Here is a 57,671-nt window from a genome sequence, read left to right as displayed (position 1 = left end):
CTTACGGGATTTTAGGGTCATTTTGAGGCAAGTAAATTTCCTTTAGCTTATCAGGATAGGGCCACTCTGCTTCACTATCTTCTCCAAAAATATTAATGAAATCAGACTTCTCCATAAGTTTGCCTTCACCCCTAAATATAGGAGTGCCATTGAGGTCATAATTTTTGCCGCACCTATCACATTGAAGGACAATCTGGCCTGTTTTCAAGAGACGAAAAAATGAACGTCCATCTCCACAACATGGAGGCTCAAACTCTGATACCAAGAATACGAACTCCCCAATCAAATTTTGTAAACCAGAGCGCAAATTATCTGATCGTGAGTTTTCAAAGATATGGAAACTACGCATGATCTGATTTTGATTATCGTTGAAAGGGCAGACCTCAAAAGCGCTACTGGGAAGAAACTTGTTGTATCCAAGCTCCCCAAAATATCCCATCGCTTGTTTAAGGAAGCGCTCTTTTCTTCCTGAAACGTAACCTAGGAAATATGCAAACTGATCTCTTCGTGTTTCCATGTCTAACAAATTCCTTAGGGGATCGGATACGCAGTAATTAGATTACCAGCCATATCTGTCTGTACATAAATTTTAGTTGTTGAACCTCCCCCGTCAGATTGCCGCACTGTTCCAACAGAATGACCAACATCAATTTTGCGAACGTATGTAGGTATCTCACCAATCATTTTAACCTCCGTTACGGGTGAAGACACAGCCCTACCTGATTGCAAGATTCCCCTCACCTCGTCTTGGGATAGAGTAAACTGACTCTGTGTATTAGTACCTCCGAAATGGCGACTCAGTACGTGGTTCCAACCTGCTTGGACGGGGTTCCCGTTGTCATTAAGGGGTGTATATCGAGTAACGCCTGACGCCAAATTCACACGACTTTGCACTCTACCAGGAACATTAAGCGCATCACCTAGAGAATCTATCCCCCCTCTCGTCAACCCCTTACTCACAAGCAGTAGTTCCGCGCTCATCGCAGTGCTACCCATCGCAGTAAGAAGTTTCGTTTGCAGGTTTCCGGCAATCTCACCGGCTGCGCTATAATCGCCTGCTTCAAACGCAGCCTGTGCTTCATTCAAGGATGCTGTAAGACTATCTGCAATCGCGTCAGGAAGCTGATCAGGATTGTTTGCGAGCCAGACGATGCTTTTCCATGTTTGGTCAAGTTCCGTCTGCGATGCCTCATCACCGTTGAATGCCATACTCAGAAGCACAAGGCCTTCCGCGGTATCCTTGAAAGGTTCTGCTAACGCATCAGCCACTCCGGCTGCTGCGCCACGCCTGACGGCATCACCGGTATGAATAGCAGCACGTTTCACACCGATTTCAGCATCATACCGCAGTTGGTCTGCAACCTTGTGGGCATTAAAAGCAATACCGAGTTGCTCCTCTGCCTCGGAAAGTTCGGTTTTCGCAGCTTCCAGTGCCGCCAGATTTGCTGCGTTCGGATTGTCCTCGTAGGCTTCTGTGAGTGTTTCGACTGCACCCTGTCGCTGATCGACAACATTTTCTGCCGCTTGCCAGGCATTTTTGGTTGCCTGAAACTCGGCATTGGCGAATGTCTGCGTAGCTGCAAGCTCCTTACGGATCTGAAGCAAGGCAAAGCCGCGCGAAACCTCAGTTGCGGTCTGGGATGGGTCCAAGCGTTCAAGGATCTCCTCTGAGGCGAAAAGTTCATCCGAGAGCCCTTCAGGAGAGACTACACTAAAGGCCAATGCCGCCTGCGCAGGGGTGATACTAGCAGGTAAATCCCCGTCATATGGCGACCATCCTCTCAGCGCGATGTTGTAACTTTCAGCATGCTTGACCAGACTATTGGCAAAGGTCAGCTGATCGCTAAAGCGACTGTCCTGTTCAAGGAAGCGGAATTGATCACCGACCTTGTTAACAAAGTCGGCACCATACTCTGTTCTCAGTTCTGCAAGCGCATTCAGGACGGTTGCGTTTTCAGTACCCTCGAACTCACCATTCCATTTTTCGTCGGTCAAACGCATGGCTTCCTGCTGCAGAAGCTGGTGCCACTCATCTGCAGATTTACCATCTGTCCCGGCCAGTTCCTTGGCCTTTTCCTCGATCACCCGCAATTCATCGGTATGAAGCTGACGGTTATAGGTTGCGGCATTCTGACCGGTGATGTTGGCGACATTAACGGCGGATGCATCACCCCCGGTTAGCGCAATCGCCAAGGCCCCCGAAAGACCTGCGATTTTAACTTTGAGTTCGATGTCATCAATCTGGTTGAGAGGGCCGCTCAATGCTTCCTGCAGCCCAGCACCAACGGCACCTGCAACACAGTTCCGGCTGGCAACCATGCCGACACCACAGCCTGCAACCGCATGCATGACGACCTTCTCGATGTCGCCTTCTTCAAGCTTCCAGTCGTCACTCAGATTGCCGATCTGGGTAAAAAGCACCGCAGAGGCAATTGTCGTCGCGGATGACTGCAGGTTTGAAACAAGCGCATCCCCAATGTCCGTTCCGTTAATGATACTTTCCGAAGCTGTATTGGCCACGGTGCGGATCATTTCATAGGCGACCTTGCTACTAATGCTTTTGACGATGTCTTTCGTCTTGCCAAAGTCAACGCCGAAGGCGTCTGCACCGCCACGTGTTGCCCCCGCTGTCAACATACTGACCATCGTGTTGCGCAAAGTATCACTTGAGAAGATCGCTTGGAACGCCCCGCGCATGTCACCCGACACCGCCCCATTGGCGATAGAAGTCGCCGCAGTTGCCGCCACGCTAGATAGTGCAGCATTGATGGCGGTCATCGCCGCCATTTGGGCAGCAGAACCCGCGTAGACAACACTACCAGCCGAGATAATTTGCGAAGCTGAGAAGCCTGCCTGTATTGCAGCTTGTGCTGAGGCAAACTGAGTTGTTCCGGCCATTAGGCCAGATAGCTGCAAAGTCGCCCCATAGGTCAGCACTGCCATCGCAATCGCAATAATCGCCATTGCCCCGCCGCCAAGGCCAGAGCTCTGGTCGTACCAGGTCTCGTAGATTTCCTCGACGCCCTGCCAGTCGACATTCTCCATGCCTTGCAGGTCAGCAAGGTATTCAAGGCCCGGCGCCTCGGCCAACTGGGCGATGTCAGTGGCAAAATCGCCGGTGGAGCGGTATTCAACCACCACGCCGCCCGGGCTTTCGATGATGAAATCCCCACCCGATTCAAGGATGGCATGACGGACCACTTCCTTCTCGTGGCCATATTCCGTCATCGTCCATTTAAGGGTGCCGCCCTCATATTCCGAAACCGACAGGTAATCGCGTTCCTTGTCGGTCAGAAGCCACAATTTGGCATCCGGATCGGCAAACGGACCTTTGCCGACGCTGATGTTCAAATCGCCCCCGGCCGAAACCCGGCTGGCACGAATGGTGGTATCCGATCCCGACTGCGTGGTCAGATCGGTAAGCGACGTGATTTCCGTCCCCTTGATCTCGGTGAGATCCCGGATTTCCGTGCGCGAGCTGGATCCACCGAACATCCCGCCGAAGCGGCCTGTTTTCTCGACCTTGTGTTCACGGTGATGCTGTTCCTGAAGGGATGTAATCGTCAGCCCGCCAAAGGCAGTAATGTCAATATCGCCGCCGCTTTCGACTTCGGACCCAGCAATGCCGATATTGCCCATAGCATTAAGCGACATGTCATCGCCGCTCGACAGCACACTTTCCTGATAGGTCAGGTGGCTTTCATCAAGGCTTTCGGATTTCTTCTTGCCAAAGAAACCACCGCCGCCAGAACTGGATTTATAGGAATAGCTTGAGTTTTCCATACCTGCCGTAATCGACAGGTCGTTATAGGCCATGACATCAAGCTTGCCGTCAGCAGAGACAGTAGATGCCTCGATCCCCACATTGGTACCGGTCATGGCAATGTTGCCACCGGCATTGATCGCCGAGGTCAGGAGTTCTTCGGAATGCGCCTTGGATGATGACTTACCGCTGGTTTGAGAATAGTCATAAACATTGCGCGCAGAGCCGACCAAAAGATCACCGCCCGCTGCCAGTTTGACGTCACCATCAACATTTGCATCAGTCCCGACCACCGACACGTCATTGGCGGCCTCAACCGTCAGGTTACCGCCAATATTAAGCGTGCCGCCCTGATGGGTAACAGATGTGCCGCTGCCGCTGCCGGTTTTGACGCGTTTGGTCGTGTATTGTTCGCAATCGCCATCATTTGACGAGCAATCGGGGTTTCTAACCCGAACATCGGAATAGAGAGCGCGGGTGAAGTTGGTTGTCTCCTCGATGGTTTCAACCAAAACATCGCCACTGTCACTTTTAAGCGTGACGTCCTTTGCGGCCTCGATATCCACCGCCGCAAGGCGAACTTCCTCGTCTCCCGAAAGGCTGATATCGCCATCCGATTTCAGATCGCCGCGTTCAAGGTCAATCCGATCCGCAGTGATTGTCGTTTCGCTGTCACTGACAATCTGACCACCGCCAATTTGCTTGACCTCACCGGCAGCAATATCGACCTCGTCAGCCGAAATCAGCGCCCCGTTGCGTTTATCAAGGAAGGCTGTCACGGCAGAAAGTGGTTTGGCCCCATTATCACTTGAGGTCGGCAGCGCCAACGCAAGTTCAAGCTGATCACTGATCACGTCATTGCGTGTCTGACCGGCACCATCCCCGCCAAGCAGTTGGGCCGTGCGAATTTGCTGGGTCGCCCAAGCCTGACGTACGGTGGGGTCATTGGAAGACAGGACTTCAAAGGCGCGTAGTTCGTTCTGTTCGATCAACGGCTCAAAATCAAGTCGGCTGAACAGATACGGCGATGACATGAAGGCATCGAGTTCCCCGGATTCCGGGGTTTCGAAATTCTCGTGTGCCTCTTCAAGAACCTCTTCGAGTTCGGCGATCAGGTTAACCAGGGTCGATGTTTCCGCACCTGGCGTTGATGTTTCCGGTGTCGGTGCGACAGTGCTTTTGGACGGTTTTGGAACTTCTGCGTTCAGACGGTTGCTGGTGCTTTGAAGATGCACGCCGATATCGGCCAGCAACTGAGACGCACTTCGGCTGCCGATCGTCATGTTCTTGAGTGAATCGGTCACCGAAATGTTCAGATTTCCGTGTGCTTGAATCACACCGCCAAATGTATCGGCGAAATCAAGCACACCTTCGTGGCAGGTGAAACAGCCGCGTTTATGCACCTCATGGCGGGACTGACTGGCCCCAAACGACGTATTGGTCAGATTTTCAGCGGTAATATCCAGATCACCCGCCGCCTGAATAGCACCATAGACATTGTTGATATTTTTGGCTTCAAGCAGGATGTTCTTGCCTGCCTTAAGTTCCGCCAGAACACCATCGTCATTCAGGGTATCCTGGGTAATCGTCACCAGGATCGTGTACCCAGCGCCCGAACCCGCCCGAATAGAATTCCACAGATTGCTGATTTCCGGCAGCACGGCCCCATCCTTGACATAAGAAGGATTAAGGGCTGCAAGCGTATCGGCACTTATGGCCTGACCAGACGACAGGCTTTCCCAAAGGGCCAGATATTGCGGAAGATACTCCGCCTTGATAGAGCCGGGCTCGGGACCTTCCTCAACCGGCTCTGGATCTGTCGGCGCACCTGATGATCCCCCTGCACCGCCCGGCTCTGGGGTTTCAGGCTCGGCAACGACCTCTTCAACACGCGCGGTATCAGCCATAAGGTCACGCATGAATTCAACAAGGGATGGCACACCTGCCTCGGACGCCTTACCTGACAGACGTCCAAAATATGTAACCCAGGATGAACCAAGCGTTTTTCCGTCACCACCAATCGCCGAAGCCTGCAAAAGAAGCAGGAGCTCCGGGTCAAGTTCTGTTGCACTGTTCAATTCGTCAGAAAACAGCTGCTCCCAAAGCGCGACATAGCTTTCGGTATATTCCGGCCGCACTGTGCCGTCTTCAGCAAGATATGTCGCAGAAAGCAGTCGGCTTTTGATATCGCCATTCGGGTTAACCGGGCCCGGGGTTTCATAGAACTGATAGATGTTGTCCTTGATATTTGCCGTCGGCGCGGTGCCCTGGTTGACGATATTCTCGGCCTTGATTTCCAGGTCACCCCCGAACGCTTCAATACGGCCATTGCGGTTCAGGACATAATCTGCACGCCCGTTGGCAGCCTCGGATGAGCCGATCGTGACATTGTTATTGGCCCACAAAATACCGCCATCATTACGGATATCGGGCGCGTCAATATCAAGGTTGCCATAGGCCGCGACAACGCCGTTATTTTCAATGCCGGTTCCGGCCTTCAGGGTCGTGTCACCTTCCGATCGGATCAGGGCTGTTTTGCCCGATGTGATCTGCTCTTGCGCTTCAAGGCTGACACTTGCACCCGAATTCAGCTCGCCACTGTTTGTGATATTCTTGGCGGTGAGATTAAGGTTACCCGCAGATTTCACACGGCCAGCGCCCTCGAAATCCTCGGTCGTGGTGATTGTTGTTTCAGCACCCGATGAAACTTTCGACGCGGCGCCGAAGCTGATTTTGCCATTCGCATCAAGGGTGAGGTTGCCTGCCGACGCCGCAGCACCATTCATATTCACCCCAACCCCGTCATCGGTTGCGATGAGGCTGATGTAATCCGCATACATGCCGCCAAGTGCTGCCACATCCAGGGCGACTTCAGGCACAGTACCACTGCCGGCGATCTCGCCATGGGTCAGCCCGACATAATCGACAGAATTACTGCCGGTGATGACGTTAAGTTGCTTTGCCTTGAGCTTTGCGGCATCACGAATGGCAACGGTTCTTGCAATCAGGTCGATCTGATCACTGGCCTGATTGCCACTGACTGCATCCAAACCCGTGCCATTAATCAAAATATCGCCACGGGTCACATCAAACCCGGCAAGCTCCCCTGAAGCGTTGATATTGGCCGCCCCTGTGGAAAGGGTTGCTCTGCTGGTGTTAATAAAACCGCAGCCATTACACGTGATGCCATTTTCGTTGACGATGACAAGCTGGGCCTTTTTGCCTGCCACCTCCAGAAGACCATTCATTTGGGAACGAGACCCGCCAATGATCTGATGAAGGATCGTTGACGCTTCCTGCCCGCTTCTCAGGTTCGGGTTACCTTCGATGTAGCCTTTTTCGAGCTGGGAATAGGTTATCGTCGCAGAGTTGTTATCAATTGCGCCGCGGGTGGGAATATCGAAACTGTTATGGATGTTGTTCGACAGGCCCTTGGCGTTGGGCGTATTGATATTATAGATCGTCAATCCGTTTCGCGACTGGTCAACCGCGGACCGGTCCGTGTTTGCCGCCTGTTGCGCACCCGCAACAACAGGTGAAAGCGTGTAAAGCACGGCTGCAATCAAAGCTGAACTTTTCTGAAGACCCGGCAAAAGTTTGCTGATGTACTGCATGATCTATGTCCCAACGGCCCCGTTAAAACGAAAAAGACGCTTGCGCGTATCTGATTATTCCCGAATCCGTGAAGGCCTCGGGACGCTTAAGCGCCCGGGCAACCACAAGATCCAGATTGAAAATTCCAAGGAAATTGACCCGTACTCCGGCGGATGCTCCTGCCAGAAACGGGGCGTCATAAGTCTCTCGGTCATCCTTGCTGAGCTCGACATAACCCGCATCAAGTCCAAGCACGATGTCCAGGCTGGCATCTTCATCCTGAAATGCCCGGTAGCTCAGATCGTTGCGCGTCGAAATGCCCGACCTTCCGGAAAGACTGTCTTCTCGAAAGCCACGGATGCTGAAATATCCGCCCCCGATGGCGAACTTGTCGGAGCTCCCAAGATTGTCTTCCGAATATTGACCGTTGATTTGGTGGCTCAAACGCAAAAGCCCCTCTGCAAAGCTGGCTTGCAGCGCAGAGCTCGCTGTAAATAGCAATGGCTCTGGATCAATGTCGGAGTCCAGTGGCGGCTCCGCCCCCAGCGCGTTCAGTTCGCGAATGGCGTTGACAGACCAGTCGTGGTAGCCGTTGTTAAAATTAAAGCGACCATTCACGCCGAACTTGGACTTGGTCGAAAAGCGCCTTTGAACAACGACTTCGAACTCGTCCAGAAAGTTTCTTGATCGGGATGTTTCAATACCGGCGACTGCATAGAATTTGGAAAATTCACCGCGCCAGATAAGGCGTTGCAGATCGGCGGAAATCCAGTGACTGCGCCCATAAACGGGTAAGTCCTCATTGATTGCCGGAAGAATAAAGCCGTATTGGCTATATCCGGCGCCAACGCTGACACTCCAGTTGCCAAACGGCACAAAATAGCTTCCGCTCGCCGTTCTGGAATATGTATCGCTCGAAGTTAACCCCTTCACCGTGGAAGAGGCATTTAGCTGGATCGTGTCATTAATGTTCAGCAGGTTATCGTAATACAGGTTACCGCCAGTCTTTCGACGCCCGGTATTTTTATAGCCGAAATTGTTGAAGGTCAGCGTGCCACCATAAGGTCTTTCATTCACCGCAGACAGACGAATGATCGAGGTCCCTTGCCGTTCTCCGGGGTAGAGTTTGAACTTTCCCGATTGCGAGCGCGGAGAGTTGAAGTTTTCCAGCGCTTGCTCGATCTCGCGCAAGTTGACGATATCCCCTTCGCTTGTGGGAAATGCCCCCACAATACGGGAGTCCGCATCGTCCCCGGACTCGTAGTCAAACCCCTCAATACGCCCGGGTATGATCAGAACTTTGAGGATGCCGTTTGAAAGATCCTGTTCCGGCAAATAAACGCGTGTCGTGATATAGCCGCGATCCGAATAGAACGCGTTCATCTCATTCAAATAGGCGTTGAGATCACTGAGATTGACACATTTGCCATTCAGTCGGTCGAAGTTGTCGGGCACAACCTCAAAACCGTCCAACCCTTCGATCTCTGTAGACTGAATTGCAAAGCAAGGCTGGTCTGTGTCGTCCGGAACGGTGGGCGCAGACGTTTCGGGTTGAAGCCGGATATCGGGCCTGCGTTGTGGTTGCCGCCCAAAATCCCAGTCTCTCTGCTGTTGGCGCAACTGTTCCTGTTCAATTGATCTATTGACCGCGTCAGGAACAGTTTGGGCATGTGCCGAAAACAGTACCAAGCTGGCCGAAAGCAGAACTCCCCCCCATATGCAGCGGCGAACAAAATTTCGACGCGCGGAAGGGTTAATCCGATTAAACTTGCGGATTGGCTGCTCGGTCTGCCGACCACATTTAACGGCGTTTGAATTCATCGTACTTAGCGATTGCACTCAGATCAAAAAATGAACGGAAATATCATATTTTTCTGATTTAAATGACTGTTCGTCATTCTTTCTTCGCTAAGACAAACTTCAGAAATCGAAAGTGACGAGCGTCACAGAAAGTTGAAATCGATTGATAAAGAAGACATCAACAATAACCATAGGTTTCTGTTGCCTATACTCAACGGCCAGGACCTACTCCAACGAGGTAATCCCAAAGAACGCTTTATGACCACCGTTCGTCAACTAGCGCCATCCCAAACGTGAAGATTTGAGAGGCAAAAAGAAACAACCGGAGAAAAGAGACAGCGGTGAAAAAACAACAAAACGGCCCCTCTTTCCACTCGCCCGAACTACCTTGCCTCTTGCTAGGAAATCGGGGTTGGATTTCAGACCTGAAAGCAATTGTATGAGGATTGAAAATACGCCATCGCGGTGCATTTGACCGGCGGTTCTGAGCACCTTACCCGCATTTTGATTATTCATTTATTTTGAATAATCGTTCGGAATTTTCGATTTGTCTATTCAATCGCGATCAGGTCAAATGGGATCGCATGCCAGATCGGGGCGCCGGCCCGCACCGGAAATTACCCCCCAAAAGGCATATGATATTATCATACGAGTATTGAGAGAGCCTGATGTCCGTCCCTGCCCCGGCAACCACCCCGGTTACGAATGCGTCGAACAAGAGCGTGATCACGAAATTGCCAGCCCTGACCCCGGATCGGTCGCTGGACAGTTTGACGCTGGGGTTTCTGAAAACGCTGGAGGCCGAGGGCAAGTTTGAGGGCGAAATCCATGCCGATTTCCCGACGCGTTTGATCCATGCCACCGACAACAGCGTTTATCAGGTGATGCCGACCGCAGTCCTGCAGCCCAAGACGCGGGGTGACATCAATGTCGTGATGGAGCTTGCGGGGCGCGAGAAATTTTCCGAGGTCAAAATCACCCCGCGGGGTGGCGGGACCGGCACCAATGGCCAGTCGCTTAATAACACCATCATTCTCGATACCTCCAAACACCTCAACAACATCCTTGGCTTTGACGCGGAACGCGGTCTTGTGCATGTCGAGCCCGGTGTGGTGCTTGATCAGTTGAATGCCTGGCTGAAACCACATGGCTATTTCTTCCCGCCGGCGGTTTCGACCGCGAGCCGCGCCACCGTGGGCGGCATGATCGGATCGGATAGCTCCGGCAAGGGATCGCGGATTTATGGCAAAACCAGCCACTACATCCATGACATGACCACGGTTCTGATCGATGGCACGGATTTCAATACCCGTGCCATGAGCGCGACTGAGGCCAAGGACACCATGGCCCGCCCGGACCGGGTTGGGCAGCTTTATAAAAAGGTCCATGACGAAATCGCACCCCGGCGCGATCAGATCAAAGCCACCTTCCCGGAAATGAACCGGGGACTTACGGGCTATAACCTGAAGGAAGCGGTTTCGGATACCGGGGACATGAACCTGTCGTTTCTGATTGCCGGGGCCGAGGGCAGCCTTGGCATGGTCAAGGAAATTACCTTCCGCGTTATTCCGTTGCCCAAGCACAAGGCCGTCACGGTTGTCCGCTATGACAGCTTTGATTCAGCGTTGCGCCACGTCAAAACCCTGGTGCAGTTTGATCCGGTGGCGATTGAAAGCATCGATGACAAGGTCATGAAACTGGCCCGGCAGGATGAAAGCTGGCACATGCTGGGCAAGCTTCTCGGCACGGAAAACAGCAACACCCCCACGCGCGGCTTTAACGTGGTCGAGTTCGTTGGCGAGACGGAGGCCGAGGTTAGCGCCAAGCAGGCAGAACTCAAATCCTATCTTGAGGCCAACCCGACGGAAGAGTTTGCGCCGATCGGCTTTGTGCAGGCGACCGATCCGGGCCAGATCGCCGCCATCTGGTCGATCCGTGCGAAATCGGTGGGGCTTCTGGGGAACCTTGAGGGCAAACGCCGCGCCACCCCGTTTGTCGAAGATACGGCCGTTCCACCCGAAAACCTTGCCGATTTCATTGCCGAGTTCCGGGCATTGCTGGATGCCGAGGGGCTTGATTACGGCATGTTTGGCCATGTCGATGTCGGGTGTTTGCATGTCCGCCCGCTGCTTGACATGATGGATGAAGAGGACGAGGCCCGCATCCGGCGTGTTTCGGACGCGGTGGCCGACCTCACCAAACGCTATAACGGCCTGATCTGGGGCGAGCATGGCAAGGGTTTCCGCGGCGAATACAGCCCGATCTATTTCGGGCCGGAGCTTTATGACAGCCTGCGCCGCATCAAGGAGGCCTTTGATCCCGAAGGGCAGCTTAACCCCGGCAAGATCGCCTCGCCCTATTCCAAAAACACGCCCATAACGGCAATTGACGAAGCCCCGATGCGCGGCCAGTTTGACCGCCAGATCGAGGATGCGCTGCGTGATGAATACCTGAACGCGACGCGATGTAATGGCAACGGGGCGTGCTTTAACTGGGATCTGATGGATGCCATGTGCCCGTCCTATAAGGTCACGCGATCGCGCGTCCATTCGCCCAAGGGCCGGGCCGGGATGATCCGTGAATGGATCCGCCAACTTTCGGTCGGCACCGATCCGATGAACAAGGATCTGGCCGTGATTAATGGCCGGGATTTTTCCCATGATGTCTATGAGGCAATGGCCGGTTGCCTGTCGTGTAAGGCGTGCGCGGGGCAATGCCCGGTCAAGGTCGATATCCCGGAAATGAAATCCCGGTTTCTGGAGACCTATCACACCCGATACAAACGCCCGATCAAGGATTACGTGATTGCCAAGCTGGAAAATATCGCCCCGCTTCTGGCAACTGCACCGGGCCTGTTTAACGCGCTGCAATCCATCCCGCCGATGCCATGGATTTTCAAACGCTTCATCGGCCTGACCGATTTGCCAAAACTCCATCGCCAGAGCCTCAAATCCGGCCTGCGTCAACGCGGCATTGGCAAGTTCAAGCAGGCGGAACTGGATGGCCTAAGTGCTGATGAAAAGGCCAAGTCGGTGATCCTTGTACAGGATTGCTTTACCACGCATTACGACACCGACGTGGTGCTGGCCCATGTCGACCTGTTGCAGCATATCGGCTATCGCGTTTTCGTGCCGCCCTATCGCCCCAATGGCAAGGCGATGCATGTGAAGGGGTTCCTCAAACGCTTTGATTATCAGGCGAAGCAAAATGACATCGTGCTGGGCAAAATCGCCAAATCCGGTGTTGCGATGATCGGGATCGAGGCCAGCGTGACGCTCACCTACCGGCAGGAATACGCCCAGCGCCTTTCAAACCGCCCGGACTATCGCATCCATCTGTTCCATGAATGGCTGGCGGACGAGATCGAACACGGCCGCCTGACCCCGCCGAAACTTGATAACGGCGTTAACATGGGCACCACGGAAACCCCGGCAAGCCTGTTCCCCCATTGCACGGAAAAGACGTCCCTGCCCGATGTCGGCGTGAAATGGCAGAAGATCTTTGACGCGTTCGGGCTTAAATTGACCACGGAAAAAACCGGCTGTTGCGGCATGGCCGGTGTCTATGGCCACGAAACCCGCCACCAGGAAACCTCGCGCGAGTTGTATGACCTGAGTTGGAAAAAGAAGGTCGATGCGACGGGTGCCGCAAACATGCTGGTGACCGGCTATTCATGCCGTTGTCAGGTGAGCCGCTATGAAGGGGTCAAGCCGCAGCATCCCGTGCAATATCTCGCCAAACTTGTCGCATAGGAGCCCCCATGATCCGCCACATCGTTCTGACCAAATTCCGCGCCGACATCGCACAGGGCGAAATCGACAGCCTGTTTGCCAAGCTGGCGGACCTGCAAAACCACATCCCCGGCATGCGCGGCTTTGATGGCGGCGTCTCGGTCAGCCCGGAGGGGCTGGAACAAGGCTTCCGGCACGGATTTTCAATTGATTTTGAGGATGCCGCAGCACGCGACGCCTATCTGGAACATCCAGAGCACAAGGCCTTGGGCGGGCAGTTGGTTGGGCTGCTGGAGGGTGGTGTCGCCGGGTTGGTGGTGTTTGATCTGGTTGTCGAGTGATCTGCGTAGTAGCTAAGTTTCGAACTCAGGCACCTGTTTGCCCACATGAAACCGACTGCTGCGGCATAGCCGGTATCTATGGCACGAAACCCGCTATCAGGAAACCTCGCGCGAGCTCTATGAGCTCCACTGGAGAAAGAAGGTGAACGCGACGGGGCTTAAGAACATGCTGGTCACCGGCCATTCATGCCAATTGGAACTTATTGCTTAAATTCGATTTTCAAGCTTGGATCGGTTTCGAAATTTTCGATAATTTCATTATACCGGGTTACCACGTCCCCGACCGCTGTGCGTCGCCCTTCGGCTGCGAACTTGCCCAGTTCGTACAAGTTGAGAGCTACGAACTGCTCGACCTCGAATACGTCTATGCGATCACCTAGCCCAGCATTCTCAGCCAAGACTTCGGCGGCTGAAAGGCCTCGCGATGTGGTGACAATAATCGGTCGGTGACCGTCATCTATATTGTCGCGGCACCGACCGATAACTGCTTCACCTGGAGCGGTTGTAACGTGCAAGGCTACATCTCCAATAAAGAAATCACCGGCGCGCCCTGATTGTGCGTCCGAAGTAGAAAAGCTGTTGTGCTCAAAGTTGCCAACTCCAAGAGCGCAATCAAGCTTGGCTCCTACCAAATGCTGTAGCACCGCCCCGGCATACTGCATACCTGGTGCATTGCGCTGTCGTTCCTCAGCCTGAACAAGCATGTCACGAACCAAAGTGCGCAAGCTGCGCGAGGCATCAAGGCGTATCTTAAATGGCTTGGCCGAAAAGAATTCATGAACACGTTGAATCCAAAAGGCCTCTACCGCATCGAGATCGACCTGGTTCATTTCGGCCTGTGCATTAAGGAAGGCGACATATTCGCGCATATTGTCGATACTTCCTCGACTAGTACGACCGCCTTCTGCTGCAAGTACTCGAGTAATATCATGCCGTTTGAGAACTGCTTGTACCGCCCCTTTGCCCAGGCCAAGCACTTGGCCTCCCTTTTCAGTTAGCAGTTTATCGGGATCGAGAGGCAGTCCCATTTTGCGGGCGTGCTGGGTTAAGACAAGTGCGACACAAAGTGGGCCTTTACGGGTGAACTTGCGCTCTTTGTTAAATGCTATTAACGCTTCTTTCAAATCATCATCCATTTTATGCTGCTGCCTTTTTCTTCTCATCACGCACAGCTGCAAGCAATGGTTCAAGAAGATGCTCTGCAAGGAAGCGCACCACTGGCACTACTACCCCGTCACCAGCGAGATGGTAGGCCTCATTGTAATTCTTTGGCAGTTGGTATTTATCCGGTAGCCCCATTAGGCGAGCGGCTTCACGTGGAGATAGCAGTCGTGAGCGAACGCGTTTCCCGTCCACAACTATAATAGTTTGGCGGCTAGAGCCACCGCTCGGCGTGCGAAGGCATCCGGCCACATCGTCGAAACGGACTTCGGCGCGCTGCATCTTTTCACCGTTCGGTCCGTCGGCCCGAGTGCGCCTATATATGGTGCCTACCATTCGCCGTCCGGCGTTTTTAGCTGTTTCCACTTTCGCTAAGTTGACGGGGCTCATCATGCCGAGCAGGCGCTTGGTATCAGCGGCTGTGTGCCATTTGACCCCTAATGGCTTATCTTCAACCAAGTCAGCAAAGATCGAAGTCCGTAGTACAGGGGAAGGAAGGTTCCACCATGCCCAAGACTTTTGTGACCTTTGAGAGAGCTTGCCGAATGCTCCGACTAGTGCAGAGGAATGCCATGTATCTCCCGGGCTCTCAGCAAGAAGTTCATCGGGCAAAGTAACAGATGCCTTTCTAGCAGCGATGATAAAAAGGCGTGGGCGCGATTGAGGAACAAAGTGGACCGCATTCATCACCAGAGCGCCAACACGATACCCCCCCCGAGAGAGAGCTGAACAGATTGCGGCAAAATCCTTCCCGCCATGAGAGCTGAGCGCCCCGCAAACGTTTTCAAGAACGATTAAATGAGGTGCGCGATCCTCCTCTTCGAGACGCGTCATGAGCTTCCAGAACGGCCAGAAGGTGCTAGAACGATCACCTTTAAGTCCAGCTCCTCCGCCTGCCAATGACAAATCTTGGCACGGAAATGAAGCCCAGGCGAGATCAGGACGGCCAGGGAGATCATCTGTGGTTAGCTCGGCGACGTCGCCCACATGGAGGTGGTCTCTCCCCCAGTTAAGGGCATAACTGGCTGCTTTCTTGGGATCGAAGTCGTTGGCGAACAGACACTCCCAGTCATTACTTAGCCCTGCCCGGGCCATGCCGCCTCCGGCAAAGAACTCGTAGAAACTGTTCATCCATTCCTCTTGATACGGCTACTTTCCGATAATTTTAGACGGCCCAACCTCTCCTGAATGGCTTCAACTATCCAGGTGCTGCGCGACACGTTGCCCACGCGGAGCGCACACTCAGAATCGATGGCAACCAAAGCCTCCGCTGATAGGGGGAGATTGCTGCGCTGTAAACACTGGTTCTGAGATTCTTGGTGGTTTGTTTTCATGGGAGCCATTATGGCTCCACATTGGCGTAACGTCCATGTCCTTTACTTCCGCTACTCAATTTCTTGTTGAGTATCACAAATGCTTTGGCGAGCATGACAGGGCGTTCAGTAGGTTCTGGCCTGTTTCCGATCTGTCATTGAAAGAGCATACTAAAGATTGAGGTATACGACTAAAAAGGGGACTGTCTACTTTTTAGTCCGTTGCACAACCCGCACCTTGGCAGTAATAGCGGCGGGAAATTAAGTATTAACAGGTCATTTTAGACCGCATTTTACATCACGGCGTTAAATATAAGGCCGCATCTTTATTTGCCGAAAAGACCAAAAGGCAACGCCAATTACAGACGCTGCCTTTCGATTTTGACCGGTGAGGCTCGAGATTCCCGAATATGTGGGAATGACAGTGTGGGGTGGCGGCAGGTTGTGCCGGTCTGATCAGACTGGCTTTGACGTCACCAGATTTGATTTCTGCCGTGGCAAATATTTGCCGTCGCCCTTTTGCCCGATCACTTCGCCGTCCTTCACCACGGTTTTGCCGCGCACGATGGTGTGGACGGGCCAGCCTTTGACGGTGAGGCCTTCATAAGGGCTGTAGTCGCAGCCCTGTTGCAGGATGTCGTTGGTGATGGTGACGGTTTTATTGGGGTCCCAAAGTGCGAGGTCGGCGTCCGAGCCAATGGCGATTGTGCCCTTTTGCGGGTACATGCCGTAAAGCTTGGCGTGGTTGGTCGCGGTGAGTGCGACAAAGCGGTTGAGGTCGATGCGGCCCTTTTGCACGCCTTCGGAAAACAGGATCGGCAGGCGGGTTGCCACACCGGGGATGCCATTGGGGATCCAGCGGAAGCTTTTCTTGCCCTTATCATTGAGCTTGCCTTCCGGGTCGTTAAAGCGGAACGGGCAATGATCGGATGAGAACAGGTCAAACACGCCGCGTTCCAGACCATCCCAACAGGCGTCCTGACTTTCCTTGTCGCGCGGCGGCGGCGAGCAGACGAATTTTGCCCCTTCGAGTTCTTCCTGATCCAGATCATCGGCGGTCAGCATGAGATATTGCGGGCAGGTTTCGCCGACGATCTTGGAACCGCGTACGCGTGCGCGTTCGATTTCTTCCATCGCCTGCTGGTTCGACACATGGACGATGACAATCGGGGTATCGACGATTTCAGCCAGTGACAATGCGCGATGGGTGGCTTCGCGTTCGGCCGCAATCGGGCGGGTTGTGGCGTGGGATTTGGCGGAAAACTCGCCGGCTGCTTCGTGCTGCCCGATCAGGAAGCGAATGGCGTCTTCGTTTTCGCAATGGACCAGCACCAGCGCGCCGGTGTTTTTGGCGGCACTGAGCGTTTCAAGAATTTCATCATCGCGCAGACGCAGGTTTTCATAGGTCATGAAAACCTTGAAGGATGTATAGCCATCCTCGACCAGGGCCGGGAGCTCCTGACCCAGCACAGAAGGTGTCGGGTCGGTGACGATCATATGAAAAGCCACATCAATATGGCATTTGCCGTCCGCCTTGGCGTGATAGACATCAAGCGAATGCCGCAGGCTGTCGCCCTTTTCCTGCATGCAGAATGCGAGGATCGAGGTATTGCCACCAATGGCGGCTGATCGCGTGCCGCTTTCGAAATCATCGGCCATGACGATGCCGTCGCCGGATGGCTGATCAATATGGACGTGGCTGTCGATCCCGCCGGGCATGACATAAAGCCCGGTGGCATCGACAATGTCGTCCGCACCATCAAGGGCGCTCGCGATGGCGGCAATCTTGCCATCAGTGATGCCAAGATCAGCAACATAGGTGTCGCTGGCGGTGACGATGGTGCCGTTTTTGATGATGCGGTCAAACTGCATGATGTGGCCCCTGCCCCCTTATTGATTGGTCGTCGCAAGCAGACGGTCAAACGCCGCGGTCAGTCGGTCCACCTGATCAATCGTGTTGTAGTGCACCATTGAAACACGCACGACGCCAGCATTATCAGACAGGCCCATATATTCGACCAGACGGCGTGAATGGAAATCGCCAAAGCGAATGGCGATGTTTTCCTTGTCAATCGCCTTGCAGATATCCTCGGCATTGCGGTTATCAAAGCGAAACGCAATGGTCGGGATGCGCGTGCCGTCACGGTTATCGTCCTGCCCGATGATGACGCAATCATTGCGGCCACGCAGATAACGCAGCAACCGTTCGGTGAGGTCGTTTTCCTGTGTGGTGATGGCGTCATAGGCGGCAATGATTTTATCGCGCGTGCTGCCGGTCCCGGACGTGTCTCCCATGGCCTTTTCACCCAGTTCGACCAGATATTCGACAATGCCGCAGACGGAATAGGCGATTTCGTAGCTGGGGTTGCCGGGCTCAAGCTTTCCGGGGACTTTGTCCTTGCCGTAGAAATAATGATAAAGCGTATCAAGTTCGAGCAGCAGGTCATATTTGCCAAACATCAGCGCCCCATGCGGGCCGTATGTTTTATAGAGGCTAAAGACATAATAGTCGGCGTCAAAGGCCTTAACATCCACTGCACGGTGCGGGGCATAGGCGACGGCATCGATGCAGATTTTGGCACCCTTGGCATGGGCGTAATCGGCAAATTCGCGGATCGGATTGATTTCGCCAATGATGTTCGACACATGGGTGACGCAGACCAGTTTGGTCTTGTCGCTCATCACGGCCTTGAGACCATCAAGGGTCAGGCGGCCGGTTTTGACATCGGGTTCCCAGAAACGGATATTGATGCCGAATTCCTCAAGCGCCACCCAGGGTCCGATATTGCTTTCATGATCGCCGATGGTAACGACAATCTCGTCGCCCGGTTTGAACTGGCTGCGCATGGCGCGCGCAAGGTTTTGCATCAAAACCGTGGTTGACGGGCCGAAAATGATTTCCTCGGGCCGCGAAGCATTAACCCACTGGGCGGCGGCCTTGCGGGCGTCCATCAATGCCTCTGCCGCCTTTTGGGAGACTTCGTAGGAGCCGCCAATCTGCACATTGCGATCAAGCAGGAAGCTGTTGATGCGATCGAGCGCCTTGGTCAGGATTTGCGATCCGCCGGCATTGTCAAAAAAGGTCCAGCCATTGGCGAGTGCTGGAAACTGGCTTTGGACATAGTCCATATCAAGGGGACGTTGATCTGCCATTGAAGGCATCCTCCGATAGATTTCTGTTTTATTTTAATGGTCGAGAACGGCGTGGAGGAAGTTCCGTGTGCGTTCTTCCTTGGGGGCATCGAAAATTTCGCTGGGCGTTCCGGCCTCGATAATCGCACCGCCATCCATGAACAGGACGCGATCGGCGACCTGTCGGGCAAAGCCCATTTCATGGGTGACCACGACCATGGTGACCCCGGTCCCGGCGAGCTTTTTCATGACATCGAGAACCTCGCCCACCATTTCGGGATCAAGGGCGGAGGTCGGTTCATCAAACAGAAGCACGCGCGGTTCCATGGCCAAAGCCCGGGCAATCGCCACGCGCTGTTGCTGCCCACCCGATAGTTGGGCGGGATATTTATCGGCCTGAACCGAAATGCCGACACGCTCAAGCAAATCGCGGGCGCGTTTTTCGGCATCAAGCTCTGACATTTTGCGCACCCGGATCGGGGCCAGCATGACATTGCGCAGCACGGTCATGTGCGGAAACAGGTTGAACGACTGAAACACCATGCCGACTTCAGCCCGGACCTGATCCAGATCGGGACCGGGGCGCACCGGAATGCCATCGACGGTGATTTCGCTGCCGTCCTCAAACGGTTCGAGATGGTTGATGCAGCGGATCAGGGTTGATTTGCCGGAACCCGACGGGCCGACGACGCACAGCACTTCGCCTTGTTCGATATCAAGATCAATGCCGTGCAGGGCCACGAACTGGCCATAGGTCTTGCGCAGGTTGGAAATTTTGATCAATGGCGCTTTCATCAGGCTCTCCCGCGGCTAAAACGTTTTTCAAGATGCGCGACATAGCGCACCATCGGCAGCAGCAGGATCAGATAGATCACGGCAGCGCCGATCAGCGGCGTCGGGTTGGCGGAAAGCGCCTGTGCCTGGGTCGCCTGTTTGAGCAGGTCGGGCATGGCAACAACCGATGCCAGTGCGGTGTCCTTGAGCACATTGATGCAGTTATTGGTCAGCGGCGGGATGACGATGCGGATCGCCTGGGGCAGGATGACATCGGTCATGATGTAGCGGTTTGAAAGACCCAACGCGCTTGAGGCTTCGAACTGACCCTTGGGGATGGCTTCGATCCCGGCACGGAAAATCTCGGCGGTATAGGCCGACGAGACCAGTGTCAGGGCTGTTACGGCCGAGAAGAAGGGCGAGAGGCGAACGCCAACAAAGGGCAGCGCGTAATAAACAATAATCAGCAACACCAGAAGCGGGATCGAGCGGAAGACATCGATATAGGCCCGCACAAGCCCGGTCACGACCGGCCCGGCATAGAGCCGCAGCACGGCCAGAAACAGCCCGCCGATCAGACCGGCAATGATGCTGGTTGCGCCAATCCCGATGGTGACAAGCAAGCCGTTCATAAGCTGCGGCAGGCTTTGCATCAGGACGGGAATGTTAAAGAAAGTCGAAAATAAATCCATTTTACCACCAGGTCAGGTTGCCCCGCCGACGACACCGGGAGCGGATTGGCATCATCGGCAGGGATGATCAGCGATATGCGCGATTATTTAAGGGTCGGCATATCGAGGACCTTGACGGTCGAGGTGGTGTCTTCTGGCGTTGCACCGAACCAGGTTTCATGCAGACCGGCGATGAAGCCTTCTTTTTTCAGCTCGGTGATAACGTCGTTAACTTCGGTTGCGAGTGCCGCATCCTTGTTAAACATGATCGAGTATTTTTCACCGGTCGTGATGCGTTCGACCACTTTAAGGGCCGGCTTGTCCTTGACGTAATAGAGCAATGCCGGGATGTCGCTGATATAGCCGTCAATACGACCGGCTTGCAGATCAAGCATGGCCGGTGACAGGCCTTCGTAACGGCGGACATCGGCAATGCCGTATTCGCCGCCATTTGCGGTGACCCACATATCGCCTGTGGATCCGGTATCAACACCAACAACCTTGCCATCCATGGTAGCCAGGCCGGTCACACCGCCTTCTGCGGTGGCGGTCAGGGACTGGTCACTGTCGTAATAAGGCTGTGCGAAGGTCACAGACTCAAGGCGCTTGTCGGTGATGGTGATCGAGGATACTGCCATGTCGATGCGGCCCGACTGGACCGCCGGGAACAGTCCGTTGAACGGGATGTTCACAAACTCGACCGACTTGCCAAGGCGGCTTGCGATTTCATTGACGAGATCGACTTCGAAACCGACCACGGTGCCGTCAGCTTCTTCGAATTCCCACGGCACGTTGCCGATATTGGCACCAACGGTCAGGTCTGCTGCGTTTGCGGATGCCAGTGAGGACACGGCAAGAACGCCGCCAACGACGCTGGACGTCAGAAAGTTGAGAAACTTCATTATGATTTCCTTGTGTTTTTAGCCTACCCTGAGATACTTCTGGTCTAACTGGTCAGACCAGTCAGGCCAGACAAACATATTTGGATGATACGCGCAAGATTGTTTGTGCAAAAATGAGTCAGATTTGCTTTGATACCGACAACTGAGCAAAAAATACACAAGAAGGACACGAGGGAATGTTCAACCGCACGCCGCTGCCGCAAACGGTCGCACGCCAAATTCAGGACATGATCCAGAATGGCGAACTGACCCCGGGCGACAAAATCCCATCCCAGCGCGAATTCGCGCAGAAATTCGGCATTTCCCGGGCTTCCTTGCGCGAAGCACTTCTGACCCTTGAAACACTTGGCCTGATCAAGACCGAAGCCGGGCGCGGCACCTTTGTGACCGACCCTGCCAGCCGCGCCAAGGCCGACATGGCACCGTGGCGCTATTCGGAAAGCCACAGTGTTTTTGACGTGTTCCAGACGCGCATGATCTTGGAAAGTGAAATCGCGGCGCTGGCCTGTGGACGCCTGACTGCAACGCAGCTTGAGGCGATGGAAGACGCCACCAACCGCATGGAAAAATGCTGGGCAGAACAGGACCTGATTGCCAATGTCGAGGCCGATCTGGAATTCCACGCAACGATTGTTGAGGCATGCTCCAACAGCATGATGCGCGAACTTTATCAGGCGGTGCGCGACAAGATCACCGAAACCCAGCGCCAGCCGATCCCGATCACCGATCCCGAACGCATGCGCGCATCCATCGGCGAGCACCGCAAAATCATCAAAGCGCTGCGCGACAATGACGCCGAACGCGCCCGGCGCGAAATGCAGGCCCACGTCCGCAACACCGCACGCTGTGCCGGGTTGCAGACGTAGTCTCCTCCACCGCCTACATCAAAGAAACGGCAGCATCTTGGTGATGTGATCGGCAAACGCGTCCATCGCCGGGCTTGGATTAATTTCGGATTTCAGGACGCGCAGGCCCAGTTTCGGCAAGGGTGGCAGCGGCGATTTCAGGATGAAAAGATCGCTCGGCACCGCCTTTTGCATCATCACACTGATGGCGAGGCCCGAGCGCGTCACCGCAATCAAACCCGCCAGGCTGTTGCTGGCGTAGGCGATCTGGTAGGGCAGCTTCGCACTTTCCATCGCATCACGGGCGGATCGATGATCAAGGGCGTTGGCGGCGGCCAGTGCCAGCGGGATCGGGCTTTGCGGATCGGTATTCTGGTTGAAATCATGCAGTTCCAGCGTCGGTTTGCTACCGACCCAGGCGAGTTGTTCGGTGCGGATAAAGTCACCGCCGGGCGTTATATCCGGGGTGGAGACCAGCGCCATGTCGATCTGGCGCGCATGCAGGAGTTTCTGCAATTCCGGCGTCGGGGCCGACACCACCCGGATTTCAATATCGCGATGGATCGCGCCAAAACTTTTGAGCAAGGCCGGGAAAAAGGCAATCAGATAATCTTCGGGGCAGCCAAAGGTGATGGCACCGCGCAATCCCTGATCGGAAAAGCTTGAGACCGCATCATCGTGCAGGCGCAAGATGCGTTCGGCATAGCCCAGAAACCGCTCCCCCGCCCCGGTCAACCGCACGCCACTGCCCGACCGATGAAAAAGGCTTTGACCCAGGGCATCTTCAAGTCGCTGGATCTGCATGGTCACAGTTGACTGGGTGCGCCCGACCTGAATGGCAGCCGCACTGAGTGTGCCAGCATGGGCGGCGCGAACAAAGGTTGTTAGCAGTTTGAGATCAAGCAGCGCCTGCATGCGGGGCTCCGTCCATTACAGCCATCAATATTTTTGATACCGGAGTGCAAGCATTATCAATTTTACCGCTTTCGCGCCACAAGATAGGCTTTTCCCATCAAATGTTTGGACCGGCACAGGGGAAAGATCATGTCACGCAACGACGATGCCGCCTTTTGGCAAAGCGCCAATAACCACCTGATCCGTTATGGCAGCCCGTTTGATCCGGCGATCATCGAACGCGCCAAGGGATCATATGTGTATGACGCCGACGGTCGGGCGATCCTTGATTTTACATCGGGGCAAATGTCGGCGGTTCTCGGCCATGGCCACCAGCGCATTGTCGAGACCGTGCAGCGGCAGGTCGAAACCGTCGCGCACCTGTTTAGCAGCATGCTGACCCGGCCGGTGGTGGAGCTGGCCGAACGGCTGGCAGCCCTTGCCCCGGGGTTGGAAAAGGTTTTGTTCCTGTCAACGGGCGCCGAAAGCAACGAAGCGGCCATTCGCATGGCGAAGCTTGTCACCGGCAAGCATGAGATCGTGGCGTTTTCCAAAAGCTGGCACGGCATGACCGGGGTGGCGGCATCGGCGACCTATAGTGCCGGGCGCAAGGGATATGGCCCGGCCGCCGTCGGATCGTTTGCCATTCCGGCCCCCAATGCATTTCGCCCGCGCTTCAAACATCCCGACGGGTCGCTTGACTGGCAGACGGAGCTTGATGATGCGTTCGAGCTTCTGGATGCGCAATCGACGGGTAATCTGGCGGCGTTCGTCGCCGAGCCGATCTTATCGAGCGGCGGGATCCTTGAGCTGCCGAAGGGCTACCTCGCAGCCCTTAAAAAGAAATGCGAAGAGCGCGGGATGCTGCTGATCCTCGACGAGGCACAAACCGGCATTGGACGCACCGGCGACATGTTTGCGTTTCAACGTGACGGGGTGACACCCGATATCCTGACATTATCCAAAACCATCGGGGCGGGATTGCCGTTATCGGCGGTAATGACCACGCCGGAAATTGAGCAGGCCGCCTATGAAAAGGGGTTCCTATTTTACACCACTCACGTGTCCGACCCCCTGCCCGCCGCAGTTGGCTTGACGGTTCTGGATGTGGTGCGCGACGAGAAGCTGGTCGAACGCGCCAGCCAGATGGGCGCGCAGCTTTTTGAGGGGCTGTCCGCGATCAAGGATCAATATGCGTGCGTCGGCGATGTGCGCGGGCGCGGGTTGCTTTTGGGGATGGAGATCATCAAGGAGACCGGTAATCGCGAACCCGATCACGACATGGGGGCTGCCATCATGGCCGAGGCGTTCAAGCGCGGGCTGAGTATGAATATCGTCAAGATGCCGGGCATGGGTGGCGTGTTCCGCATTGCCCCGCCACTGACCATCAGTTCAGAGGAACTCGATCAGGGCATTTCGATCATTGGTGATGCCGTGAAGGCGTGCGTTGCGCGCTAGGACCTAACAACTTCTCGCCCCTCCCCTTGTGCCACCGCACGGAAAACGGCGTCCTGATGTCTCGGGACGCCGTTCTTTATTCTAGCCCTTGCGGAGCGTGATCACGGTGAGTTCGCCGGGCACGCCGACCCGGATGGCGAAGCCCGGCCATTGGGCGGTGCCGTTATTGACGTAAAGCTGCATGTCCTCGATGTCATACATGCCCGATACAAAGCCGCCATTGAGCATGGCAACGATATTGTCAAAGCCCCATACCATGCCGCCATGGGTATGGCCGGAAAGTTGCAGATCGACACCCAGTGGTGCGGCATCACGGGCCATTTTCGGTTGATGATCAAGCAGGATTACCGGGGCGTTTTCCGGGCGGCCTTCCAGTGCCTTGGCAACATCGGGTTCAGGGCGGTCCGTGTTGCCAGCACGAAGGTCGGTGACGCCGGCGATGGTCAGTTGCCCCCCATCGCGATCGAGAACGATATGGTCGTTTTCAAGGGTCAGCATATTGAGCCCGCCATAGTGGCGCATCCAGTTTTCATAGCCGAAATAGTATTCGTGATTGCCCGGAATGGTGATGACGCCATCAGGGGCGACAAGATCATGAAGCGGCTGCACATCATCATAGCGCAGCGGCAATTCACCATCGATCAGATCGCCGGTGATCACGATCAGGTCCGGCTCAAGGGCATTGGTTTTTTCAACCACCTCCGCCACCCACGGGCGTTCATAGAGCTTGCTGATATGAAGGTCGGTGAGCTGGACAATGCGATAGCCATCAAAACTGTCAGGCAGGTCACGGATGGTGACATCCATTTCCTTGACGTCGGGTACGCGCATGCCTTCTGCCACGCCAAAGCAGGCCAATGCGATGGCCGCGAATGACATGACGGTGCGCAGGATTTTGGGCGGGTGCTGCTTGCGGCGCAGGATCACCCAGCGCAGCAAAAGACCGATCAGGTCATAGGCGAGTTGGAACCACACCAGGAAGAAAATCACGCCGAATGCCACGTTGAAGGCGACAACAATCGGCTGCGGGAATTCCGGCAAGAACATGCTGCCAAAAGCGATGCGGGAATAGAGATGATGATGGGATCCGATCAGCAAAAGCACGCCAAAGGTGATCTTTGCCCAGCGCGGCCATGCCAGATAGCGCACGTGACGCACAAGAACATACAAACAGGCAAGAGCGACATTGATGTGAAAAAACAGCACCGGACAGACAATCCTTTGAAAACAAATGAGGCGTCGCGCAATATAGCCGAAACGAGCGGAACAATCGCAACCATTCACTTAAACGTCTGAAACAGGTGATTGGTTTTCAAAAAAGATTGCGCAACATCAAAGCCCGGCCAATCTCAATCATCTAGGATCATTCCAGAGAGTATTGCGTTGCACAATTGCAAGAGCAATACTCGTTGAAATTGTTGACCAAGTTGCGTCGCGCAGTGCCCTGTCCCTGCGCCCTGCTTTGGTCCGCCCCGTCGTCGGAGAATGGAATGAAAAGCTTGCGTGCCGTGTTGATCGTTCTTGTGGTGATTGCCGCTGCCGCCGGGGGTGGATATGCCTATTGGCAGGCACAGCAATCAGACCTGCCTGACTATATCGCATCAGGCAATGGCCGGATTGAGGCCGAGGAAATCCGGGTGGCGACCAAATATGCCGGTCGGGTGGAAGAAGTCCTGGTCGAAGAAGGCGATCAGGTCACCCGTGGACAGGTATTGGCGCGCATGGATACCGCCGAACTGATGGCCAGCCGCGCCCGTGCCCGTGCGGAAGTCGCGAGTGCTGAACAGGGCATTGCCGAGGCCCAGGCCCAGATCGTGCAGCGCGAAAGCGAGCTTTCCCTGGCCGAGCAGCAGCTTTCCCGCGCCGAAGAGCTTGTGAAAAACAACAACATTTCCCAACAGGAAGTCGATCAGCGCCGCGCGGATCGCGACATTGCCAAGGCGGCCCTGACCGCCGCCAAGGCGCGCCTGACCAGCTCGCGCCTGAATGTGGCTGCCGCATCGGCCGAGCTGGACGGCATTGAAGTTCAGATTGATGATTCGGTCCTTAAGGCCCCGCGCGATGGCCGGGTGCAATATCGCCTTGCCGAACCGGGCGAGGTTCTGGCTGGTGGCGGGCCGGTGATCACGATGATTGATCTGACCGATGTCTATATGAATGTGTTCCTGCCGACCCGTCAGGCGGGGCTGGCCTTTGTTGGCAATGAAGCACGGATCATTCTGGATGCCGCGCCAAGCGTTGTCATCCCGGCCAAGGTATCGTTCGTCGCCGATGATGCGCAATTCACCCCGCGAGAGGTCGAAACACGGGCAGAACGCGACAAACTGATGTTTCGCGTCAAGGTGCGGATCGATCCGGAATTGCTGACCAAGCATATCAAACGGGTGAAAACCGGCCTGCCCGGTGAAGCCTATGTCATGCTGGCTGATCATAATAACTGGCCGGATGGTTTTGCGCCGAATGTTCCCGATGACGCGACCCTGCGTCAGGCCGGGCAATAGAGCGCCGCGCAATGGTGCAAAACACCGAGACCACAAACCAAACGGATCAGATTGCCGTGCGCCTTGAAGCGGTGTCGCACCGCTATGGCAAGGTCACCGCCCTTGATGGTATCAGCCTTGAAATTCCGGTCGGGCAGACGGTCGGCTTTATCGGCCCCGATGGTGTGGGCAAATCAAGTGCGCTGGCCCTGATATCGGGGGCGCGCAAGGTGCAGGACGGCACCGTCGAAACGCTTGGCGGATCCATGAAGGACGCCAAGCACCGCAACGCGATCCTGCCGCGTATTGCCTATATGCCCCAGGGGCTTGGCAAGAACCTGTATATGGATCTGACGGTGCGCGAGAACCTCGCATTTTTTGGTCGCCTGTTTGGTCAGGGCAAGCGTGAGCGCGATGAACGCATTGCACGGCTGGTCGCCGCGACGGGGCTTGATCCCTTTACCGAGCGCCCGGCAGGCAAGCTTTCGGGCGGGATGAAGCAGAAACTTGGTCTGTGCTGCGCGCTGATCCATGATCCCGATATCCTGATCCTTGATGAACCGACCACCGGTGTTGATCCCCTGTCGCGTCAGCAATTCTGGCAGTTGATTGATGCCATCCGCGAAACCCAAAGCGACATGACGGTTCTGGTTGCCACCGCCTATATGGACGAGGCCGCACGCTTTGACCGGTTGATTGCGATGAATGATGGCAAGGTGCTGGCGACCGGCACGGCGGACGAGATTTTGCAACGCACCGGATCGGAAACGCTTGAGGCGGCCTTTATTGCGCTTCTGCCCGAAGACCAACGCAAAGACCATCATGAACTGAGCATTCCCGAACGCACCATTCATGGCGATACGCCCGCCATCGTTGCCGAACATCTGACCAAGAAATTTGGTGATTTTACCGCGGTCGATGATGTCAGCTTCCGGATTGAAAAAGGCGAGATTTTCGGATTTCTCGGATCAAATGGCTGTGGCAAGACCACGACCATGAAGATGCTGACCGGGCTTTTGAATGCGACCGAGGGCACAGCCGAGCTGTTTGGCAAGCCGGTCGATGGCAAGGATATCGCACTGCGTAACCGGGTTGGCTATATGAGCCAGGCCTTTTCGCTGTATTCCGAACTGACCGTGATGCAGAACCTTGAGCTGCATGCGCATCTGTTTCACATCCCCAAGGACAAGATCAAATCCCGGATTGACGCGCTTTCCGAGCGGTTCGGGCTTGGCCCCTATCTTGAAGATCTGAGCGAACGGTTGCCGCTTGGCGTGCGCCAACGCCTGTCGCTGGCGGTTGCGATCATTCACAGCCCGGAAATCCTGATTTTGGACGAGCCGACATCGGGCGTTGATCCGGTCGCACGTGACGGGTTCTGGGAATTGCTGGTCGAGCTTTCGCGTGATCAGGGGGTGACGATTTTCATTTCCACCCACTTCATGAACGAGGCGGAGCGATGTGATCGCATTTCGCTGATGCATGCGGGCAAGGTTTTGATCAGCGATACGCCCGATGCGATCACCCGGGGGCGCGGCTGCGACACACTGGAAGAAGCCTTTATCAGCCATCTTGAGGAAGCAGATGGCAGTGAAGAGGAAGCCACTTCTCCCCCTGCCCCGCAGGAGACGCTTGCCAATGATGACACTGCCAAGGGCGACTGGAAGCCAGCCCATGCGTCCCTGTTCAGTTTCCGGCGGTTATGGGCCTATTCGCTGCGCGAGACCATGGAACTGGTGCGCGATCCGATCCGGTTGATGTTTGCCTTGATTGGCACCGCTATCCTGATGCCGGTATTTGGCTGGGGCATTACATTTGATGTTGAAAACCTGACCTATGCGGTGCTGGACCGTGACCGCAGCCAGGAAAGCCGCACCTATATCGAAAACCTTTCGGGATCGCGCTATTTCGAGGAACAAGAACCGCTTGCCAGTATTGACGACCTTGAAGCCCGGATGCTGTCGGGCGAGATCACGCTGGCGATTGAAATCCCGCCCGGCTTCGGGCGCGATGTTGGTCGCGGGGCCAGCCCGGAAATCGGGGCGTTTATTGACGGCTCCATGCCGTTTCGCGCCGAAACCATTCATGGCTATGTCGAAGGCATTCATCAGCGGTATTTAAGCGAACATCTTAAACGCGAGATTGGCAGTGCGGATATGGGCCTGCCGATGCGTATCGAGACGCGTTATCGCTATAATCAGGATTTCAAAAGCATCTATGCCATGGTGCCATCCGTGATTGCGTTGCTGTTGATGTTTATTCCAGCGGTTTTGATGGCGGTCGGCGTGGTGCGCGAAAAGGAATTGGGATCAATCACCAACCTTTATGTCACCCCGGTTTCCAAGCTTGAGTTTTTGTGGGGCAAACAGTTGCCCTATATCGGGCTGGGTCTGATCAACTTTTTCCTGATGAGCGCGATGGCGCTGTTCTGGTTTGAGGTGCCATTGCTTGGCAATGGCCTTACCCTTCTGATCGGGGCGATCCTGTTTGTCACAGCGACGACCGGCCTGGGGCTTTTGATTTCGTCCTTTACCAACACACAAATCGCGGCCCTTTTCGGGACGGCAATTGCGACCATGGTGCCGTCCGTGATGTTTTCGGGGATGATGCAGCCGGTATCAAGCCTTGAAGGTGTGCCCGTCTTGCTTTCAACCATCATTCCGACATCACATTTCATGTCGATTAGTGTCGGCACCTTTACCAAGGCGCTTGGCTTTGCAGAGCTTTATCCTGAACTGATCAGCCTTCTGGTCTTCTTCCCGGCATTGACCGTGCTTTCGATGCTGCTTCTCAAAAAGCAGGAGGTGTAAGGATATGCTTGGCAGACGGATCAGCAATATCTATCGCCTTGGCATCAAGGAGCTTTTCAGCCTCAGACGCGACATGGTGCTTATGGCGCTGATTGTCTGGGCGTTTTCCTTTGCGATTTATAACGCTGCCACCGGCTTTTCCCATGATTTGCGCCGTGGATCGATTGCCATTGCTGATCTGGATGGCTCGGCCCTGTCGCTGCGCATTTCGGATGCCTTTTTGCCCCCGTATTTTCAAGAGCCAGTCCGCATTGCCGAGCGCGATATCGATGCGGCGATGAATAGCGGTGAATTTACCTTTGTGCTGGTGATCCCGCCGCGTTTTGAGGCCGATGTGGTTTCGGGACGTGATCCGGAAGTGCAGCTTAACATCGATGCCACCGCCATGATGCAGGCCGGGATTGGCCAGAGCTATGTCAGCAACATCATCGCGCAGGAGGTCTCGACCTGGCTTGGCGGCAAGTCGGCCTGGGCCGGGCAGAAACGGTCTGATGCCGCAACCATCGTGACGCGTTATGCCTATAACCAGAATGTGAAAAGCGAATGGTTTACCAGCACGATGGAGATCATCAATGCGATCACGATGCTGTCGATCATTCTTTCGGGGGCGGCCCTGATCCGCGAACGCGAACATGGCACGATCGAGCACCTTCTGGTGATGCCGCTGAACCCCTATGAGATCATGCTGGCAAAGGTCTGGGCCAACGGGCTTGTCATTCTGATTGCCTGCATGCTGTCGCTTGTTTTCGTGGTCGAGCTGGTGCTGGGCGTGCCGATTGCCGGATCAAAGCTGTTGTTCATGGGCGGTGTGGTGATTTATCTGTTCTTTGCCACCGCCTTGGGCATTTTCCTGGCCACCATGACGCGCTCCATGCCGCAATTTGGCCTGTTGTTCATTCTGGTGGTGTTGCCATTACGGTTGCTTTCGGGGGGCAGCACGCCGCTTGAAAGCATGCCCGAGGAACTTCAGAACATCATGCAATTCTCGCCCGCGACGCATTTTGTGAAGTACGCGCAGGCCATCCTGTTTCGCGGGGCGGGCATTGACGTGGTCTGGCCGGAATTCCTGCTGGTGTTCGCGATTGGTGCTGGCTTCTTTGCGTTTAGCGCCATGCGGTTCAGGAAGAGTATTGCGCAGATGCGTTAGGGTGATCCAGATACACAAAATCCCGCGAGCTAACCGCTGCGGGGTGGGAAGTGGTTAATAGTCGAGAATATCATGGAAATTAAGGCTCGCTAATCGATTCTAGTAATAAATAGCAGACTGCATCGTTTCTGCAGCTTGATAGACGTCATGCTCGAAGAACTGCGCATGAGCTGCGCAAACCCTGACAACAGCCCAAGAGCAGCAGGCGGGAATAGAAGAGTCCAGCTTTCCTCCACTTAACGCGCTCTATTGCTCTGAAACAAGGCTCTTCAGAAACCTAAAGATTTCAACCATCGCTAGCGTGTCGCGTTCGCAATATCTTAGCAGCGATTGGGCGATGCCATCTGCTTCTGCCGGTTTCGCTTTGAACAATCGTTCCCAAGCTTCCATTGCAAAAGTACCATCCTGCAACTCAAGATCGTCATATGTGAGATCAGGGCAAATAATCGGGAGTACTTTCTTGATGGACGTAGAGCCATCAAATCGAACGTCTACATATGCCGTCTTAAACACATTCTCCAGATCGACCATCCTGTCGTTCACATCTTTTAGGAAGGTAGCCCTTTCAGGAAACCACTTACCCATCTCCCGGTTCTGTGTTTTCTCAAACGAGGCGTGCCATGAAACAACACTACCTTCGTTTCCAATGTCAGCCACCATTTGCTCGACCAAGCGGTCCGGCAAGCGTGGCTCACGTTCGAGAAATTCTCGGTGTCCTAAGGTGCCATCCTCGCCGACAATATGGACTGAATACTGGAAGGGAAAATGTTTGTGCGGGCTCAACCCATCCAATATCGGAATTGCAGAGGCATAAGATTCGAAATCAAGAAAATAAAGTGGATATCTAAAACCACCAATGAAGTCGCGAATTGACTCTAAATCAATTTGCGGGGCACCCGCTTTTGCGGAACGAACAACAAGCTTCTGCTGCTCGGAAAAGCGATAGTCATCGGGAACATCGTGTAAGTCGAATAACCTTTTCGAAACAAGATTTGCGCGCTGCTTGGCGCTTAGCCTTGGCAAACTGTAAATTGACGAAGTGGGAACGTCGGGATTAAAAACGTAAAACGTATCACAATGGTGCACGCGCGACTTTAACAAGCAAGGACATCCGTTACGTTCAATCTCCTCTAACCGGAGAAGGATTAACGCCTCATCGATCTCTGCATTTGTCTCCTCAACAAGGGCGGCTACTTGCTCCGTAACGTCAGAGAAGACAAGAAGCTCTTCCGGGTTGATTACTCCGTTGCGCTCGTAGCCCCCATTTAGATGAACGATGAAAACGCGGTCAATCCGTAGCCCTGACCGCTCGGCGCAAATCTTCTGAAAGCACGCGTCCTTCAGATGGTTTTGCACAGCGTCTGTTTTGACGCTAGTTGATGATTTAACCTCATAGAGGATGACTTCACCATCGGACACTTTCTCAAGAGCATCGGCACAAGCGTACAACCCCTCTTCGGTTTCAAAAACATGCTGGAAATCTACGGTCCGGCCCCTACCTTCGAAATATTTCTCAACATACCTTTCGACTTCGAAGCCTTCCCGAACGAGCTTCTGTAGAAAAAGCGAAAACTCACCATACGGATATTTCTCCGGTTCGCGCTTCAAGAGCCAAAGCGACTTCGGACAATTAAGAAACTGAATGAAATCCGTCTTAGTAAGTCTCATTGCATCATCATCCAAAAATCTGCTTCCGGCTTGGGGCTAGATGGGAAGTCTGGGATTGGCGATGAAGAAATTGGGTGGCTCGCCAATACCACCCTGTGTGCAACGATCCCGGTTTTGATTCAGAACCGCCGCCGCGCATGTGTGTGCGGCTGCATACAGCCATTAACTGTCTGACGAAGCGCGTGTACCTAATATACCTCTTGGCTACGCTTCGCGTCCAGTTCCTTCCCAAAATCAAATTCGAGCCAGTTCGTGAACCAAAGCTGAGGTCTGTTGCCACCGTCAGTAAACGTGATGATATCCGTCACCAAGGCTGAGTCGCTAACGCCAAATATTTCAAGCGCTTCACGCTTCTTCGGTTCGTCAATATAGGGGCAAGCTATCAGATCGAATAAAAGGAAAACGAGCTCAGCGTCTTTGTGACAGGTCTCCGATTGGCTCCGAATACGCAGCAAGGCAGCATCGACGATGCGGCCTCTCAACTCTTTATATCGGACTTTATCTCGCATGTAGAACAACGCGACTGTGATGGAGAAATAGTTCAGCGATTTAACTGAGCCAATACCCTTTCCCATCACCCCATCCTCAATCCCGAGATAATCGCTTAAGACATTTTCCTCTAGCCAATAATCTCTCCCCAACTCTGAAAGCATTATAAGTAGATAGAGGGTCTCGACCTGCGTCTGCTCTACGCTTGCGTTCTTCTTAAGAATAAAACACGCGTTATCGTATATTTGCTTGTGGACACTATGCACATGCTCCCTGATTACATTTTTTGATTTTAGGAACGTGTTTATCACCTGCAGAACTCGGCACAGTCTAATAGTCGTGTTCACTCTAGGAGAAACAGAATAGATAAAAAATACGAACTCAAGAATACCTTTTACCGCGTTAATAAGCTGATTTTGAGATCTATACCCTTCGGTTACTTTCAGATAATTTTCGAATATTTTCTCACATTTCCTCTCAGCGATGGAAAGTGTATAATTGAGCATATCCTTATACTCAACACCACACGTCTTTATAATGGTCTTAAAGCTTGTAATGAGAGCGTTGGCATTTACGTACACCGACCCCTTAGTCAGAACCGCCCCCTCATCGCCTTCAATTTCCTGCAAGGAAAACTTGATCCTGTCCTCCAGCAACCGCGCAATTTGCTGTTTGGCCATTGTGATTTCGGTGATGATTGGCTTTTCATAAACGACAGCCTTCGCTGCGTTCAGGTACAGCTTGTATTCTTTAAGAGTGTGCTGCAGAAGATCAACAATAACAGTTCTATCTTTGTCATCGTTGAAGAATATAAAATAGTCATCGACGTACCTAAAAATTTCATAGTCCACACGGTTATGAAGAGGATTAACCCCTGTTTCGAGTTTGCGCGATACCTCTCTATCTATTGATTGAAGAATGATCTCTGCAAAAATTCTTGAGAACTCAGGCCCAATAATAATACCGTTCGTCTCACCCAAATTCATATGATGCATCAATTTATCGAATTGGTCTGGAAACGTTCCACCGTTTCGATGAAGGGAATGTTTTTGGGTATCCTTACCAATAACTGCCCAGCCAATCGAATGCGTATAAATGCTGTCAAAGCATTTGGAGATATCGAGCTTGAGGAGCTTGTTGTATTTCTTCTCCGCGCGATGATAGCGATAGGACTCATAGAATTTGTAAATGTTGCTGTAGTCCTTGTAGACGAAGAAAGACTTTAAGCTTTCGTACTCTTGCCCGGACTGCTCGACGATCGAGAGGTCTGTAGCCAGCCGTTCGAAATGAAGGTGGTCCTTGTGGTACTGGAATTTGGCGACCCGTGACGGAGCTCTAATCGTGTAGGTGCTGAGCGAAGTATAGTACAGGATGGTCTCTTTGCACCGATCATAGAAGTCGGCCACCAGAAGTTGACTCTTTGGATGCGGAACACATAATTCCCGGAATTCTGTTTCTTTATGTCTAATCTTAAATGAAAAGGGCGTCATGAAGCGTACCGGACTGGGCTGAGGGCCGCCGCTAAGTCGATAGCGTCGAAAGTTGACCAAGTTTTCACCGACATACCTCTGCTCAGTTGTCAACCGATCAGGGGTGTCAGGAAGCGCAAATAACAGCATTACTATTCTGTCCAGCGCATTGGAACCTTTCAGCCACAATATTGCATTACCCTCGATCGATATTCGATTGCGCAAAACGAAGGCATAGAAATGCCTATTCGAAAAGGAAATCGGTATCTCAAACGGCAGGACATCTGAAAGAAGGCATCGCTCTTTCTTATATGGAAGTCGAATTTTGCTAGGAGACATGTTTCCATACCTCCACTATTTGGGACAAATCTCGCGCCGAAAACTTATGATATTTCCGCGTTTCAAAGCCATTCTTGAAGGAATGTTGCAATAGACGCGCCCCCAATCGAGCGCTTGTTAAAGTGGAAATTTTTGTAGCCAGATAGCTATCTAGTTCGTCAAGGTCATCCAGCTTATTCAGTAATGAATTGGAAAAAAACACACCCGACACGACATTCTTCTTGTTATTCACGAGGCGTGTATTTCCTGTTAAGAAGCGCACCCTCTTCTCTAATAACGTGCGAGCATTCTTTTCCGATTTTTTCGATTTTTTCTCATAAGCAGAAAATGACAAATCAATCCTTTGTTTGTATCTAGCAATCTTTTTATCAGTCATTTTCAGCTCAATAGAGCCAGTGCAGAAAGTAAATTTGTAACCCAAATATTGGACGGAAAGGCCTTGGCTCGGCCACAACTTAAAAATCTCGGTTTTCGTGCGATTTCTCTTTAGTTCAAGTTTTTTGAACGCACTTGCGATTGCTCGCCTGAAACCTAACGTCCCAACGTTCGGAGGAGCGCAAAAGATGATGAAAATATCGTCGACGTAACGTGCATAAAACAGAACACCAGGATAATCTCGAATGGTACGATCAATATCCCGCATATATAGTTCTGCTAAGTAAGCGCTTATGCCGATCCCTCTCGGCAAGCCGACGTCAGCACTTCCAGTCAAGTAGCCGTATTCATAGAGAACCCGTCGTATGAGTTTTTTTGACGCCAATGTCAGGAGAGGATCATCTCTCAGCTTCTTCAGAAGCTGCTTTCTTGGGATGGTCTCATAGAAAGATGAGACATCGGTTCGGATAACATATTTCGGGAACCCATCCCCCAATAGCTCCCTAAGCTGGCAAACGATTTCATGCCTGTTTGCCTGCTTGACCTTATACAGACGCCGGATGTTGTGCTGGAGCTGTTTCATTGCAAAGAAGGTTGAGGCGCTTCGCTTGGCGTTAAAAGCTTTCTGGGGCTTACCAATGTCAACTTCTTCAATTTCGAACGAAAAGCCTTTTGAACCTATTTCTTTGCTTACCTTCTCCAACTCAGCGAGGAGTATTTCCTCTTTTTCCGCCTTGAGTTTTTCAAGTTCGACAGACAACTCGGAGCTCTTAGATTCAAATTCTTCCTCCGTATATTCTGCTTTGGTATTCCTGAGAGACCTCAGTTCGCCTTTACAAACCTCTATCTCCTGCGCTTTTTTTTCCGTATCTGGAAGAAATTCGACTTCCAGATAGTTTCCTTTGCGGTTTTCTATATCCACAATTTTTCGGAAATTGGCGGCTGAAAATGACTGATCTAGCATGGTTCTAGTATCCCCTGCCTTCGGAAGGACATAGAACTAGCTGGGCATTGTTCAAATAGTATTCGCAGGTGCCGACGACCCCAACTCTATTCTTCCCCACAGCTGTATCAATACCGACAGAAGAAAAAAGGAACCATTCGTGCGAGATCGCTGGGCTGCTAAGAATTGATCCGCATTCACCGTTGCATGAGCTTACCAATCGTAACGTGGTCCCAGTCATAACCACCCTCCCCAGGTTTCAATGCTCCCAGCATTACCCCGTGATCAGTACACGGGGTTCCAAAATACATACTCCATTAGAACAGCCTCATTTGGTAGCTGTAAACTCCGAAACCTACTTTTTGCGGGAAATCAGTAGAAGATGCCATTTTCCGCAAAAGGGCTTTCTTGGAAGAAAGCTCTTCTCAAGCCAACAGCGGGGTTAGACGGCATGGTCAAAACGGAGGGGCAGCACGCCGCTTGAAAGCATGCCCGAGGAACTTCAGAACATCATGCAATTCTCGCCCGCGACGCATTTTGTGAAGTACGCGCAGGCCATCCTGTTCCGCGGTGCGGGCATTGATGTGGTCTGGCCGGAATTCCTGCTGGTGTTTGCGATTGGGGCTGGCTTCTTTGCGTTTAGCGCCATGCGGTTCAGGAAGAGCATTGCGCAGATGCGCTAGGGCGTAATCCAGAAACACAAAACCCCGCACGGGAACCCGGCGGGGTGGGAATGGTGGGCCTAACAAGACTCGAACTTGTGACCTCTCGCATGTCAAGCGAACGCTCTAACCAACTGAGCTATAGGCCCGCAAATCCATCTTTCAGAAGACCAAGGCTTCGTGACCGAAAACAATGATCTGTGCCGTTTGCGTCGGCGAGGCGGTATTTAGCCCAAGGCAGGCCTTGGCGCAACCCCAGAAATGGTTTTTTGACAAAAAATGTTCATCAATTCCGTGGCAATTCCCATATGCTAGAGGCTGGAACCTTTTTCATATGGGGTGGAACATGCTGCGGGCGTGCAGCATGCAAAACAGTTCGCTGACCGACAACAAAACCGGTGCAATCCATATGTAAAAAGTTCTAAGGTGCGAATTAGTCGCAGGATGCCTGATTGAAGACTGACGCCGCGTCATAAGGGATGGACTTTACGAAAGACAATGAACCAGTTGCCTTCGGAAATTACCACAACCGGCCCCGCCACCGTTATCCTGCCACCACGGCAAACCCTGCCGGTGGTGTTTGCATCCCCGCATTCAGGCCGCCATTACCCGCAGGATCTGATTGAACGCGCACGCATTGGCGCGTTTGAGCTGCGCGCATCCGAAGATGCCTTTGTCGATCAGTTGTTCACGGCCGCCCCGAAACTGGGCGCGCCTTTGCTGTGTGCGACATTTCCGCGCGCCTATGTCGATGTGAACCGGGCGGCGATGGAACTTGATCCGCGGATGTTTGATGGCGATCTGCCCGAAGATAACGAGATCAATTCGATGCGCGCCCTTTCGGGATTGGGTTCCATCCCGCGCGTGGTCAGTGGCGGGGTCGAGATTTACAAGACCCGCCTGCCCGCCGAAGAAGCGCTTTCGCGGATTGATACCTATTACCGGCCCTATCACACGGCGTTGCAGAAGCTGATTGATCTGACGCGGGCGACGTTTGGCTATTGCATTCTGATTGATTGCCATTCGATGCCCGGGGATTCGTGCGACAGCGCAAAAAACCGCGTTGATCTGGTGCTTGGCGATTGCTATGGAAGTTCCTGCCACCCGTCATTGACGCGGTTTGTGGACGATTGTTTTCGCGATATGGGCTTTGCGCCCGCGCACAATGATCCATATGCCGGGGGTTATTGCACACGCCATTACGGTCGCCCGCAAGAACATGTGCACAGCCTTCAGATCGAGCTTTCTCGTGCGCTTTATATGGATGAAACAACAATCAGCCCGCATCGCGGATTTGACGTTCTGCGCGATCAGATGACCGATCTGATATCGCGCTTTCATGATCTCGACGGGAACCCGTTCTAATGAGCAATACCATCGATACCAGTGACGTTTTGAGCGATCTGGTCATCCGCGATGCAGAACCCGAAGATTTTGAACGGATCACCGAGATTTATGGCCATCACGTGCTGCATGGCCTGGCATCGTTTGAGGAACGCGCCCCTGAAATCGCCGAACTGACATCGCGCTGGCAACATGTGCGTGAACGCGGCCTGCCCTATCTTGTGGCGGATGTGGATGGACGGGTTGAGGGATTTGCCTATGCCGGGGCCTACCGGACCCGCCCGGCCTATCGTTTCACGGTCGAAGACACGATTTACATAGCACCCGAAGTCGTTGGCAAGGGGGCTGGCAGTGCGTTGCTTTCAGAACTGATCAAGCGGGTCACAGCCCTTGGCTATCGCCAGATGATTGCCGTGATCGGCGATAGCGCCAATGTCGCATCGATCGGGCTGCATGCGCGGTTGGGGTTCCGGGTGGCGGGTACGCTTCAGTCGGCCGGCTTTAAAATGGGCCGCTGGGTCGATAGCGTGATCATGCAGCGTGGTCTGGGTGACGGGGATGGCAATATCCCCAATGGCAATCCAACGCGCGAAAAATAGTCGAAAAGAAGTCCAAAGGGATTTTAAAGGGCGCTTCCTGATTTTGCCGGGCAGCGCCCTTGGCGTATCTGCGCGCCGCCATGACCCCAAGTTGATTTGCACCGCACCATTCTAACAATTCCAAAACACGTGAGATGTTCAGGCGCTGAGCAGATGCTTTGAATTGGGCTAAAGGGCTGAATTTAGGCAAAAAAGAAGGCCGCCTGTGACAGCGGCCCAAGTCTAGGGAGGAAACGTCCAAGAAACGAGCGACAAGTCGCTCGCCGGAATGCACTGCGTCCTACCGCAGCGCACAAATGAACATTACCCATTCACCGGACAGGACGCAACAGCTTTTTGACTATTTTTTTGTCAGAAATATTACTGCTTCTTTTTTGTGCATTATTTTGAGGCATTGCACCCCAAACGCCCGCAAATTTCACATCTCTCGGCTATTTTTTGATCACCGAAGAAAATGGAATTTTCGAAAAAGCTGAGAGAATCGACGCGAATCCGAACTGAACTGGCGCGAGCTCAAGTCGATTCCGCGCCTTTCACCGGCCCGATTCTGCCTGCACACGACAGGCCTCGGCAGCGATTGATGCCGCATGCGCCGCCATGATGTCCGTCAGACAGGGTTTTATGGATCAGGAAAGGTCGCGTCACGACCGGACGCATTGATATTGGGGCAGCAGAGCCCCGTCTGGGCTCACGCAGGCAGCTAGTTTACGCTGCGATCAACCGAGGGAGCATTGGTGGTCGACGGGGAGGCCAGAGCACTGACCGTATTGCGTCGCCCGGAATAGCCTTGTGCGACGAGGTCATCGCGGTCCTGGCGTTTTTTGGCCTCGTACATGCGCTGATCGGCCAAGTCGATCAGGTTCTGCGGCAAGGCAATGGCATCTTCGATGCGTTCGGAAAGACCGACACTGGCGCGCTGCACCTGCCCGTTTTCAAGCTTTGCCAGCCCCGGTGCCATGACACGTTCAAGCACCTCGACAGCGCGGGCACGGCCCAGTTCGGGCAACAGCACCAGGAATTCCTCCCCGCCCCAGCGCACGACCATGTCAGAACGGCGGAAACGATGGATCAGGTTGTTACCGACCTCGCCCAGAATGCGGTCGCCGTAATCATGGCCATAGCGATCATTGATCTGCTTGAAATCATCAAGATCGATGAAGGCAACGGTATAGGGCACTTTTTTGCGCAGTGCGCCTTCGAAGCTGACCCGGATCATCTCCATGCCAAAGGCACGGGTATAACAGTTGGTCAGCGGATCAATGGCGATTTCATGGGCGGCGGTAACCGTGCGATAAAGCTGCACAAGGGCCGATACCAGCGCCAGCGGCAACAGGAATGCCAGCAGCATTTCAAACGGCACGAACCCGGTCGCAAGTCCGCTTTGCGCGCCAATGACAAGCAACACGGCAAATGGCACTGAAAGAACGGCGGCCTCGACCAGGGTGACCGGCATGATGGCAATCATCATCACCAGACCGATCATAAGGAAGCTGTGCGAACTGTGCATGTAATCGGTTGCAAGCGGGTCATTGCCAGCAAAGACACACAGCAAACTTGCCGCGACAATCAGCATCAGCATCGGCAGGTATGGAAAACGTCGGCGCAACCGCGCACTGACCGCGCGGTTGGTAAGAACCACAAGCGCAACCCCCGCCACCAGAAGGCGCAGGACAAAGGTCTGCGACGACCACATTTCAGCGGCAAAGGCCCCGTCCCAGAACGCAACGGCAAGCATCAGGACAAGAACAAAAAGGGCTGCGAAGCGGGCGGTGAGCTGGATCGATTCCTTGCGGCGCAGATGCAGGAGCTCTGCATGCCGTGGCGTGTAGAGAAAATCCCGATAGCAGCATCGAAACGTCTTTTTTGACGGACTGCTATTTTCCTGAGGGCCTGAATCCACGCGAACCGCTCCAACCAGATTTAAGCGGGCCACACAGGCCCTTTATATAGATGTCTCATCGTTCCTTTATTTGGTCCAAGACACAACTATACATTAGGGTGGCGTCATGCAGCAGATGGGCCGAAATGGAGCTTTAAAACGGTCAAGACCGACCGCAAGATATTGATTCGTAAACAAAAAGTTAACCCGCAACCCACCATATCTGGCTGTAAAAAAAATTTCCCTTGGCTTTTCTACCTTGGGTCGAAAATTCGGGTGCCGGTTTTTTACATTGGAAATAAAAACGGCGCACCGGTTTGCCGATGCGCCGTCTTATATCGTCCCGATAACAGGGCGATTATGCCGTTGTATAGCGTTTAGCCGAATCAACCCCAGAGTTCGCGATCCGGCAGCCCCATCACACCGTTTTTAAACGTCAGCGCATGATCGCGATCCTTGGCCATCCAGATCGGGCCATCCAGATCAACAATACGTGACATCGCACCGGTGATCATGGCCGGTGCCATGGCAAGCGATGTTCCGACCATGCAGCCGGTCATCAGCTGCATGCCAGCCTTTGATGCGGCCTCGGCCAGCTCAAGCGCGCCGGTAAGACCACCGGTTTTGTCGAGCTTGATGTTGATCATGTCATAGAGATTGGCCAGACGCGGAATGTCGGCCATCGTATGAACAGACTCGTCAGCACACAGAAGCACCGGGCAATCGATATCGATCAGGCCATCATCCTGCCCGGCAGGTAGCGGCTGTTCGATCATCTCGACCCCCAGACCATCAAGTTCGGCACCGATATCTTCGAGCAGATCAAGTGACCAGGCTTCGTTGGCATCGACAATGATGCGGGCTTTGGGCGAACCTTCACGCACAGCGCGGACCGACTCAAGGACGTTTTCGCCATTGAGCTTGACCTTTAGCAACGGGGCATGGGCGATCTTGCGGGCGGCTTCGCGCATATTGTCCGGGGTATCGATCGACAGCGTTTCGGCTGTGATCAATCCCTCGGGCGCCTTGTGGCCGATCAATTCCCATACGCGACGGCCCATACGCTTGGCTTCGAGATCCCAATAGGCGCAGTCGACCGCGTTACGCGCAGCACCGGCCTTCATGGCATCCTGAAGTTCCTTGCGGGTCATGCCACGGTCAAGGGCGTCTGCCTGTGCTTCGATGTCGGCAATGACACCTTCGACCGTTTCATTATACCGGGCATAGGGAACGCATTCCCCCTGCCCGGTATGGGTGCCGTCGCTGAGCGTCACCTTGACCACATGTGCCTCGGTCCGGGCCCCGCGCGAGATCTTGAAGACCTGTGCCAGAGGGAAGACTTCGGAAATCACAGTGAGTTTTGGCAACTTAGATCTCCTGCAGCTTGTCGACCAGCGATGCAACGCCGGTACGAACCGGGTCAACAGCCGGAAGGCCGAATTCGGCTTCGATGTCAGCCAGAAGTTTCTTGGCTGCCGCGTCATCAAGCGCCTTGGTGTTGATGGCAAAACCGACAACCTTGCAATCCGGGTTGGTCAGTTTGGCGTGCAACAGGTTGACGTCGAGGCAGGTTTTCAGATCCGGGAGTTTATACCCCGGCAGACCACGCATGTGCGCACGGGTCGGCTCGTGGCAGACGACAAGGGCGTCCGGCTGGGAGCCGTGGATCAGGCCCATGGAAACACCGGCGAAGGAAGCGTGGAACAGGCTGCCCTGCCCTTCCATGACGTCCCAGTGATCGGGGTCATTGGCCGGTGCAATGGTTTCAACAGCGCCCGAGATAAAGTCGGAAATAACTGCATCAACCGAGATGCCTTCGCCAGCGATGAAGATACCGGTCTGGCCGGTTGCACGGAAGTCGGACTTGATACCACGTTTTTTGAATTCGGCGTCAATTGCAAGGGCAGTGTACATCTTACCGACCGAACAGTCGGTACCGACAGCCAGAACGCGCTTGCCGGAACGTTTTTCACCGTTGCCGACCGGGACTTTGCCGTCGAAGTGGCGCACGTCAAACAGGCTGACACCCTTGGCCTTGGCCGCATCGACCAATTCCGGAATCGATGAAAGACGGGTATGCAGACCGTTGGCGATGTCCATACCGGCATCAATGGCCGCCAGCAGGGTTTCCATCCATGCCGGACCAATGATCCCGCCACGGTTGGCAACGCCCAGCACCAGGGTTTTAACGCCGGCTGCCTTGGCTTCGGCGATCGACATTTCCGGCAGACCAAGGTCCGCCTGACAGCCCGGCAGGCTCATCTGACCGACGCACCATTCCGGGCGCCACTGCTTGATGCCGATTGCGGTTTTTGCAGCCAGTTCGTCCGGCGCGTCACCAAGAAACATAAGATACGGATGTGCGATTTTCATAATACCTCCTTGACCAGCATCCAAACGCTGCTCTTAAATATTGTGGCGCGACTATAGCGCAATCTGGTAGGATCGTTCCAGAGATATGAAACGATATCTTCGACGATCCAACCGAAAATTCGTCTATAATTCTAACAAACACGACAATAACGAAATTAAATACAATAGTCTTCGAAGACAAACATCCTTTCTTGTGAATTTGTTCGGGAATGGCCCGAAAAACGCAAGAAAATGCAATTTTGAAGGACTGGCGTGAAAGCGCCCGACTACACATGAGCACCGATCTCAAGACGTGGCTATCCGAGCGAAAAATCGAAGAAGTCGAATGCATTGTTCCGGACATGTCCGGCGTTGCGCGGGGCAAGGTTCTTCCGACACAGAAGTTTCTTAAGGGGCTGGAGGCCAAAAGCCTTGCCATCCCCGAAGCAATTTTCTGCCTGACGGTAACCGGCGGCTATCCGGAGGAAACCGATGCCTTCCTTGACCCGGCCGAAAAGGACGTGGCGATGGTTCCCGACCCGGAAACCGTGCGCGTTGTGCCGTGGTACGAGGAGCCGACGGCCCAGATCATCTGCGACTGTTTCCATTTTTCCGGCGAAGAAGTTTCGACGTCCCCGCGCGGCGTACTTAAACGTGTTCTCAAGGCGTTTGAAGAACGCGGCATGCGGCCGATCATCGCGCCAGAACTTGAATTTTATCTGGTGGCAAAGAACACCGATCCGGACAACCCGCTGGAGCCGCCGATTGGCCGTTCCGGCCGTCCTGAACGCGCATCAAACGCGTTTGGTATTGATGCCATCAACGAGTTCGATCCGCTGATTGAAGACCTGTATGACTATTGCGAGGCCATGAATATCGACGCCGATACCATGAGCCACGAGTCGGGTCCGGCCCAGCTTGAAATGAACTTTAACCATGGTGATCCGCTTGAACTGGCCGATCAGGCCTTTTTGTTCAAACGTACGCTGCGTGAAACGGCACTGAAACACGGTGTCTATGGCACGTTCATGGCCAAGCCGATGGGCAACCTGCCGGGCAGCTCGATGCATATTCACCAGAGTCTTCTTGATATCAACACCGGCAAGAACCTGTTTGCCGATGATGACGGGGAAAACTCGAAACTGTTCCTGAACTATATTGGCGGCCTGCAGCGTTATCTGCCGGCAGCCATGCCGCTTCTGGCGCCGAACATGAACAGTTATCGCCGTTTGCAGCCCTGGTCGGATGCCCCGATCAACATGCACTGGTCACTTGATAACCGCACAGTCGGCCTGCGTCAGCCGAATGGCCCGCCCGCGGCACGCCGTATTGAAAACCGTCTTCCGGGGGCAGATGCCAACCCGTATCTGGCGGTTGCGGCGTCGCTTGCCTGTGGCCTGCTTGGCATTATCGAGGAAGTAGATGCGACGGCCCCGATCGAAGGTTCGGGCTATGACCGTGCGCATTCCTTGCCGCGCCACATTCACGAAGCACTTGCGAAATTCCATCGTTGCAAGCCGCTTAAGGAACTGCTGGGTGAAGAGTTCGCTGCCGCCGTTATTGCGGTCAAGGAAGCGGAATGGGATGCCTATCAGACCGTAATCAGCGCGTGGGAGCGTGAGCACCTGTTGCTGAACGTTTAATGTTGATTCGTTATACTGAAGCCTCAGTAGAGCGAGAGATACTATGACAATAAGAAATGCGCCGGATCATTCCCGGCGCATTTTTGCATTCATTCCGGCGCCAAGCACTTCAACCTAGTTTAGCCAAATAGTCTCGGTCGCCAAATAGTCCCATATAACAGTTCGAATGACTACTTCCCCCTCCCAATTAACTGCGTAGCGATACCGCTCTTTCTCAACCTCAATCCAACCGCCGGCTAAATCATATCCAGCAAGAACCCTTAAGGTCATTCGACTACCTACTTCTGGCCAAACGCCGCCAGCTGAAATGGGGGCCTCCTCAAACGCTCTACGACTTTCCGCACTCAAGCTAGTAAGCGGCTGAACCAACACCCAATCCGGCTCACCAAAGACCGGCTCTCCCAGCTCATGATATGCATGGCCTCGCGCATTCTTCACAATCACACGCCTTATCCGATCCAAATTTGGGTAGATAGTGAATGGGGACAAATCTTGAAACAGCGGCAATTGACCGTCTGGTTGAGCCTTCAGCTCTCGAACAATATCCCGATTGCTGCGTAGAACTTTAGCTGCTTCGGCAAACTTTAAAGGATCGGGATAAAGTGACCCTGCCATTACCGCGTGCAACACACATAGCAAATATGTTTCGTCCTTCGAGAAGCTCGTGTTGCAATCCTTGCATACCACTACCTGAGGCAGATAACCCTCTTCATATCTTTTGGTGCGATCGTACTCAGCACCCACATTACGAATCTCTCTGGAGAGAAGTGATTTTGTGGGAACGTGATCTCTATTTGCGGTAACGCGTTCAATGTTTGAGCCACAATGGATGCAACACTGCTTATGTCTCTCATCAACAAATTCTTCGATTTCCCGCATCGAACGTTTCACCTATGATCGATTACAATCGGGCTACAAATTATCACACAATTCGAGCGACAACTAAAACGAGACGCAAGATTATTGCATGTTGAATGCACAATTTTTTACATGATGCGAAATATGCACATTTTTCCATCTTGTATTTGACAATATCCTGAAGCATTCGAAGGATATTACGATAAGCCCCGGGTTCTGGGGGACCAAAACAGAACCGGTAAACTTTCAAACGCTGCCACATGGGAGGCTCAGCGAAATGAAATCTCTTCTTAAAACATCAAGCCTGGTTGTGCTTGCGGCTGCCGTATCGGGCTTTGCCACTGGTGCATCGGCACAGGAAGTTCTCAACGTTTATAACTGGTCGGATTATATCGGCGAGGAAACCGTTGCGAATTTCGAAAAGGAATACGGCGTCAAGGTCAACTATGACGTTTATGACAGCAACCAGCTGGTTGAAGCCAAGCTGCTGGCGGGTAATTCCGGCTATGACATCGTGGTTCCGACCCTTGCCGATGCCGAACGCCTGATCAAAGCCAAGCTGTTCCAGCCGATCGACAAATCCAAGCTGTCAAACTATGGCAACCTGGATCCGGTGATCCTTGAGCAGCAGGCAAAATACGATCCGGACAACACCTATGCCGTGCCGTATTTCTGGGGCACCAACGGTTTTGGCTATAACGTTGCCAAAGTTCAGGAAGTTCTGGGTGACGATGCCCCGCTTGATAGCTGGGCGATGATCTTTGATCCGAAATATGCCGAAAAGCTGTCGTCATGCGGCCTGTCGCTTCTGGATGATCCGGGCGAGATCATACCGCTGGTGAACTTCTATCTTGGCAATGTACCGGAAGGCGAGCCGACCTCGGAATCGATTGAAAGCGCCTTTGAGCAGCTTGAGAAAATCCGTCCGCATGTGACCTATTTCCATAGCTCCCAGTACATCAACGACCTTGCAAACGGTAACGTTTGTATTTCTGTTGGCTGGTCGGGCGATGTCGGCATGGCCGCCCTTCGCGCAGAAGAAGCCGGTAACGGCAACGAGATCAAGTATGTCATTCCGAAGGAAGGCACCCTGATCTGGTTCGATGCGATGATGATCCCGGAAGATGCACCGAACCCGGATCTGGCGCACAAGTTCATCGACTATGTGCTGCGTGCCGATGTCGAAGCTGAAATCGCAAACTATGTTGCCTATGCAACCCCGAACCTTGCCGCGATGGAACTGGTTGACCCGTCCCTTCTGGAAGATCCGGGCATCTATCCGCCGCAGGAAGTAAAAGAACGTCTGCGTTCGAAAGTCGAGCCGGGTTCACGCCTGCTGCGTACCCGTACCCGCCTGTGGACGAAGCTTAAAACCGGTCAGTAAGTGATCGAAAGCGATCCTGACGGATTGCGATCCCTGATCCTTGCGAAGGGCGCGACTTTGGTCGCGCCCTTTTGCTTTATAGCCGTGCGAAACGATGCGGCCAGGCGGCCGGTGACTCGTGATCACGGCGCTTTATTGGTTGCAGTCAGCCTGTTTTTGACAACCGGCCCCTTTCGCAGAAATGCACATTTTCTGAACACCACATGCCGATTCTCTGCCAATTTAGGTATCAAATGGCGATTGTTGTTCAAAATATCGCACACCCCTCTTTACAGATTGCAGAATTGCTTCATCCTGTTATCAGGAAGAACCGACCTTTCAGCAATGCTGCACCATTATAAGAGTGCACATCAGGTCATCAGGGACTGACGTCTGATTGAAGCGGTTCATCTTGACATTGAAACAGGGGAGAATGCTGGTGTCAGAGGCGGTTTTGGAGCGCGTGCACGAGGATGTGCACAAGACACAACCTTGGAACAATCCGGACGCGGTTCCCTATATCCGCTTTGAGAATGTGACCAAGAAATTCGGCGACTTCTATGCCGTCGATGATGTTTCCCTGGATATCTATCGCCACGAGCTTTTCGCCCTTCTGGGCGGGTCCGGTTGCGGGAAAACGACGCTGTTGCGCATGCTGGCCGGGTTCGAGGAACCCACATCAGGCAAGATTTACATCGATGGTGTCGATATGGCCGGGGTCCCGGCCTATGAGCGCCCGACCAACATGATGTTCCAGTCCTATGCCCTGTTCCCGCACATGAGCGTGGAACAGAATGTCGCGTTCGGGCTTGTGCAGGATGGCGTTTCGCGCAGCGAGATCAAGGAACTGGTCGCCGAAATGCTGGGTCTTGTGCAGATGAGCAAATTTGCCAAACGCAAACCCCATCAGCTTTCGGGTGGTCAGCGCCAGCGTGTTGCACTGGCGCGGTCGCTGATCAAACGGCCAAAGGTGCTGTTGCTCGACGAACCGCTGGGCGCGCTTGACAAGAAACTGCGCGAACAGACCCAGTTCGAGCTGGTCAACATTCAGGAAAAGGTCGGCACCACCTTTGTCATGGTGACTCATGACCAGGAAGAAGCCATGACCATGGCATCGCGCATTGCCGTGATGAATGAAGGGGTGATCAACCAGACCGGTACCCCGTTCGAACTTTATGAATATCCCAACAGCCGCTATACCGCGAACTTCCTTGGCCAAGTCAACCTGATCGAAGGTGTTCTGGTTGATGACGATGAAAAATATGCCGTCATCAAATCGGATGAGGCCGGGTGCGAGATTTATATCGATCACGCTGTGCAGGGCCATGAAGGCATGACCTTCTGGGTTGCGTTACGTCCCGAGCGGCTTCGCATCACCAAGGAAGCGCCCAAAGACACCAAATACAATTGCGTATCAGGCAAGGTTGAAGAGATCGGCTATCTTGGCGGTATTTCGACCTATCACGTGCGCCTTGAAAGTGGCAAACGCATCAAGGTGACCGAGCCGAATTCCACCCGCCAGATCGAGCCGCGCTATACGTGGGAAGACACCGTCTGGGTATCGTGGGAGGCCGGGGCTGCTTCGGTACTGAACAAATGAGCAGTGACAAGCAAGAGGGCAGCTTGACCCTCAAACAACGTTTTGATCGCTGGATGATCAAACATGGCCGGGTACTGGTGGTTGGTATCCCGTATTTCTGGCTGTTTTTGTTCTTCCTTGTGCCGTTCCTGATCGTTCTCAAGATCAGCTTTTCCGTCGCCGAATACGCGCAGCCGCCCTATACGCCGCTGTTTGAATGGATCGACGAAGGCATCACGGTCACGCTCAATTTCGGGAACTACCTGTTCCTTCTATCTGACAGCCTGTATGTCACGGCATACCTCAATTCGATCAGGATTGCGGCGATATCAACCGTCATCACGCTTCTGATCGGCTATCCGATGGCCTATGGCATTGCACGCGCCCAAGGATCGATGCGCAGTGTGTTGCTGATGCTTGTGATCCTGCCGTTCTGGACCAGTTTCCTGATCCGTGTATATGCCTGGATCGGGATCCTTGACCGCGAAGGGTTGATCAACGCGTTCCTTATGTGGACGGGCATTATTTCCGAACCGCTGATCATGCGGCAGACGGAATTCGCGGTCTATGTCGGGATTGTTTATACCTACCTGCCCTTCATGATCCTGCCGCTTTATTCCACGCTTGAAAAAATGGATGTCAGTCTGGTGGAAGCAGCCCTTGATCTGGGCTGCAAGCCCTGGCAGGCCTTTGCCAAGATTACGTTGCCACTATCGATGCCGGGGATTTTGGCAGGCTCACTTCTGGTGTTCATTCCGGCTGTGGGTGAATTCGTTATTCCGGAACTGCTGGGTGGTCCGAACACATTGATGATCGGTCGAACCCTTTGGAACGAGTTCTTTGCCAACCGTGACTGGCCGATTGCCTCAGCCGTTGCGATTGCGATGCTGCTGTTCCTTGTCGTGCCGATCATGTGGTTCCAGCATATCCAGACCAAGCAGGAGGAAGGCCAGCAATGAGCAGCAAACGTTCAACCTTCCTGATTTCGGCATTGGTGTTTGGCTTTGCCTTCCTGTATGTGCCGATCCTGCTTGTCATGATCTATTCCTTTAACGAGGGGAAGCTTGTGACCGTCTGGGCGGGCTTTTCGACCAAGTGGTATGTGTCGCTGTTTTCCAATGACGGCATGATTGATGCCGCCTGGAACAGCCTGCGTATCGGGGTGATGTCGGCAACCCTTGCCCTGGCCCTTGGCACCCCGGCGGGGCTTGTGATGTCACGCTTTGGCCGGTTCAAGGGACGCACGCTTTTTTCAGGCATGATTGCCGCCCCGCTTGTCATGCCAGAGGTTATTACCGGTCTGTCGCTTTTGCTGTTGTTTGTCACGCTTGAGCAAATGATTGGCTGGCCAGCCGGGCGTGGTCTTTCGACGATCACGATTGCGCATACGACCTTCTGTGCGGCCTATGTCGCGGTTGTCGTGCAATCGCGCCTGTCGGGGATGGATACCTCGGTCGAGGAAGCGGCAATGGATCTGGGTGCTAAGCCTGCCAAGATCTTCTTTGTCATCACGCTTCCGATGATCCTGCCAGCGTTGCTGGCTGGTTGGCTGCTTTCATTCACCCTGTCGCTGGATGATCTGGTGATTGCGAGCTTTGTTGCCGGCCCGGGATCGACCACACTGCCGATGAAGGTGTTTTCATCGGTGCGTCTCGGTGTTTCGCCGGAAATCAACGCACTGGCGACCCTGATCATTCTGGCGGTGTCGGTGATGATCGTCATTGCCAGCCTGATGATCCTGCGGTCCGAGCGGATGCGCAGCCGTGCCTCTGCCGGGGCGGATGCGCAACACTAAGACACTACTTGGACCGTCTGATACCGTTAGGCAGACAACAAAACAAAACAGCGCCGGAAAATCTTCCGGCGCTGTTTTGCATTTGGGCTTGTCGTGGCCTCGGCTCAGCAGTTGCCTTCGGCCGCCTTGCGCATCATTTCACGGCATTTCATGCCGGGTGCCGAAACCTGCCAGTAAGATACAACGGCCTCTTCGGCGGCTTCTTCGAAATCAATGATCAGGTTGTTGAGCGCGTTCTGTTCCATCAGCTTGATGACACGATCCGGCAGCTGCGACATTTGCCACAGGCCCAGAACCAGCGCATAGGAAGAACGCATCAGCTTGCTGGCGGCATCCGGTGTGATTTCATACAGCTCTGCCAGGGCATCGGCGGTACGTTTGACCATGGATGCCAGGAAGCGGCGCTGGTTGACAACCATTTCATCGTCCGAGCCGGATTCCAGAACACCTTGCGACAGCGATGCGAGATGCAGGAACTTGTCGTTCTTGACCAGATATTGCACGAACTGGCGGGCCACACGGGTCGAATCCCGTTCTTCGGGCCGACGCAGCGCTTCCTGATCAATCACATCAAGATTGTTTTCAAACCACTCTTTCTGGAAGTGACGCAACACTTCAAGAAACAATGCTTCCTTGCTTGAAAAATAAAGATAAAGCGTGCCCTTGGCCAAGTTCGCCTTGCGCGCGACCTCGGCCGCCGACGGCAGGGTTCCATCACCTTCGAGATAGAGCTTGCGGGCAGCTTCGAGAATATCAGCACGGCGTTTTAGTTTCTGCTCATGGCTACGAGCGCGAACAAGATTGTCTTGTTCCATTTGATTAATTTCCCCCAACGTATTTTCCCCGGGCATATTATTGCATTTTAATTCACCTAAAAGTCAAACTGCAGGATTGGAATAACTGGACAAAATTCATGAAGCATTGAAAACGCATACACTTTTTTGACCAAATATAGACCAATTTAGATGAATTCCGGTCACATACAATCAACCATCATAACGCATTCTGAACAAACCCACAAATATCGTACAGTTTTTTGTTCGAGTCGCATTCCGCCCCACCAGACGGAATGATGACCAGGCGCCACTGGCCCGGCATCACTTCATGACATTCCATATCGTGAAAGAACCGGGATCCGGAGGCAGATCAGAGCTCAGACCGGCAGTTCGGTAGTGCGTTTGACTTCGCGGAGCGTGATGACGGTCTGCACACGTTCTACACCGGGGAGCTGGGTCAGGACTTCGCTGTGGATGCGTTCATAGTCTGCGGTGTCGCTATAAACGACATGCACAAGATAGTCGCTCTGCCCGGCCAGCAAATAACATTCGACAACTTCGGGGACCTTTTGAATTTCGAGCTCGAAGGTTTCAAGGGCCTCGCGGGTTTGGCGGGTGATCGCGATATTGACGAATGCGTTGCCCGGCTTGCCGATCCGTGCGGGATTGAGAAGCATAGTGTAGTGATCAATGAAGCCGGCTTCCTCAAGCAGCCGCACACGTCGCAAGCAGGCAGACGCCGACAGGTTCACCTTTTCAGCGAGTTCCGCGTTGCTGATGCGGCCATCTTTCTGCAGTAAACGCAGAATCATCCGATCTCGTTCATCCATCTCCATTCGAACAATCCTCTGACATCATCGTGTTTCTGTTGAATTATATACCAATGATATCATCAAATGCCCCTTGAAATGAAGATTAATTGCCCAATTTTTAGGGTATCATTCAAGAATAAGATTAAAAGAGGCGCCAACCGCCCGGGAATCCCCGGAAACACCGTGGAGAGACCCCGATTACCACCTTTTTGTCGGGAGGAAACGACATGCTGATTGGTGTTCCAAAGGAAATCAAAAACCACGAATACCGTGTCGGACTGACGCCAAGCTCGGTCCGTGAACTGGTCGCACACGGCCACAAGGTACAGGTCGAAACCATGGCCGGTGCCGGTATCGGCTTTACTGATAATGATTATGTCGCCGCCGGTGCGAAAATTGCGGCCAGCGCATCCGATATCTTTGCCAGTGCCGAGATGATCATCAAGGTCAAGGAACCGCAGAAGGTCGAGTATGAGCAACTCCGCGAAGGCCAGTTGCTGTTTACCTATCTGCATCTGGCACCGGACCCGGATCAGACCGCCGGTCTGGTCAAGTCCGGTGTCACCGCGATTGCCTATGAAACCGTCACCGACCGCGCAGGTGGCCTGCCATTGCTGGCACCGATGTCCGAAGTTGCAGGCCGCATGGCCCCGCAGGTCGGTGCAGCTGCCCTTCAAAAAGCGAATGGCGGACGGGGCATGTTGCTGGGCGGTGTGCCCGGCGTGGCACCGGCCAAGGTCGTTGTCATTGGCGGCGGCGTGGTCGGTACGAACGCCGCACGCATTGCCGCAGGCATGGGCGCGGATGTCATCATTCTTGATAAAAACGTCAAACGCCTGACCTATCTTGATGATCTTTATGGCCCGCGCATCAAAACCCAATACGCCACCATTGATGACACCGAGGCGCTTGTCCTTGAGGCTGACATGGTGGTGGGTGCGGTGCTTGTGCCCGGGGCAGCAGCCCCGAAACTGATCAGAAAAGAGCAGCTGTCACGCATGAAGCCGGGATCGGTGATTGTCGATGTGGCGATTGATCAGGGTGGATGTTTTGAAACATCCAAGGCGACCACCCATGCCGATCCGACCTATATCGTCGATGATGTCGTGCATTATTGCGTCGCCAATATGCCGGGTGCGGTCGCACGTACATCGACCTTTGCGTTGAACAATGCCACCCTGCCCTTTGCCCTGGCCCTTGCCAACAAGGGCTGGAAAAAGGCCTGTCAGGATGATCCGCATCTGGCAGCCGGGCTTAACGTCCATGCCGGCAAGATCACCTATAAGGCCGTGGCAGATGCGCTTGGCTATGAGTACCTGCCAATCGAAAGTGCATTGGCCTGAGCCACCAAAACCCGATCATGAAAAAAGGGCGCCAAACGGCGCCCTTTTTATTTGTTATCTTGCGACTGTCCGCAGATCAGAATTCGACCTGTGTAACGTCACGCACCGCACCCTGATCGGCACTGGTTGCCATGGCGGCATAGGCACGAAGGGCGGTTGAGACCTTGCGCTTGCGCGGTTTGGCCGGACGCCATGCTTCGGGGCCCTTGGCCTCCATCGCCTGACGGCGGGCGGCCAGCACCGCGTCATCGACCGCGATACGGATCGAACGGTTCGGGATGTCGATTTCGATCATGTCACCCGGTTCGACCAGCGCGATGTCACCACCAGCGGCTGCTTCGGGGGATACGTGACCGATCGACAGGCCAGACGTCCCGCCAGAGAAACGACCATCGGTGACCAGTGCGCAGGCCTTGCCCAGCCCCATCGATTTCAGATAGCTGGTCGGATACAGCATTTCCTGCATGCCCGGACCACCTTTGGGCCCTTCGTAACGGATGACGACAACGTCGCCTTCCTTGACCTCGCCACCGAGAACCTTGGCAACGGCTTCGTCCTGGCTTTCACAGATGACGGCCGGGCCGGTGAATTTCAGGATGCTTTCATCGACACCGCCGGTTTTGACCACGCAGCCATTGGCCGCCAAGTTGCCAAACAGAACGGCAAGACCGCCATCCTGACTATAGGCATGGGCGACATCACGAATGCAGCCTTCTTTTTCATCAAGATCAAGATCATCCCAATAACGTTCCTGACTGAACGCGGTTTGGGTCGGGATGCCACCCGGCATGGCGCGGAAGAATTTGTGTACCGCCTCGTTAGTGGTGCGTTTGATGTCCCACTTTTCAAGGGCGTCGGCCATGGTCTTGGAATGCACGGTCGAGACATCGGTATGCAGCAGACCTGCACGATCGAGTTCGCCGAGAATTCGCATGATGCCACCGGCACGATGGACGTCTTCCATGTGGAACATCGGATGGTTCGGGGCAACCTTGGACAGATACGGGATCTTGCGCGACAGGCGGTCCATATCGGTCATGGTGAAGTCGACTTCGGCTTCCTTGGCGATCGCCAGCAGGTGCAGAACCGTGTTGGTCGACCCACCCATGGCGATATCAAGTGCCATGGCGTTTTCAAATGCCTTGAAGGTTGCGATACCGCGCGGGGTCGCGCCCTCGTCTTCTTCTTCGTAATAACGACGGGCCAGCTTGACCGAGGTACGGGCCGCTTCAAGGAACAGCTCCTGACGTGCGGCGTGGGTTGCCAGCACAGAACCATTGCCCGGAAGGGCGAGACCAAGTGCCTCCGCCAGGCAGTTCATCGAGTTGGCGGTAAACATGCCAGAGCACGAGCCGCAAGTCGGGCATGCCGAACGTTCAACGGTTTTGACCTGCTCGTCGGAGATGTTCGGATCGGCCGCCTGCACCATGGCATCGACCAGATCAAGGTGATGTTCCTTGCCTTCGATGGTGACCTTGCCAGCCTCCATCGGGCCACCGGAGACGAACACGCACGGGACATTAAGGCGCATTGCAGCCATCAACATGCCCGGGGTGATCTTATCGCAGTTGGAAATGCAGACCATCGCATCGGCGCAATGGGCATTGACCATATATTCGACGGAATCAGCAATGATTTCACGCGACGGAAGGCTATAGAGCATGCCGTCATGGCCCATCGCGATGCCATCATCAACGGCAATGGTGTTGAATTCCTTGGCGACACCGCCGGATGCCTCGATCTCGCGTGCGACCATCTGACCGAGGTCTTTGAGGTGTACGTGACCGGGCACGAACTGGGTGAAACTATTGACGACCGCAATGATCGGCTTGTCGAAGTCTTCGTCTTTCATGCCAGTGGCGCGCCAAAGGCCGCGCGCACCAGCCATGTTGCGGCCATGTGTTGTTGTACGGGACCGATATTCCGGCATGGAAGGAACCTCTCTTTAAATCACTGGTGGCGTTTCTTTCGGGCACGGGGTCAGCATCCCCGATGCCCTTTGTATATAGGTGCGTTCTAGCATAGTATTCGCGCGCTTTGACAGTTTTTTGCCCGAAAATTTCGCCAAAATCCGTCATTCGGTACGATTGCTACACGCGCATCACTTTGCCAGCGAACTGCGAACGCGTTTTTGGCAGCGCTTTCTATCCTCAGAGTTTGCTTGAAAACGCCCACCCACCAGTGTCAGCGTACAATTTTGTGAGCCAGTTCACACATTTTGCGACGATTGACCATGCGACCTATCCCAAATACCCGGAAAACTATTCCATTGCATAGGCGACCTCTAACCAAACAACACATATCGTATGAGGGATTATCGCCGCCAGGCGATTCTCCCACTCCCATTCTGACCCCGGACCCTCATAAAGGTTCGGGGTTCTTTTTTACCTGCATTTCAGGCGGTAATCCGCGATCTGGTAACTGCATGCTTTAAAGGACGGGCTGAACCCTTTAATGTCAGGCAAGACTGCTTGGGCCGAGGCCCTTATCCAGACCATCAGGTGGAGATCCGCAACCCCATGTCCGACCAACTCAAGACACTGTTGCGTCGCGGACTGACTGCGCATGAGGGCAATCGCCCCGAAGAAGCCGAGAAAATCTATCGCGCGGCATTGGCCATGTCACCGGGCAATGCGGAGGCGGAGCACCTTCTTGCCACCCTTCTGACCGGCCTTGGCCGCCATGGCGAGGCGCTTGAGCTTTTTGAAAACTGCCTGACGAGTTTTGCCGCCAACCCGGCGGTCCGGTGCAACTATGCGATTGCGCTGGAAAGTTCGGGGCAGGTTGACAAGGCGATTGATCAGTTCAAGCAGGCATTGAGTTACCATGGGGATTTCCCCACCGCCCTTTATCATCTGGCACGGCTTGAAATTCCGCGCGGCCATTTGGGTCAGGCGATGGATCTTTTGGGCCGGTTGCTTGGCCTGAAGCCAAATCATTATGAAGGATTGCTGCTTTTCGGGCAGACCTTGCATGATCTGGGGCAGGAAGAAGCCGCCCTTAAATCACTTGAACATGCCGCCGAGGCCGCAGGTATTTCCCCGGAACTGATTTGCCGGGTGGGGTCGGCCTTCCTGCGTCTTGGGTATCCGGAACTGGCACAGAACCTTTATCAGCGGGCGCTGAGCATCGATGCAAAATACGTTCCGGGCTTGCGCGGGCTGGGTCAGTCACTGGCCCATCAAGGCCAATATGCCAAGGCAATCGCGATTTTAAAGACCGCGCGCCGCCTGACCAAGGACACCGTTGAAATTGATCTGGTTCTGGCTGATATCACGCTGCGCTGTGGCGACCTTGATAGCACAATAAAGACACTTGATACCCTGATTGAGACATCGCCGGATAATGCCACTGCGGATGCGCTTTTGATCCGGGCGCGTGCGAAGCTTGGCACAACCGATGGAGCCACACATAGCAAGGCCGCCAAGGCATGGGCCAAGCATCATATGCCAATTGCCGCCAAGCCGGCCTTTGCCAATACCCGACAGTCGGACAAGCGGCTGCGCATCGGATGGTTATCGCCTTTCTTTTGCAAGCATGCATCATCCAGCCTTTTGAGTGCGCTTGCGCGTCATCTGAACCGGCATGAGATCGAGCTGTTCCTGTATTCCGCGACCCCGCGCCCGGATGACGTCACACGGCAATGGCAGGTGATGGCCGATGGCTGGCGCGAAGTGTGCGGCCAGGACCCGATGCAGATTGCCGATCGCATTCGCAAGGACAAGGTCGATATCCTGATTGATGTCTGTGGCGTTCATCCAACGCAACCGATTGAGGTGTTTGCCCTTAAGGCCGCCCCGGTGCAAGCCAGCCTGTCTGCGATCACCACCGGCATGGCCGAGATGGATTACCTGATCGGGCACAAGGATGTGTTTGGCGGCGGACTTGCCGAAAACAAGATGTTTGCCGAGCGTCCCTATCCGCTAGCACTTGGCCCCTACCTTCCGGCGGAGCTTGATGATGCCTTGCCATTGGCACCACTGCCAGCAGCCGTCGGCGAAGAGATCATCCGGTTTGGCTGCATTGATCGGTTGGCCAATATCAGCAACGAGACACTGAACTGCTTTGCACGGATATTAAACAAGGTCAGCAACAGTCGCATCGTCATTCAGGATGACGTGCTTGAAGATTCCTATGCGGCCAAAACGTTCCTTGATCGCACCCGGCAAGCCGGGATCAAGCGCGACCGGCTTGATTTGGCGGGCAAGGTAAAGCCCCAGGATCGACCGGCCCTTTATGCCCAGATCGATATCGGCCTGGCGCCATTTCCGGCCATCAGCCTTGAAAACTATTACGAGATGCTGTGGTTTGGCATTCCGTTCGTGTCACTGGCCGATGACCGGCCGGGATCTCGGCTTGGCCTTGCTGTCTTGAGCGATATCGGGCTTGGCGCGCTGTGTGCCGAAACCGAAAAGGGATATGTCGACAAGTGCATCATGCTGGCATCCGACCTTAAGGCGCTGGCCAGCATTCGCGAAAACATGCGCGATCGTATCCGGGGCAGCCGTGCCTTCCACGCACCTGCTGTCGCAGCCGAGTTCGAAGAAGCCTGTCGGGAGATGTGGCA

At 54.0% G+C, this 57,671-nt stretch carries 39 protein-coding genes and 1 tRNA gene (1 of these 40 cut by a window edge); 17 read left to right on the top strand and 23 right to left on the bottom strand.

The window, feature by feature from the left end; genetic code table 11:
• Nucleotide 1 precedes the first annotated feature (1 nt).
• The 3 genes from FHI25_RS08905 to FHI25_RS08895 are packed head-to-tail and all read right to left on the bottom strand — an operon-like array spanning nucleotide 2 to nucleotide 9,178.
• Entirely contained in the window at nucleotides 2-517 is a 516-nt protein-coding gene (locus FHI25_RS08905) for a hypothetical protein (protein ID WP_210516923.1), read from the bottom strand.
• Between the two features lie 14 nt (nucleotides 518-531).
• Entirely contained in the window at nucleotides 532-7,377 is a 6,846-nt protein-coding gene (locus FHI25_RS08900; protein WP_210516921.1) for a DUF637 domain-containing protein, read from the bottom strand.
• A 22-nt stretch (nucleotides 7,378-7,399) separates the two neighbouring features.
• Nucleotides 7,400-9,178 (bottom strand): ShlB/FhaC/HecB family hemolysin secretion/activation protein, encoded by a 1,779-nt coding sequence (locus tag FHI25_RS08895; protein WP_210516919.1) that lies wholly within the window; start codon nucleotides 9,176-9,178, stop codon nucleotides 7,400-7,402.
• A 647-nt stretch (nucleotides 9,179-9,825) separates the two neighbouring features.
• Between FHI25_RS08895 and FHI25_RS08890 the strand changes: the two genes are divergently transcribed.
• Nucleotides 9,826-12,909 (top strand): FAD-binding and (Fe-S)-binding domain-containing protein, encoded by a 3,084-nt coding sequence (locus FHI25_RS08890; RefSeq protein ID WP_210516917.1) that lies wholly within the window; start codon nucleotides 9,826-9,828, stop codon nucleotides 12,907-12,909.
• Between the two features lie 8 nt (nucleotides 12,910-12,917).
• A complete protein-coding gene (locus FHI25_RS08885; protein ID WP_210516915.1) occupies nucleotides 12,918-13,229 on the top strand; it encodes a Dabb family protein in 312 nt (103 codons plus the stop codon).
• A 200-nt stretch (nucleotides 13,230-13,429) separates the two neighbouring features.
• Here the strand turns inward: FHI25_RS08885 and FHI25_RS08880 are convergent, their stop codons facing one another.
• The 7 genes from FHI25_RS08880 to FHI25_RS08850 all read right to left on the bottom strand — a co-directional run bounded on the left by FHI25_RS08880 (nucleotide 13,430) and on the right by FHI25_RS08850 (nucleotide 21,182).
• Nucleotides 13,430-14,365 (bottom strand): DUF4928 family protein, encoded by a 936-nt coding sequence (locus FHI25_RS08880; protein WP_210516913.1) that lies wholly within the window; start codon nucleotides 14,363-14,365, stop codon nucleotides 13,430-13,432.
• Between the two features lies 1 nt (nucleotide 14,366).
• A complete protein-coding gene (locus FHI25_RS08875; protein WP_210516911.1) occupies nucleotides 14,367-15,521 on the bottom strand; it encodes a DNA cytosine methyltransferase in 1,155 nt (384 codons plus the stop codon).
• A 638-nt stretch (nucleotides 15,522-16,159) separates the two neighbouring features.
• On the bottom strand, nucleotides 16,160-17,575 hold the full coding sequence (hydA, locus tag FHI25_RS08870) for a dihydropyrimidinase (RefSeq protein ID WP_210516909.1): 1,416 nt from the start codon (nucleotides 17,573-17,575) through the stop codon (nucleotides 16,160-16,162).
• 18 nt (nucleotides 17,576-17,593) lie between these two features.
• Nucleotides 17,594-18,856: a cysteine desulfurase-like protein gene (locus tag FHI25_RS08865; protein ID WP_210516907.1), complete on the bottom strand. Its 1,263-nt coding sequence runs from the start codon at nucleotides 18,854-18,856 to the stop codon at nucleotides 17,594-17,596.
• 33 nt (nucleotides 18,857-18,889) lie between these two features.
• Nucleotides 18,890-19,630 carry an amino acid ABC transporter ATP-binding protein gene (locus FHI25_RS08860; protein WP_349237989.1) on the bottom strand — a complete coding sequence of 247 codons (741 nt, stop codon included), beginning with the start codon at nucleotides 19,628-19,630 and terminating at the stop codon, nucleotides 18,890-18,892.
• Complete coding sequence (locus tag FHI25_RS08855) at nucleotides 19,630-20,301, bottom strand: amino acid ABC transporter permease (protein WP_210516905.1); 672 nt, start codon at nucleotides 20,299-20,301, stop codon at nucleotides 19,630-19,632. Before FHI25_RS08855 ends, FHI25_RS08860 begins: the two co-directional genes overlap by 1 nt.
• Nucleotides 20,302-20,384: 83 nt before the next feature.
• Nucleotides 20,385-21,182 (bottom strand): ABC transporter substrate-binding protein, encoded by a 798-nt coding sequence (locus FHI25_RS08850; RefSeq protein ID WP_210516903.1) that lies wholly within the window; start codon nucleotides 21,180-21,182, stop codon nucleotides 20,385-20,387.
• A 176-nt stretch (nucleotides 21,183-21,358) separates the two neighbouring features.
• On the opposite strand from FHI25_RS08850, the gene FHI25_RS08845 reads away from it, so the two are divergent.
• Nucleotides 21,359-22,048, top strand: a complete 690-nt coding sequence (locus FHI25_RS08845; protein WP_210516901.1) for a FadR/GntR family transcriptional regulator — start codon at nucleotides 21,359-21,361, stop codon at nucleotides 22,046-22,048.
• 18 nt (nucleotides 22,049-22,066) lie between these two features.
• Here the strand turns inward: FHI25_RS08845 and FHI25_RS08840 are convergent, their stop codons facing one another.
• The gene (locus FHI25_RS08840) at nucleotides 22,067-22,942 is read right to left on the bottom strand and encodes a LysR family transcriptional regulator (protein ID WP_210516899.1); all 876 of its coding nucleotides are present in this window, start codon (nucleotides 22,940-22,942) and stop codon (nucleotides 22,067-22,069) included.
• A 129-nt stretch (nucleotides 22,943-23,071) separates the two neighbouring features.
• Here FHI25_RS08840 and FHI25_RS08835 point away from each other — a divergent pair, with 129 nt between their 5' ends.
• The gene (locus FHI25_RS08835) at nucleotides 23,072-24,379 is read left to right on the top strand and encodes an aspartate aminotransferase family protein (RefSeq protein ID WP_210516897.1); all 1,308 of its coding nucleotides are present in this window, start codon (nucleotides 23,072-23,074) and stop codon (nucleotides 24,377-24,379) included.
• An 81-nt stretch (nucleotides 24,380-24,460) separates the two neighbouring features.
• On the opposite strand, the gene FHI25_RS08830 is transcribed toward FHI25_RS08835, so the two are convergent.
• Nucleotides 24,461-25,585, bottom strand: a complete 1,125-nt coding sequence (locus FHI25_RS08830; protein WP_210516895.1) for a metallophosphoesterase — start codon at nucleotides 25,583-25,585, stop codon at nucleotides 24,461-24,463.
• A gap of 284 nt (nucleotides 25,586-25,869) precedes the next feature.
• On the opposite strand from FHI25_RS08830, the gene FHI25_RS08825 reads away from it, so the two are divergent.
• The 3 genes from FHI25_RS08825 to FHI25_RS08815 are packed head-to-tail and all read left to right on the top strand — an operon-like array spanning nucleotide 25,870 to nucleotide 30,816.
• Nucleotides 25,870-26,880, top strand: coding sequence for an HlyD family efflux transporter periplasmic adaptor subunit (locus tag FHI25_RS08825; RefSeq protein ID WP_210516893.1), 1,011 nt, complete (start codon nucleotides 25,870-25,872; stop codon nucleotides 26,878-26,880).
• An 11-nt stretch (nucleotides 26,881-26,891) separates the two neighbouring features.
• Entirely contained in the window at nucleotides 26,892-29,669 is a 2,778-nt protein-coding gene (rbbA, locus tag FHI25_RS08820; RefSeq protein ID WP_210516891.1) for a ribosome-associated ATPase/putative transporter RbbA, read from the top strand.
• Between the two features lie 4 nt (nucleotides 29,670-29,673).
• Nucleotides 29,674-30,816 (top strand): ABC transporter permease, encoded by a 1,143-nt coding sequence (locus FHI25_RS08815; protein WP_210516889.1) that lies wholly within the window; start codon nucleotides 29,674-29,676, stop codon nucleotides 30,814-30,816.
• 246 nt (nucleotides 30,817-31,062) lie between these two features.
• On the opposite strand, the gene FHI25_RS08810 is transcribed toward FHI25_RS08815, so the two are convergent.
• The 3 genes from FHI25_RS08810 to drt3a all read right to left on the bottom strand — a co-directional run bounded on the left by FHI25_RS08810 (nucleotide 31,063) and on the right by drt3a (nucleotide 36,120).
• On the bottom strand, nucleotides 31,063-32,499 hold the full coding sequence (locus FHI25_RS08810) for a DUF2779 domain-containing protein (RefSeq protein ID WP_210516887.1): 1,437 nt from the start codon (nucleotides 32,497-32,499) through the stop codon (nucleotides 31,063-31,065).
• A 173-nt stretch (nucleotides 32,500-32,672) separates the two neighbouring features.
• A complete protein-coding gene (gene drt3b, locus FHI25_RS08805; protein WP_210516885.1) occupies nucleotides 32,673-34,781 on the bottom strand; it encodes an antiviral reverse transcriptase Drt3b in 2,109 nt (702 codons plus the stop codon).
• Nucleotides 34,771-36,120, bottom strand: coding sequence for an antiviral reverse transcriptase Drt3a (gene drt3a / locus FHI25_RS08800; protein WP_210516883.1), 1,350 nt, complete (start codon nucleotides 36,118-36,120; stop codon nucleotides 34,771-34,773). Before drt3a ends, drt3b begins: the two co-directional genes overlap by 11 nt.
• Before the next feature lie 467 nt (nucleotides 36,121-36,587).
• On the opposite strand from drt3a, the gene FHI25_RS08795 reads away from it, so the two are divergent.
• Complete coding sequence (locus FHI25_RS08795) at nucleotides 36,588-36,782, top strand: hypothetical protein (protein ID WP_246879017.1); 195 nt, start codon at nucleotides 36,588-36,590, stop codon at nucleotides 36,780-36,782.
• A gap of 51 nt (nucleotides 36,783-36,833) precedes the next feature.
• On the opposite strand, the gene FHI25_RS08790 is transcribed toward FHI25_RS08795, so the two are convergent.
• Nucleotides 36,834-36,910 (bottom strand) — tRNA-Val (locus tag FHI25_RS08790).
• 349 nt (nucleotides 36,911-37,259) lie between these two features.
• On the opposite strand from FHI25_RS08790, the gene FHI25_RS08785 reads away from it, so the two are divergent.
• Nucleotides 37,260-38,126 carry an N-formylglutamate amidohydrolase gene (locus tag FHI25_RS08785; protein ID WP_210516881.1) on the top strand — a complete coding sequence of 289 codons (867 nt, stop codon included), beginning with the start codon at nucleotides 37,260-37,262 and terminating at the stop codon, nucleotides 38,124-38,126.
• Entirely contained in the window at nucleotides 38,126-38,704 is a 579-nt protein-coding gene (locus tag FHI25_RS08780) for a GNAT family N-acetyltransferase (protein WP_210516879.1), read from the top strand. The genes FHI25_RS08785 and FHI25_RS08780 overlap by 1 nt, the downstream gene beginning before the upstream one ends.
• Before the next feature lie 700 nt (nucleotides 38,705-39,404).
• Here the strand turns inward: FHI25_RS08780 and FHI25_RS08775 are convergent.
• The 3 genes from FHI25_RS08775 to dgcN form a co-directional block, all read right to left on the bottom strand.
• Nucleotides 39,405-40,604: a GGDEF domain-containing protein gene (locus FHI25_RS08775; protein WP_210516877.1), complete on the bottom strand. Its 1,200-nt coding sequence runs from the start codon at nucleotides 40,602-40,604 to the stop codon at nucleotides 39,405-39,407.
• Between the two features lie 365 nt (nucleotides 40,605-40,969).
• On the bottom strand, nucleotides 40,970-41,950 hold the full coding sequence (gene dgcA, locus FHI25_RS08770) for an N-acetyl-D-Glu racemase DgcA (protein ID WP_008891407.1): 981 nt from the start codon (nucleotides 41,948-41,950) through the stop codon (nucleotides 40,970-40,972).
• Between the two features lies 1 nt (nucleotide 41,951).
• Nucleotides 41,952-42,956, bottom strand: coding sequence for an N-acetyltransferase DgcN (gene dgcN, locus FHI25_RS08765; RefSeq protein WP_008891406.1), 1,005 nt, complete (start codon nucleotides 42,954-42,956; stop codon nucleotides 41,952-41,954).
• Between the two features lie 272 nt (nucleotides 42,957-43,228).
• Here dgcN and FHI25_RS08760 point away from each other — a divergent pair, with 272 nt between their 5' ends.
• Nucleotides 43,229-44,578, top strand: a complete 1,350-nt coding sequence (locus tag FHI25_RS08760; protein WP_008891405.1) for a glutamine synthetase family protein — start codon at nucleotides 43,229-43,231, stop codon at nucleotides 44,576-44,578.
• Between the two features lie 114 nt (nucleotides 44,579-44,692).
• On the opposite strand, the gene FHI25_RS08755 is transcribed toward FHI25_RS08760, so the two are convergent.
• A complete protein-coding gene (locus tag FHI25_RS08755; protein WP_210516875.1) occupies nucleotides 44,693-45,457 on the bottom strand; it encodes a hypothetical protein in 765 nt (254 codons plus the stop codon).
• A gap of 256 nt (nucleotides 45,458-45,713) precedes the next feature.
• Between FHI25_RS08755 and FHI25_RS08750 the strand changes: the two genes are divergently transcribed.
• From FHI25_RS08750 to FHI25_RS08735, 4 genes are all read left to right on the top strand, one after another.
• Entirely contained in the window at nucleotides 45,714-46,820 is a 1,107-nt protein-coding gene (locus FHI25_RS08750) for a polyamine ABC transporter substrate-binding protein (protein ID WP_210516874.1), read from the top strand.
• A 412-nt stretch (nucleotides 46,821-47,232) separates the two neighbouring features.
• Nucleotides 47,233-48,399 (top strand): polyamine ABC transporter ATP-binding protein, encoded by a 1,167-nt coding sequence (gene potA / locus FHI25_RS08745; protein ID WP_210516872.1) that lies wholly within the window; start codon nucleotides 47,233-47,235, stop codon nucleotides 48,397-48,399.
• 53 nt (nucleotides 48,400-48,452) lie between these two features.
• Nucleotides 48,453-49,337 carry an ABC transporter permease subunit gene (locus FHI25_RS08740; RefSeq protein ID WP_246879069.1) on the top strand — a complete coding sequence of 295 codons (885 nt, stop codon included), beginning with the start codon at nucleotides 48,453-48,455 and terminating at the stop codon, nucleotides 49,335-49,337.
• Nucleotides 49,334-50,173, top strand: a complete 840-nt coding sequence (locus FHI25_RS08735) for an ABC transporter permease subunit (protein WP_008891401.1) — start codon at nucleotides 49,334-49,336, stop codon at nucleotides 50,171-50,173. Before FHI25_RS08740 ends, FHI25_RS08735 begins: the two co-directional genes overlap by 4 nt.
• A 104-nt stretch (nucleotides 50,174-50,277) precedes the next feature.
• On the opposite strand, the gene FHI25_RS08730 is transcribed toward FHI25_RS08735, so the two are convergent.
• Together FHI25_RS08730 and FHI25_RS08725 are read right to left on the bottom strand one after the other, a co-directional pair.
• Nucleotides 50,278-50,988: a TetR family transcriptional regulator gene (locus tag FHI25_RS08730; RefSeq protein WP_063087202.1), complete on the bottom strand. Its 711-nt coding sequence runs from the start codon at nucleotides 50,986-50,988 to the stop codon at nucleotides 50,278-50,280.
• A 338-nt stretch (nucleotides 50,989-51,326) separates the two neighbouring features.
• Entirely contained in the window at nucleotides 51,327-51,779 is a 453-nt protein-coding gene (locus FHI25_RS08725) for an Lrp/AsnC family transcriptional regulator (protein WP_282597584.1), read from the bottom strand.
• Between the two features lie 209 nt (nucleotides 51,780-51,988).
• On the opposite strand from FHI25_RS08725, the gene ald reads away from it, so the two are divergent.
• Complete coding sequence (ald, locus tag FHI25_RS08720; RefSeq protein ID WP_210516868.1) at nucleotides 51,989-53,104, top strand: alanine dehydrogenase; 1,116 nt, start codon at nucleotides 51,989-51,991, stop codon at nucleotides 53,102-53,104.
• Nucleotides 53,105-53,180: 76 nt separating this feature from the next.
• On the opposite strand, the gene ilvD is transcribed toward ald, so the two are convergent.
• A complete protein-coding gene (gene ilvD, locus FHI25_RS08715) occupies nucleotides 53,181-55,034 on the bottom strand; it encodes a dihydroxy-acid dehydratase (RefSeq protein ID WP_064780651.1) in 1,854 nt (617 codons plus the stop codon).
• 589 nt (nucleotides 55,035-55,623) lie between these two features.
• Here ilvD and FHI25_RS08710 point away from each other — a divergent pair.
• Nucleotides 55,624-57,671: the 5' portion of a glycosyltransferase family 41 protein gene (locus tag FHI25_RS08710; RefSeq protein WP_210516866.1), read on the top strand. 25 nt of this gene lie beyond the right edge of the window; the window shows 2,048 of its 2,073 coding nt (coding positions 1-2,048); its start codon is at nucleotides 55,624-55,626; the stop codon falls past the right edge of the window.

The sequence above is a fragment of the Thalassospira sp. ER-Se-21-Dark genome, from assembly GCF_017922435.1.
GTDB lineage: Bacteria > Pseudomonadota > Alphaproteobacteria > Rhodospirillales > Thalassospiraceae > Thalassospira.
The sequence above is the reverse complement of the archived record's forward strand: the minus strand, read 5'-3'. Positions and strand labels throughout refer to the sequence as shown.

What these genes read in the sequence shown, in the direction of transcription:
- FHI25_RS08825 (WP_210516893.1), top strand. Translation starts at nt 25,870, where the DNA reads ATGAAAAGCTTGCGTGCCGTGTTGATCGTTCTTGTGGTGATTGCCGCT.
- FHI25_RS08815 (WP_210516889.1), top strand. Translation starts at nt 29,674, where the DNA reads ATGCTTGGCAGACGGATCAGCAATATCTATCGCCTTGGCATCAAGGAG.
- potA (WP_210516872.1), top strand. Translation starts at nt 47,233, where the DNA reads ATGCTGGTGTCAGAGGCGGTTTTGGAGCGCGTGCACGAGGATGTGCAC.
- FHI25_RS08865 (WP_210516907.1), bottom strand. Translation starts at nt 18,856, where the DNA reads ATGGCAGATCAACGTCCCCTTGATATGGACTATGTCCAAAGCCAGTTT.
- FHI25_RS08760 (WP_008891405.1), top strand. Translation starts at nt 43,229, where the DNA reads ATGAGCACCGATCTCAAGACGTGGCTATCCGAGCGAAAAATCGAAGAA.
- FHI25_RS08725 (WP_282597584.1), bottom strand. Translation starts at nt 51,779, where the DNA reads ATGGATGAACGAGATCGGATGATTCTGCGTTTACTGCAGAAAGATGGC.
- rbbA (WP_210516891.1), top strand. Translation starts at nt 26,892, where the DNA reads ATGGTGCAAAACACCGAGACCACAAACCAAACGGATCAGATTGCCGTG.
- dgcN (WP_008891406.1), bottom strand. Translation starts at nt 42,956, where the DNA reads ATGAAAATCGCACATCCGTATCTTATGTTTCTTGGTGACGCGCCGGAC.
- FHI25_RS08730 (WP_063087202.1), bottom strand. Translation starts at nt 50,988, where the DNA reads ATGGAACAAGACAATCTTGTTCGCGCTCGTAGCCATGAGCAGAAACTA.
- FHI25_RS08755 (WP_210516875.1), bottom strand. Translation starts at nt 45,457, where the DNA reads ATGCGGGAAATCGAAGAATTTGTTGATGAGAGACATAAGCAGTGTTGC.
- FHI25_RS08735 (WP_008891401.1), top strand. Translation starts at nt 49,334, where the DNA reads ATGAGCAGCAAACGTTCAACCTTCCTGATTTCGGCATTGGTGTTTGGC.
- FHI25_RS08845 (WP_210516901.1), top strand. Translation starts at nt 21,359, where the DNA reads ATGTTCAACCGCACGCCGCTGCCGCAAACGGTCGCACGCCAAATTCAG.
- drt3a (WP_210516883.1), bottom strand. Translation starts at nt 36,120, where the DNA reads ATGCTAGATCAGTCATTTTCAGCCGCCAATTTCCGAAAAATTGTGGAT.
- FHI25_RS08875 (WP_210516911.1), bottom strand. Translation starts at nt 15,521, where the DNA reads ATGAACAGTTTCTACGAGTTCTTTGCCGGAGGCGGCATGGCCCGGGCA.
- ald (WP_210516868.1), top strand. Translation starts at nt 51,989, where the DNA reads ATGCTGATTGGTGTTCCAAAGGAAATCAAAAACCACGAATACCGTGTC.
- FHI25_RS08855 (WP_210516905.1), bottom strand. Translation starts at nt 20,301, where the DNA reads ATGGATTTATTTTCGACTTTCTTTAACATTCCCGTCCTGATGCAAAGC.
- FHI25_RS08880 (WP_210516913.1), bottom strand. Translation starts at nt 14,365, where the DNA reads ATGGATGATGATTTGAAAGAAGCGTTAATAGCATTTAACAAAGAGCGC.
- FHI25_RS08795 (WP_246879017.1), top strand. Translation starts at nt 36,588, where the DNA reads ATGCCCGAGGAACTTCAGAACATCATGCAATTCTCGCCCGCGACGCAT.
- drt3b (WP_210516885.1), bottom strand. Translation starts at nt 34,781, where the DNA reads ATGTCTCCTAGCAAAATTCGACTTCCATATAAGAAAGAGCGATGCCTT.
- FHI25_RS08885 (WP_210516915.1), top strand. Translation starts at nt 12,918, where the DNA reads ATGATCCGCCACATCGTTCTGACCAAATTCCGCGCCGACATCGCACAG.
- FHI25_RS08740 (WP_246879069.1), top strand. Translation starts at nt 48,453, where the DNA reads ATGATCAAACATGGCCGGGTACTGGTGGTTGGTATCCCGTATTTCTGG.
- FHI25_RS08780 (WP_210516879.1), top strand. Translation starts at nt 38,126, where the DNA reads ATGAGCAATACCATCGATACCAGTGACGTTTTGAGCGATCTGGTCATC.
- FHI25_RS08785 (WP_210516881.1), top strand. Translation starts at nt 37,260, where the DNA reads ATGAACCAGTTGCCTTCGGAAATTACCACAACCGGCCCCGCCACCGTT.
- FHI25_RS08840 (WP_210516899.1), bottom strand. Translation starts at nt 22,942, where the DNA reads ATGCAGGCGCTGCTTGATCTCAAACTGCTAACAACCTTTGTTCGCGCC.
- ilvD (WP_064780651.1), bottom strand. Translation starts at nt 55,034, where the DNA reads ATGCCGGAATATCGGTCCCGTACAACAACACATGGCCGCAACATGGCT.
- FHI25_RS08860 (WP_349237989.1), bottom strand. Translation starts at nt 19,630, where the DNA reads ATGAAAGCGCCATTGATCAAAATTTCCAACCTGCGCAAGACCTATGGC.
- FHI25_RS08835 (WP_210516897.1), top strand. Translation starts at nt 23,072, where the DNA reads ATGTCACGCAACGACGATGCCGCCTTTTGGCAAAGCGCCAATAACCAC.
- FHI25_RS08850 (WP_210516903.1), bottom strand. Translation starts at nt 21,182, where the DNA reads ATGAAGTTTCTCAACTTTCTGACGTCCAGCGTCGTTGGCGGCGTTCTT.
- FHI25_RS08905 (WP_210516923.1), bottom strand. Translation starts at nt 517, where the DNA reads ATGGAAACACGAAGAGATCAGTTTGCATATTTCCTAGGTTACGTTTCA.
- FHI25_RS08895 (WP_210516919.1), bottom strand. Translation starts at nt 9,178, where the DNA reads ATGAATTCAAACGCCGTTAAATGTGGTCGGCAGACCGAGCAGCCAATC.
- FHI25_RS08900 (WP_210516921.1), bottom strand. Translation starts at nt 7,377, where the DNA reads ATGCAGTACATCAGCAAACTTTTGCCGGGTCTTCAGAAAAGTTCAGCT.
- FHI25_RS08890 (WP_210516917.1), top strand. Translation starts at nt 9,826, where the DNA reads ATGTCCGTCCCTGCCCCGGCAACCACCCCGGTTACGAATGCGTCGAAC.
- hydA (WP_210516909.1), bottom strand. Translation starts at nt 17,575, where the DNA reads ATGCAGTTTGACCGCATCATCAAAAACGGCACCATCGTCACCGCCAGC.
- FHI25_RS08750 (WP_210516874.1), top strand. Translation starts at nt 45,714, where the DNA reads ATGAAATCTCTTCTTAAAACATCAAGCCTGGTTGTGCTTGCGGCTGCC.